A 55,602-nucleotide genomic window follows, 5' to 3' on the forward strand; every position below is an offset into this window, starting at 1 on the left:
CCTTCGGTCCCGTTTCACCGGGGCCCTCCGGGCGCTTCCCTTCGTTCTTGCGTTTCCGACTCTATCAGACTTTTTCGTGTCCGATTCCCGGTCGAAGCGGGTCAAGCGGTCCTGCTGTTTTTCACTTTCGAGGTTCTTCGCTTTCGCGATTTCCCTTTCCGGCGACTCCGACTCTATCAGATCCTTTCGGGCCTGACTCCCGGTCAGCGGGGCTTGTCTTCCCGGCCGTTGCGCCGTTCCGACGAGTGAGACTTTAGCGGATTCCTGCCCCCCGACGCTAATCGGGGTGCGTCCCTTCGAACGCGGATTCCGCATTTCGCGAATGCGCACGAAAAAGCACGCGACACGAGGTCGCTGCTGGTCGTGATCACTGCGGAATGGCTGTCCGGGGACCGACCGAGGTCGGCGCTCACGTCGGACAACTCGGAGCACACTACGGTTCCGGTTCGGGAGTGTCAACCCCCGGGCGCGGGTGCGGCGGCCGGGGGTCGGGCCGGCCGCTCGGGGGCTGGTCAGCCGTTGCCGGAGGCCAGTTCGCGGCTGCGGTCGCGGGCGGCTTCGAGGGCGGCGATGAGCGCGGCCCGTACGCCGTGGTTCTCCAGCTCTCGGATGGCGCTGATCGTGGTGCCGGCGGGGCTGGTGACGGCCTCGCGGAGCTTGACCGGGTGTTCGCCGCTGTCCCGGAGCATGACCGCGGCGCCGATGGCGGCCTGGACGATGAGGTCGTGGGCCTGGGCACGGGGCAGGCCCAGCAGGATGCCCGCGTCGGTCATGGCCTCGACCAGGAAGTAGAAGTAGGCGGGACCCGAACCGGAGAGGGCGGTGGCCGCGTCCTGCTGGGACTCCGGGACGCGCAGGGTCTTGCCGACGCCGCCGAAGATCTCCTCGGTGGTGGTGAGGTGCGCGCCGGTGGCGTGGCTGCCGGCCGAGATGACGGACATGCCCTCGTCCACGAGCACCGGGGTGTTGGGCATGACCCGGACGACCGGGGTGCCCTCCGTGAGCCGCTCCTCGATGAAGGTCGTGGTGATGCCGGCGGCCGCGCTGATGACCAGGCGGTCGGCGCCGACGTGGGGGGCCAGTTCGTCGAGGAGCTTGCCCATGTCCTGCGGCTTGACGGCCAGGATGAGGATGTCCGCCGCCTTTGCCGCGTCGGCGTTGCTGACCGATTCGACTCCGTACCGCGTGTGCAGTTCCTGGGCCCGCTCGCTGCGGCGTGTGGTCACCAGGAGGTCGGCCGGTCGCCAGCCCGCCCGGATCATGCCGCTGAGGAGGGCCTCGCCGATCTTGCCGGTGCCGAGGACTGCGACTGTCTGGGTCATGAGTTCACTCTCCGGGCGGTGCTGGGGTCGGGGTGCGTCGGATGCGTACCCGTCGTCTTGGCCGTCATCCTCGCACCGGGGGCTCAGGTCGTGCGGTGGCGTCTCAGGCCGTGCGGCGGCGCAGGGTGATGGCGCCCAGGCAGAGGACCAGGAGGCCGCTGCCCGCCACTACCGCGATGTCCCGGAGGAAGTCGCCGGTGAGGTCGGAGTGGTGGAGGACCTGGTTCATGCCGTCGACGGCGTACGACATGGGCAGGACGTCCGAGATCGCCTCCAGGACCGGGTGCATCTGGTCGCGGGGGACGAACAGGCCGCAGAGCAGGAGCTGGGGGAAGATCACCGCCGGCATGAACTGGACGGCTTGGAACTCGGAGGCGGCGAACGCCGATACGAAGAGGCCCAGAGCCGTGCCGAGCAGGGCGTCGAGCAGGGCCACCAGGAGCAGCAGCCACGGTGAGCCCATCACGTCCAGGCCGAGCAGCCAGACCGAGACGGCGGTGGCCAGGGCGGACTGGACGACCGCGATCGCCCCGAACGCGAGGGCGTACCCGGCGATCAGGTCGCCCTTGCCGAGGGGGAGGGCGAGGAGGCGTTCGAGGGTGCCCGAGGTGCGTTCGCGCAGGGTGGCGATCGACGTCACCAGGAACATCGTGATCAGCGGGAAGATGCCGAGGAGGGAGGCTCCGATTCCGTCGAACGTGTCGGGGGCGCCGTCGAAGACGTAACGGAGCAGCGTGATCATCGCGACCGGGACGATCAGGAGGAGTGCGATCGTGCGCGGGTCGTGGTGGAGCTGGCGCAGGACCCTGGCCGCCGTGGCTGCGGTACGGGACGGGGTCAGGGGTCGGCCGGTGGGGACGGGGGGTGCTGTTCGCGTGGTCATGGCGTGGGCTCCTCGGGGTGGGTGCCTCGTGCGGCCGCCTCGTCGACCAGGTGGAGGAAGGCCTCCTCCACCGTCGCCGTGCCGGTGCGGGTGCGGAGTGCCTCGGGGGTGTCCTCGGCGAGGATGCGGCCCTCGCGCATCAGGAGCAGGCGGTGGCAGCGTTCGGCCTCGTCCATGACGTGGGACGAGATGAGGAGGGTGGCGCCCCGGTCGGCGGCCAGGCGATGGAAGAGGTCCCACAGGTCGCGGCGGAGTACGGGGTCCAGGCCGACCGTCGGTTCGTCCAGGACCAGCAGGTCGGGGGTGGAGAGCAGGGCGACGGCCAGGGAGACGCGGCCCCGCTGGCCACCGGAGAGTGCGGCGGCGAGTACGTCGGCGTGGGTGGTCAGGTCCACCTCCTCGATGGCGCGGGTGACCGCGGCGCGGCGCGTGTCCCGGTGGGAGCGGCCGGGGTGCAGGACGGCGGCGAAGTAGTCCAGGTTCTGGCGGACGGTGAGGTCCGTGTAGACGGAGGGCGCCTGGGTGACGTAGCCGATGCGGGGGCGCAGGGCCGGGGCTCCGGCGGGGTGGCCGAGGACGTCGATGGTGCCCGTCACCTTGGCCTGGGTGCCGGCGACCGCGCGCATCAGCGTGGTCTTTCCGCAGCCGGAGGGGCCCAGGAGGCCCGTGACGGTGCCGGGTTCGAGGGTGAAGTCGAGGGTGCGCAGGACCGTGCGGTCGCCTCGTACGACGGTGAGGTCGCAGGCCTGGACCGCTGGGGGTGGGTGGTCTCTTCCAGGTTCTCCGGGTCCGCCGGGCTTTTTATTCATCATGTGATGAATTACAGACCCGGATGACCGCGGCCGTCAAGAGGGCACTGGGCCCGGCTCGTCGATCTCGGGATGCTCGGGACCGTGCTGGCCTTCGCCCTGATCGCCTCGGCGGAGTCGCTGTTCAGCGCGGCGGCGGTGGACCGGATGCACCGGGGGCGGCGTACGGACTACGACAAGGAGCTGATCGCCCAGGGCGCGGGCAACACCGTGTGCGGGGCGCTCGGTGCGCTGCCCATGACGGCCGTCATCGTGCGGAGCTCGGCCAACGTCCACGCGGGCGCCCGGACCGAGGCGTCCCGGGTGCTCCACGGGCTCTGGCTGCTGCTCTTCGCGGCCGCGCTGCCGGGGGCGCTCGGGGTGATCCCGGTGGCGGCGCTCGCCGGGGTGCTGGTGCACGCCGGGTTCAAGCTCGTACCGCTGCGGGTGCTGGTGCCCCTGTGGCGCGGGCATCGTGGGGAGGCCGTCGTGCTGGGTGTGACGGTGGTGGCGACCAGCCTCTTCGAGAGGGGTGCTGGTGGGGCTGCTGCCGGCCGTCGCCAAGACCGCGTGGGACATCAGCCATGTGCAGGTGGAGACGGTGGAGGGGCCCGGAGTGCTTGTCGTACGCGTCACCGAAGAGCGACCTTCCTGCGGCTGCCGAAGTTCTGGACGCGCTGGACGCGCTGCCGGCCGACCGGAATGTTGAGCTGGAGCTGAGCGGGCTGCGGCACACCGACCATGCCTGCGCGGCCGAGCTGGAGGGGTGGGCCGCGCAGCGCGGGGCCCGGCAGGCGGAGGGACGAGGGGGTGCGCGTCGAGGTGAGGAGGGCGGGCAGCGGGAGGGGGCGTTGGGTTCTGCCCCGTGACGTCAGGGGTTCTTCGGGTCAGCGGCGCTTCGGGCGCTTGCGGGCCGCCGGGTTGCCCGTGCGGGACGAGCGGCGCTTCTCGAACTGGGCGCGGGCGCTCTCGTACTCCGTACGGCGCAGCTTCTCGCCCGGGGCCTCGATGAGCGAGCGGAAGAAGTAGGCGAGCAGCGAGCCGATGAAGCCGATCGACTTCAGGCCGCGCAGGGCGTCCTCGCGGGCCGGGTCCTTGGGGCGGGCGCGGAAGCCTTCCCAGGTCTTGCGGAACGCGATGGCGCTGCAGACCGCGAACATCACGATCACCAGCATCCCGACGATGCTGCCGACCTCCGCGATCTCCAGGCCCTGGAAGGCGAAGCGCAGGACGAAGCAGGCGGCCACGGCGGCGGCCAGCGAGCCCACCGCGACGCCGGCGCGCCGCAGGGCGTAGCCGCCTTCGTGGTCGACCCAGGTCGTCCCGAAGAAGCGGATCGGCTCGGGCTGCGGGCCGGGGGGTGTGCCCGGGGGTGTGGGGGCGCCGGGGGCTTCGGTGTTGCCGCTGTTGCCGCTGTTCTCGCTCACGGGGTCGATTATCCCGGACGGGGGGTCGTGCCCGTGAGCGAGCGGCTCGGCGGTCAGGTCAGTCGCAGCGGGGAGCGACGTAGCCGTCGCTGCCCGTGTAGACGTAGGTGTCCGAGATGAACTCGCCGTTGGCGATGTTGCACCAGAGGTTCGACGTGCCGTACGGGCCGGTGACCCGCTCCCCCGGCTTCTGGCAGTAGATCGGGACCCTCATCCCGAGCGGGAGCGTCCGCACGATCCGGTAACTGGTGCCGGGGCCGGTACGGACGTTGACCCGGTAACCGGGAGCGATTGGGTATCGGTGCGACGAGGCCGGTGCCACCGCCGCGGCCGTGGTGGACTCGGCGGCTTCAGCCGCTCCCTCCGCCGGGCCGATGGTCTGTTCGTCAACGCCCATGAGGGGCCTCCCCCGTTGAGAAACGATGTGTACGAAGCCGTACGACGCGCAGGCTAACAAGCCCCACGCCGCTCGCACGCACCATCGACTAGGCTCCGTGCGTCGCGCTTGCGCATCAACACACGGGGGTGGGCGATGCCGCCGCTGCCAGGGGCCGGAGCGCATCCGGAAGCGGAGTTTCCGGAATATGCGGGTACCTACCGCCTTGAGGCATGTCTCGGCTCGGGCGGCATGGGCGTCGTCCATCTGGCGCGGTCCGCCTCCGGGCTCCAGCTCGCGGTGAAGGTGGTGCACCGGCCGTATGCGGCGGACCCCGAGTTCAGGGCCCGGTTCCGGCAGGAGGTGGCGGCCGCGCGGCGGGTGAGCGGGGCGTTCACCGCGCCCGTCGTGGATGCCGACCCGGACGCCGAGCGGCCCTGGATGGCCACCCTGTACGTGCCCGGGCCGACCCTCGCCGAGCAGGTCAAGCGGAACGGGCCGCTGGCCCCCGCCGAGCTGCGCAGGCTGACCGCCGGACTGGCCGAGGCGCTGCGGGACATCCACCGGGCGGGCGTCATCCACCGCGATCTGAAGCCGAGCAACGTGCTGCTCTCCGACGCGGGCCCGAAAGTCATCGACTTCGGGATCTCCCGCCCGTACGACAGTGATCTGCGCACCGAGACCGGCAAGCTGATCGGCTCGCCGCCCTACATGGCGCCCGAGCAGTTCCAGCGGCCGCGTGAGGTCGGGCCGGCCGCCGATGTGTTCGCGCTGGGGGCGGTGCTCGTCCACGCGGCGACGGGGCGGGGGCCGTTCGACTCGGACAGCCCGTACATCGTGGCGTACCAGGTGGTGCACGACGAGGCGGACCTCAGCGGGGTGCCGGAGGATCTCGCGGAGCTGGTCGGGCGGTGCCTGGCGAAGGACCCGGCGGAGCGGCCGACGCCGGACGAGGTCATGGCGGCGCTGCGGCCGCCGTCGTACGAGGCTGCCGCGTTCATACCGGCTCCGCGACGGCCGGCGGCTTTCACGGTTGCGGTGGAGGCCGGCGAGCGGGAGGGGGCCGAGGACGCCACGCATGTGCGCGGGGCCGCGGTGCCGGCCCGGCGGTGGCGGCCGGCGCGCGGGCGGCTGGTCCTCGCGGCCGCACTGCTCCTGCTGGTGGCGGGGGCGGGCGCCGGGGGATTCGCGCTGTGGGGTGGCGGTGGTGGCAGCCCTGCGCAGGCGCCGGAGCGGGCGGCGGAGGGGAAGGGGGCGGGTGCTGTCGCCTTCTCGCCGTGGAGTACCACGTTGCGGACCGGCGGTCGCGCCACCCCTGTCTGCTCCTCCGCCGGGGCGGGCGCGGCCCTGTACTGCGCGGTGGCCGGGACCGGGACCGTGCGGATCCACCCGGCGAGCGGACGCGTCGTCTGGTCGGACCGGAACACCGCGCTCCGTGACGCCTCGGCGCCCATCGTCTCGGGCGGGGTGGTGCTCTCGGCGGGCCCGGACGGGAAGCTGCGCGCGTACGACCCGGTGAAGGGCGTTTTGGTCCGGGAGACCAGCCTCTCCGCGAGCCCCGGCTCCGCGTTTCCCGCCGGCTCGACCCTGCTGGCCGTCGCGGACGGCGGCACGGTCACGGCGCTCGACGGTGCGAGCGGGGTGGAGCGGTGGGAGCGGCCGCTGACGGGGCACACGCGGCCGGACTTCGGGCTGTACGACGAGGCGTCCGGCCTCGCGTACGCCTTCGAGCACGCATCGGCGGGCACCTCCACCTTGGTGACCGCCGTGGACGCGGCGAGCGGCCGGGCCGCGTGGCAGCGGCGGCTGGAGGGGGTCCTCACGCCGGTCGCCACCGCCGGGGCCGGGCAGCTCGTCCTGACGGAGATGAACGCGGACATGCAGACGGTCGGGCTGGTGCGGTACGCGCCCGGGAAGCGGGAGGCCGCCCGGATCGCGCTGCCGTTCCGGCTGGACGAGCCGCAGGTGGTGATGGGCGGGGACGCCGCGTACCTGCTGGGGCGGGGCGGTTCGCTGCTGGCGGTGGACACCGGGGCGGGCGGCGGGAAGGCCGAGCTGTGGCGGCTGGAGACCGGGGTGGGGAGGGGGTCCGCGCCGGTGCTCGGGGAGGGCGGGCACCTGTACTTCTCGGCTGCGGACGGGCGGCTGCTGGCCGTCGACACGGAGCGGGGGGCGCTGGTGGGGCAGACACGGGCGCGGCTGAGCGGGGGGAGGCTGACCTACGCGTCCGACCTGCCCGCGCCGGTTACGGCGGGGCGGGTAGTCGTGGGGACGGCGCCGGACGGGTCTGTGTTCGCTGTGGACGGGCTGGAGCCGGGGGGCTGGTGACGGGGGGGGCGTGCCGGGGTGCGGGTGCGCTCGGGGGCGGAGGCCCCGGCCGGTTACCCCCGGAGCTCCGCCCCGGACCCCGGTCCTCAAACGCCGGAGGGGCTGAAGAGCGGGCCCCGGAGCGGCGCGGAGAATCCGCGCGGGAGCGGGCGGCGGGAAGGCTGGACGGGGGAGCCGGATCCGGCTCCCCCGAAGGGTCAGCCCAGCTTTGAGACGTCCCTGACCGCGCCTCGGTCCGCGCTCGTCGCCATGGCCGCGTACGCGCGCAGGGCGGCCGAGACCTTGCGCTCGCGGTTCTTGGGCGCGTACACGCCGTTCAGTGCCTCGCGGCGGACCGCCAGTTCGGCGTCGTCCACCAGCAGCTCGATCGACCGGTTCGGGATGTCGATGCGGATGCGGTCGCCGTCCTCGACGAGCGCGATCGTGCCGCCGGAGGCCGCCTCGGGTGAGGCGTGGCCGATGGAGAGGCCCGACGTGCCGCCGGAGAAGCGGCCGTCGGTGACCAGGGCGCAGACCTTGCCCAGGCCCCGGCCCTTGAGGAACGACGTGGGGTAGAGCATCTCCTGCATGCCGGGGCCGCCACGCGGGCCCTCGTAGCGGATGACGACGACGTCGCCCGGCTCGATCTCCTTGCGGAGGATCTTGTCGACGGCTTCCTCCTGGGACTCGCAGACGACGGCCGGGCCCTCGAAGGTCCAGATCGACTCGTCGACGCCGGCCGTCTTCACGACGCAGCCGTCCACCGCGAGGTTGCCCTTGAGGACCGCGAGGCCGCCGTCCTCGGAGTAGGCGTGTTCGACGTCGCGGATGCAGCCGCCCGCCGCGTCCAGGTCGAGGGTGTCCCACCGCTCCGACTGGGAGAAGGCGGTCGCGGAGCGGACGCAGCCAGGGGCGGCGTGCCACAGCTCGACGGCCTCGGGGGACGGCGAGCCGCCGCGCACGTCCCAGTTCTTCAGCCACTCGGCGAGGGTGTCGGAGTGCACGGAGTGGACGTCCTCGTTGAGCAGGCCGCCGCGGTGCAGTTCGCCGAGGAGGGCGGGGATGCCGCCGGCGCGGTGGACGTCCTCCATGTAGTACGTGCCGCCGGGGGCGACGTTCGGGGCGACCTTGGACAGGCACGGGACGCGGCGCGAGACCTCGTTGATGTCGTCGAGGTCGTACGCCAGCTCGGCTTCCTCGGCGGCGGCCAGCAGGTGGAGGATCGTGTTGGTCGAGCCGCCCATGGCGATGTCCAGCGCCATGGCGTTGTCGAACGCGGCGCGGGTGCCGATGGAGCGCGGCAGGACCGTCTCGTCGTCCTGCTCGTAGTACCGCTTGGTGATCTCGACGACCGTGCGGCCGGCGTCCTCGTACAGGGCCCTGCGGGCGGTGTGGGTGGCGAGGACCGAGCCGTTGCCGGGGAGGGAGAGGCCGAGGACCTCGGTCAGGCAGTTCATCGAGTTGGCGGTGAACATGCCGGAACAGCTGCCGCAGGTGGGGCAGGCGTTCTCCTCGATTCGGAGGATGTCCTCGTCGGAGACGGACTCGTCGACCGCGTCGCTGATCGCGTTGACCAGGTCGAGTTTCCGCACCGTGCCGTCGACGAGAGTGGCCTTGCCGGCCTCCATCGGGCCGCCGGAGACGAAGACGGTCGGGATGTTGAGGCGCATCGCGGCCATCAGCATGCCCGGGGTGATCTTGTCGCAGTTGGAGATGCAGATCAGCGCGTCCGCGCAGTGCGCCTCGACCATGTACTCGACGGAGTCGGCGATCAGGTCGCGCGAGGGCAGGCTGTAGAGCATGCCGCCGTGGCCCATCGCGATGCCGTCGTCCACGGCGATGGTGTTGAACTCGCGCGGGACCGCGCCCGCCGCCAGGATCGCCTCGGAGACGATCCGGCCGACCGGGGCGAGGTGGGTGTGGCCGGGGACGAACTCGGTGAACGAGTTGGCGACCGCGATGATCGGCTTGCCGATGTCCGCGCTCGCTACGCCCGACGCGCGCATAAGGGCGCGCGCGCCCGCCATGTTGCGTCCGTGGGTGACCGTGCGGGACCTCAGCTGGGGCATCGTCGCTCGCTCCTTCGGCAGGGGAACTGCCTCCGACAGATAGGAAAAGACTGTCTTCGAGCGTACGCCCCGAATCCAAGATCTGGACAGGCTGTCCGGTATACGGGATGCGGTGGTCGCTCCGTGGGCACGCGCGTGCGCCGTCAGCTCTCCGTCAAGTATCTCTGCAGCGTCGGCGCCACCATCGCGACGATGTCCTCCGGGTCGGCCGATGCGAGCGGCTCGGCGCGGATCACGTACCGCAGCATCGCGATGCCGATCATGTGCGAGGCTGCGAGCTCCGCGCGGAAGGTGGCGTCGGGGACGTCGAGGTCGGCCGCGATCCGCTCCAGCAGCCGGCGCAGGACGAAGCCGCGCAGCACCTTCGCCGCCGCCTCGTGGGTGAGCGCCGAGCGCAGGACGGCCAGGAGCGGGGCGCGGGTGGCCGGGTTCTCCCATACGGAGAGGAAGTAGCGGGCCAGCCTCTCTCCCAGGCCCTCCGGGGGGCCGCCGAGGACCGCGGGGATGACCAGGGCCGGTTCGAAGGAGAGCTCGACGGCGGCCGCGAAGACCTCGTCCTTCGTACCGAAGTAGTGGTGGACGAGGGCCGCGTCGACCCCGGCGGCCTTGGCGACCTGGCGGATCGAGGTCTTGTCGTAGCCCCGCTCGGCGAACTCGGTACGGGCCGCCTGCAGAATGCGCGTACGGGCGTCAGGGCCTTCGGCTGCGGCCTGGCGGGAGGGGCGGCCCCGGCGCCGGGGGGCGGGGGCGTCCTCGGTCACGGGCGGTCCGGGGGCAGGGAGGCGGGGTGCGGGGGCCGGCGGTCCGGGGTCACGGGCGGCGGCTCCCGGGGGCCGGGTCGGAGGTTCCACGGGCCGGGGCCTTGGTGGCGGTGGCCGAGGCGAGGTGGAGGCGGGTGAAGGCCAGGGCCTCGGCGAGGTCGGCCTCGCGTTCGGCGGAGGACATCGCCCGGCGGGTGTTGACCTCGATGACGACATGGCCGTCGAACGACGTACGGGCCAGCCGCTCCAGCAGCTCCGCGCACGGCTGGCCACCCCGACCGGGCACCAGGTGCTCGTCCTTGGCCGAGCCCTTGCCGTCGGCGAGGTGGACGTGGGCGAGCCGGTCGCCCATCCGGTCGACCATGGCGAGGCTGTCGGTGCGGGCGGTCGCGGTGTGCGAGAGGTCGACCGTGAAATGCCGGTAGTCGTCTTTGGTGACGTCCCACTCGGGGGCGTACGCGAGCATCTCGCGGTCCCGGTAGCGCCACGGGTACATGTTCTCGACGGCGAACCGGACATCCGTCTCGTCGGCCATCCGCCAGATCCCGGTCACGAAGTCCTTGGCGTAGTTGCGCTGCCACCGGAACGGCGGGTGCACCACGACGGTCGAGGCGCCGAGCTTCTCGGCGGCGGATTTCGCCCGCTGGAGCTTGACCCACGGGTCGGTGGACCAGACGCGCTGGGTGATCAGGAGACAGGGCGCGTGGACCGCCAGGATCGGGACCTGGTGATAGTCGGAGAGCCGGCGCAGGGCCTCGATGTCCTGGCTGACCGGGTCGGTCCAGACCATGACCTCGACACCGTCGTACCCCAGACGCGCGGCGATCTCGAAGGCCGTCGCGGTGGACTCGGGGTAGACCGAGGCCGTTGACAGGGCGACCTTCGCATCGGGGATGCGCACCACTGGTTCTGCCACCTGGACAGCGTACGGCCACCGGTGCGCGGCGCCGAGGGGCCCCGGCGGAAAGTGATCCGGGCCATGGTCCGGAGGGGTGTCACCCCGGCAGCGCGGCCCGCTCCACCGGGAGGTGGTCCAGGCGGCGCAGGATGACGCCCTCGCGGAGCGCCCACGGACAGATCTCCAGCTCCTCCACGCCGAACAGGTCCATCGCGCCCTCCGCCACCAGTGCCCCGGCGAGCAGCTGGGCGGCCCGGCCCTCGGAGACGCCGGGGAGGCGGCCGCGTTCCTCGACCGTCATCGCCGCCAGCTTGGGGACCCACTCCTCCAGGGCGCTGCGGCTGAGACAGCGCTGGACGTAGAGGCCCTCGGTGGAGCGGGCGGCGCCGGCGATCCGGGCCAGCTGCTTGAAGGTCTTGGAGGTGGCGACGACGTGGTCCGGGCGGCCGGCCCGGCTGAACTCGCCCACCGTCCGCGCGATGCTGGCCCGCACATGTCGGCGCAACGCCCTGACCTGCTCGGGGTCGGCCGGGTCGTTGGGCAGCCAGGCGCTGGTGAGGCGGCCCGCGCCGAGCGGCAGGGAGACGGCGGTGTCCGGCTCCTCGTCGATCCCGAAGGCGATCTCCAGCGAGCCGCCCCCGATGTCCAGGACCAGCAGCTTCCCCGCCGACCAGCCGAACCAGCGGCGGGCGGCCAGGAAGGTCAGCCGGGCCTCCTCCGCACCGCTGAGGACGGCGAGGTCGACGCCGGTCTCGACCCGTACGCGCTCGAGCACCAGGTCCGCGTTGGTCGCCTCGCGCACCGCGGAGGTGGCGAAGGCGAGCACGTCCTCGCACCCCTTGTCCTCGGCGGCCTGGACCGCCCCGGTGATCGTCGACACCAGCCGGTCCACGCCGAGCGGGCCGATCGCGCCGCCCTCGTCGAGCAGTTCGGCGAGGCGAAGCTCCGCCTTGTGCGAGTGCGCGGGCAGCGGGCGGGCGCCGGGGTGGGCGTCGACCACCAGCAGGTGCACCGTGTTCGATCCCACGTCGAGGACTCCGAGTCTCATGGGGGAACGCTACTGCGCCGCGCGACTTACTCTGGGCGCGTGCCAAAGACGAAAAAGGCTAAGCAGGACAAAGCCACGAAGAAGCCGAAGTCGAACAAGCAGACGTCACAGCCGGAGGCGAACGGACCGGATCCGTCCGACGAGAAGGGCATCGACTTCGCGCGGGCCTGGGTGGAGTTCCCCGACCCCGGCGACGACGAGCAGGTCTTCCGCTGCGACCTGACCTGGCTGACCTCCCGCTGGACCTGCATCTTCGGCAGCGGCTGCCAGGGCATCCAGGCGGGCCGCGCCGACGACGGCTGCTGCACGCTGGGCGCCCACTTCTCCGACGAGGACGACGAGAAGCGGGTCGCCGAGAACGTGGCGCGGCTCACCCCCGAGCTGTGGCAGTTCCACGACGTCGGTACGGAGACGGGCTGGGTCGGCGTCGACGAGGACGGCGAACGCCAGACGCGCCGCTGGGAGGGGTCCTGCATCTTCCAGAACCGGCCGGGATTCGCCGCCGGGGCGGGCTGCTCCCTGCACATCCTGGCGCTGCGCGAGGGCAAGGAGCCGCTGGAGACCAAGCCGGACGTGTGCTGGCAGTTGCCGGTACGGCGTACGTACGACTGGATCGACCGGCCCGACGACACCCGGGTGCTCCAGGTGACGATCGGTGAGTACGACCGCCGGGGCTGGGGCCCGGGCGGCCATGACCTGCACTGGTGGTGCACCTCGGCGACGTCCGCGCACGGGGCCGGGGACCCGGTGTACGTGACCTATCGGCCGGAGCTGATCGAGCTGATGGGCAAGGAGGCCTACGACCGGCTGGTCGAGCTGTGCGAGCAGCGGCTGGCCTCGCTGCTGCCGATGGCGCCGCATCCGGCGGACCCGCAGGTCTGACAGCGGCCTGCGTCGTTGCGTGGTCTGCGTCGGGTGTTGCCTCGTCCCCGTCGGGTGTTCCGTCGTCACTCCGTCGGGGCCGGGTCGCTCGGGTCGGTCGGGGGCGGGTCCGTGGGGTCCGGGCCGGGCGGGTCGGTCGGGTCGGTCGGATCGGGGTCGGTGGGTGTCGGTTCCGTGGGGCCCGGGTCGGTGGGGCCGGGGCCCGGATCGGTCGGACCCGGGTCCGTCGGGCCGGGATCGGTGGGGCTCGGGCCCGGGTCGGTCGGCCCCGGGTCCGTCGGGCGCGGGCCGGTCCCGTCCGTCGGGGCGGGGGAACCGGGGACGGGGCGCGCCGGGCCGGGGCTGGTGCTGGGCGGGGCCGTGGCGCCGCGCCCTTCGATGATCACGGCGGAGCCCGACGGATCCAGCGCGATCCGGGCGCGCCACGGGCCGCGCGGGGCCGCCGCGTGGTTCACGGCGACCGTGACGGTGGTGGACTTCCCGGCCGCGAGGGTGCCCGCCGTACGGCTCAGGCGCAGCCACCGCGCGTCCGTGGTGGCCGTCCAGTCGACCGGGCCCCGGGCGGAGGCGGTCAGCGTGATCGTCGTGAGCGCGCCGGAGGTCCGGACGGCCACCGTCAGTCGGCCCGCACTCTCCCGGTCGCCGCCGGTGCTGACGACCTCGGCCGTGACGTCCGGGGAGTGGACACCGCGCCGGTCGCCGGGGCGGGCGTTGCCCGCCTTCTCGTACGAGGTCCCGGGGGCCTCGCTCCGCTCCCCCGCGCCCTCGATCTCCGTGGCGGTGACCTTGGAGCCGTCGTGGCCCTCGCCGGTGAGCGGGGCTCCCCGGTACGCGGCCCACAGGGCGATCACCGGGGCGGCGACCACCGTGGCGACCACCGTCGTCGTCACGACCCGGGCGCGCAGTCGGTCCCGGCGGGCGGCGTGGTCCTTGGGGTCCAGCGGGTAGCCGGTGCGGCCGAAGCGCGGGCCGCCCGAGCGGGAGCGCCGGGCCTGGGCCAGGGCGACGTGCACCGAGGGGCGGGGGGCCTCGACCAGCGGCAGCGGGGCGGTCGGGGCGACGGCGGCACCGGGCCAGGGGCCCGCTGCATCGACCCGTTCGGCGGCGCGGCGGCACCGGGGGCAGTCGTCGACGTGCCGGACCAGCTCGCGGCGCAGCGCGGCGGAGAGCAGCACCTGGTGGTCGCCGGTGAGCCGCGCGACGGTGGGGCAGCCGGCGGTCTCCACGACGGCGAGCGCGGCGCGGGTGCGCTCGACCTCGCAGGCCGCCGCCGCCAGCAGTTCCCGGGCGGTGAACGGCTCCAGGCCGAGCACGGAGGCGACGGCGCGCGGGGTGAGGCGGTGGCGTACGGCCAGTTCGAGCGCTTCACGCTGCTCCGGGGTGGTGCCCGCGGCCTCGGGCCAGGCGAGCGTGGCGAGCTCCCGGCGGCGGGCCTCGGCGGCCGGGGACTCGGCGGGGGCGGGGGTGGTGGCGTCCTCCGGGGTGAGGTGCGCGCCCTCGTGGCCTTCCGCGTCGGCTGACGGGCCCGTCACGGCGGCTGAGGCGCGCTCTGCGGGCCCCGCGCCCCTTGTCGGCGCCGGGGGCCTGCGGTGGGCCTGCCGGCCGCGCCTGCGCTCGGTGAGGGCGCGCAGGCACGTCCACCGGGCCAGGGCGTAGAGCCAGGATTGACGTTCCTCCTCGGCCTCGGGGCACCGGGCGTCGTGCCGGTCCGCGATCGCCAGGACCGCACCGAGCGCCTCGGTCGCCGCCTCGTGGTCGCAGAGCACGGAGAGGCAGTAGGTGAAGAGTCCGTCGAGGTGCGGCTCGTAACGTGCGGCCGGTCGGTGGGCCGAGGTGTGAGGTGCTCGTCGGTGCGCCCGGTGTGCGCCGGTGGTGTGCGTAGGGGTCTGCAGCCTGCTGCTCGTCACCCGGCGACCGTAGGCAGAGGAGTACGTCCCCTTGGCGCCCCTTGAACACATTTAATCCTTACGGGTGAACGTATCCCGCGAAAGGGGACGGGGATCACGGATTCCGTTCGACGTGCTTCCGTGCGCCCTCTGTGCGGAGGAGTTCCCCGCGCCCCCCTGCGCGGGCGGCGCTGTCGAGAGCCCACCTATACGGTGACGCCATGGCTGCCCGTACGAAATCCGCGAAGGACCGGCCGTCCTACCGCTGTACCGAATGCGGCTGGACCACCGCCAAATGGCTCGGCCGTTGCCCCGAGTGCCAGGCGTGGGGGACGGTCGAGGAGTTCGGCGGCGCCCCCGCCGTGCGCACCACCGCGGCCGGCCGGGTCTCCACCGCCGCCGTGCCGATCGGCCAGGTCGACAGCCGCCAGGCCACCGCGCGCTCCACCGGCGTCGGGGAGCTGGACCGGGTGCTGGGCGGAGGGCTCGTGCCGGGGGCCGTCGTGCTGCTGGCGGGCGAGCCGGGCGTCGGCAAGTCGACGCTGCTGCTGGACGTGGCGTCCAAGGCGGCGAGCGAGGACCACCGCACGCTCTATGTGACCGCCGAGGAGTCCGCGAGCCAGGTCCGGATGCGGGCCGACCGGATCAAGGCGATCAACGACCACCTCTACCTCGCGGCGGAGACCGATCTGTCGGCAGTGCTCGGGCACCTGGACGCGGTGAAGCCCTCGTTGCTGATCCTGGACTCGGTGCAGACCGTCGCCTCGCCCGAGATCGACGGCGCGCCTGGCGGGATGGCCCAGGTCCGGGAGGTCGCCGGGGCGCTGATCCGGGCCTCCAAGGAGCGCGGGATGGCCACGCTGCTCGTCGGCCATGTCACGAAGGACGGCGCGATCGCCGGGCCGCGGCTGCTGGAGCACCTGGTCGACGTGGTGCTCTCCTTCGAGGGCGACCGCCACGCCCGGCTGCGCCTGGTCCGCGGCGTCAAGAACCGATACGGGGCGACCGACGAGGTCGGCTGCTTCGAGCTGCACGACGAGGGGATCACCGGCCTGGCCGACCCCTCGGGCCTCTTCCTGACCCGGCGCGACGTGGCGGTGCCCGGCACCTGCCTGACGGTGACGCTGGAGGGCAAGCGGCCCCTGGTCGCCGAGGTGCAGGCGCTCACCGTCGACTCCCAGATCCCCTCACCCCGGCGCACCACCTCCGGTCTGGAGACCTCCCGGGTCTCGATGATGCTCGCCGTGCTGGAGCAGCGCGGCCGGATCAGCGCACTGGGCAAGCGGGACATCTACAGCGCGACGGTCGGCGGCGTGAAGCTCACCGAGCCGGCGGCCGACCTCGCGATCGCGCTCGCGCTGGCCAGTGCCGCCAGCGACACCCCGCTCCCGAAGAACCTGGTCGCAATCGGTGAGGTGGGGCTCGCGGGCGAGGTCAGAAGGGTCACCGGAGTCCAGCGGAGACTGGCCGAGGCACACCGTCTCGGCTTCACCCACGCCTTGGTACCGACCGACCCGGGAAGGGTTCCTTCGGGTATGAAGGTCACAGAAGTCGCCGACATGGGGGATGCTCTGCGGGTCCTCCCGCGCCGGCCTCGTCAGGAGGCACCGCAGGAGGACAACGCGCGCCGGTAGACTTTGCCCTGGTCTCGCCCGCCCGTGGACACGGCATGGGGGACGCAAGGGCACCGCAAACCTGTCGACCGGAGGAGTGCAGTGGCAGCCAACGACCGGGCGACAGCGCCCGGAAAGTCCGGCCAAGGCACCGGTAACGAGGCGCTGATGCGCGCCTCGCTGAGCGCGGTCGCGCCCGGAATGGCCCTGCGGGACGGCCTGGAGCGCATTCTCCGGGGCAACACCGGCGGGCTGATCGTCCTGGGCATGGACAAGACCGTCGAATCGATGTGTACCGGCGGGTTCGTGCTGGACGTGGAGTTCACCGCGACCCGACTGCGCGAGCTGTGCAAGCTCGACGGGGCGCTGATCCTCGACAAGGACATGACCAAGATCCTGCGGGCCGGCGTGCAGCTGGTCCCGGACGCCTCGATCCACACCGAGGAGACGGGTACCCGCCACCGTACGGCGGACCGGGTCTCCAAGGCATGCGGCTTCCCCGTCGTCTCGGTCTCCCAGTCCATGCGCCTGATCGCGCTGTACGTGGACGGGGAGCGGCGGGTCCTGGAGGAGTCCTCCGCGATCCTGTCCCGGGCCAACCAGGCGCTCGCCACCCTGGAGCGGTACAAGCTCCGCCTCGACGAGGTGGCCGGCACGCTCTCCGCGCTGGAGATCGAGGACCTGGTCACCGTCCGGGACGTGACGGCGGTGGCGCAGCGACTGGAGATGGTGCGGCGGATCGCGACCGAGATCGCGGAGTACGTGGTCGAGCTCGGCACCGACGGACGGCTCCTCTCGCTCCAGCTGGACGAGCTGATCGCGGGCGTGGAGCCGGAGCGGGAGCTGGTGGTCCGGGACTACGTGCCCGAGCCGACGGCGAAACGGTCACGCACGGTGGCGGAGGCGCTGACGGAGCTGGACGCGCTGAGCCACACGGAGCTGCTGGAGCTGCCGGTGGTGGCGCGGGCGCTGGGATACAGCGGCTCGCCCGAGACGCTGGACTCGGCGGTCTCGCCACGGGGTTTCCGGCTGCTGGCGAAGGTGCCGAGGCTGCCGGGGGCGATCATCGAGCGGCTGGTGGAGCACTTCGGTGGCCTGCAGAAGCTGCTGGCGGCGAGCGTGGACGACCTCCAGACCGTGGACGGGGTCGGGGAGGCGCGGGCGCGGAGCGTGCGGGAGGGGCTCTCGCGGCTGGCGGAGTCGTCGATCCTGGAGCGATACGTCTGAGCTGGCCGCACCGGACCAGCCCGTCCGGCGTTTGAGGACGGAGCCGTTCCCGTGGACGGGGGCGCACTCCCGGGTCGGGTGCCCCCTATGTGTAGCGACCACCCAGCCAGAGTTCCGTCCTCAACCGCCGGACGGCGGGATGGCGCTGGACGGGCTGGCGGTGGCGGGCCCGTAAGTGCAGCTAGTCCTTCTTGAGGACGAACGAAGCTCGGCGGACCGGGGTGTCCGGGGCCTCGGCCTCCAGGAGGTACGTGCCCGGGCCCGCCTTCGTCGCCGGCGGGGTGGCGCAGTTGGGGGCCGAGCGGACACGGTTCCAGTCCACCGTGTGCACGATCGTCGCGCCGGCCGGGACCTGGAGGAAGAGCGGGCCCGGAGTCGCGGGGCAGTCCTTCGAGGACCAGATCACGTCGTCCTTCTCCGCGCTCGCCTCGGTGACCGTCAGTACCACGTTCTTCGGTCCGAGGTCCGCCTTGCACGTCGCCGACGAGGTGTTGCGGGCGATGATCTCGAACTCGGGCCGGTCGTCGGGGCCGTAACTGACCTTCGTGCGCAGGGTCAACTCCAGCGCGCCGGGCTCGCACTCGGGGAGCGGGGAGTTCGCCGGCACCTGTCGGCCCGCCGTGGAGCCGCCGGCGCCCGTGCCTCCGTCGCCCGGACCGGCCGTTCCCGCGCCGCCTGTTGACGTACCGTCGGATCCCGTACCGCCGCTCGCACCGCCGGAGCCCGCGCCCGTGTCGCCGCCGGAGCCACTCTCGCCGTCCGAGCCGTCAGAGCCGTCAGAGCCGTCAGAGTCACCCGACTCGTCGCGGCCACCCGGCTGTTGGCTGATCGCCGGGCCGGAGCTGCCCGGGCCCGGGGTGATCGACTTCACCGGGTCGGAACCGCCGGGCTTGCCGTCGTCCCTGGTCCCGTTGCCGCCGACGGTGGTGGCCGCCCAGGCGATCAGCACCGTGAGCAGCGCAACCAGAAGCCCCGCTACCGCCCTTCGGCGCCAGTAGATGCTGGAGGGAAGCGGACCGACCGGATTGCGCATAGATCCCACGGGCCAAACTGTACGAGAGATCCGGGCCGTCTCAGGCCCCACCCGCCGCTCCGGTCACAAGTTTTGCCGATCATCATCAAGTTTTGCCGATGATCATCACGGAGGCGGGCCGCCGGACCGGTCACAGGGGACAGAACGGGTGGCGTTCTCACCCGCCGGGGCCGCCGAGCGGGCCGACACCCCCGCACCCGTGACGCCGCTCCCGCCTTCCGTGCCAGGATCGTCAGTGCCATGACTGCCATGACTTCGACTTCCCCCCAGACGCCCTCCGCCGCCGCCTCCCTCCACACCCCCGTCATCGGGTGGTTCGAGCAACACGCCCGCGATCTCCCCTGGCGCCGCCCCGAAGCGGGCGCCTGGGGGGTGATGGTCAGCGAGTTCATGCTGCAGCAGACCCCGGTGAGCCGGGTCCTCCCGGTGTACGAGCAGTGGCTCGCCCGCTGGCCCCGCCCCGCCGACCTGGCCGCCGAGGCGCCGGGGGAAGCGGTCCGCGCCTGGGGCCGACTCGGCTACCCCCGCCGCGCGCTGCGGCTGCACGGGGCCGCGCAGGCGATAGCGGAACGGCACGGCGGCGACGTACCGAGCGAGCACGGCCAGCTGCTGGCGCTGCCCGGGATCGGCGAGTACACGGCGGCCGCCGTGGCCTCGTTCGCGTACGGGCAGCGGCACGCGGTGCTCGACACGAACGTCCGCAGGGTGTTCGCCCGCGCCGCGAACGGCATCCAGTACCCGCCGAACGCGACCACCGCCGCCGAGCGCAAGCTCGCCCGCGCCCTGCTGCCGGACGAGGACGAGCGAGCGGCGCGGTGGGCGGCGGCCACGATGGAACTGGGCGCGCTCGTGTGCACCGCGCGCAACGAGGACTGCGACCGCTGCCCGATCGCCTCGCAGTGCGCGTGGCGGCTGGCCGGGAAGCCCGCGCACGAGGGGCCGCCGCGCAAGGGCCAGACGTACGCGGGGACCGACCGGCAGGTCCGCGGACGGCTGCTCGCGGTGTTGCGCGACGCGCTCAACCCCGTACCGCAGGCGGCTCTGGACGCGGTGTGGGAGGAGCCGGTGCAGCGGGCCCGGGCGTTGGACGGGCTGGTGGCCGACGGGCTCGTGGAACCGCTGGCGGACGGCCGGTACCGGCTCCCGCTGACGTGAGCCGCTGACCTGATGCGGTCCTGAACCGGCGCTGTTACACAACCGATGGGCAGCCGTGCGCCGGCGTACGGCTGCTCCGCACAACCTCGTGACAACGCCTCCGTAGCGTCTCCGACAGCAGTACACGGGGATCCACGGGGACGGAGGCGGTTGTCATGGCGCAGGGCGAGGTGCTCGCATTCGAGGACTACGTACGCACACGGCAGGAGGCGCTGCTGCGCAGCGCACGGCGTCTGGTCCCCGATCCCGTCGACGCCCAGGACCTGCTGCAGACCGCGCTGGTGCGGACGTACGGGCGCTGGGACGGCATCGCGGACAAGTCCCTCGCCGACGCCTATCTGCGCCGCGTCATGATCAACACCCGTACGGAGTGGTGGCGGGCGCGCAAGCTCGACGAGGTGCCCACCGAGCAGCTGCCCGACGCCAGCGTCGACGACGGCAGTGAGCAGCGCGCGGACCGTGCCCTGCTGATGGACATCCTCGGGATCCTGGCTCCGAAGCAGCGCAGCGTCGTCGTGCTGCGACACTGGGAGCAGATGAGCACGGAGGAGACGGCCGCGGCGCTCGGTATGTCGGCCGGTACGGTCAAGAGCACGCTGCACCGGGCGCTGGCGCGGCTGCGGCAGGAGCTGGAGAGCCGGGAGCTGACGAGCCGCGAGGCGGTCGCCCGGGAGACCGGGGGTCCGCGGCCGGCCGGGAGCGTCCGGAGTGCGGCGCCCGCCGCCACCGGCCGGGTCCCGGCCCAGCGGACGAAGGCCTCCGCCACGGCGAAGGTCACCTCCGTCACGGCGGCGCGGGGACACACACCGGCGCCGCACGACAGGCGTCACGACGAGCGGGGGCGGGAACGGTGCGCGGCCTGACAGCCAGCAGCGACGGCAGCGGGAACGGCGAGGGGAACCGCGGCGGGAACCTTGGCGAGAACGGCGACGGGAGCGGCGGGACGAGCACCGACGACGGTGCCTCCTCCGGGAGACCCCGCCGGAACCGCGGGTTCCGGGCAGGTATGGCGGCGAGTGGTACGGCCCTGGCCGGACTCGCCGCCTTCGGGCTGTTCTGCGTCGGCTGCGCCACAGGCGGCACCGGTACCCGTGACGAGGGACCCGCCGGCACGCAGCCGGTCGTCCAGGTCTCCCCCCGCCCCACCCCCTCCGGCACGGCCCCGCCGACCCGGCGCGTCGACGCCGTGGGCCTCCTCAAGGGCGACCCCGCCGTGAGCGAGCGGGTCAGGGAGGGGCTCCGGCCCTGCGCCGGCAAGGCCTACCCGGTCGACACGTCCTACGGCTCCATGACCGGCGGCCCGTCCGCCGATGTCGTGGTCAACGTGATGAGCTGCGCCGACTCGGTGGGGCTGGGGACGTACGTCTACCGCGCCCGCGAGGACGGCTCGTACGAGAACGTCTTCACGGCCGAGGTCCCGGCCGTCTACGGAACCATCGACCGCGGCGACCTCGTGGTGACGACCCAGGTCTACGGATCGAAGGACCCGCTGGCCTACCCGTCCGGCTCCGAGGTGGTCACCTACCGTTGGGCCGAGGGGCGCTTCACCGAGCACGACCGGGTGCACAACGACTTCAGCCGTGCCGTCGACGGCGGCGGTGACATCGAGGCGCCCACGCAGGCGGAACCGGTGGAACCGGCCGATCCGAGCGGGAACTGAAAGCGAGATACGACCTCCATGGCCGAGACCCACGTCCTCTTCGTCGAGGACGACGATGTCATCCGTGAGGCCACCCAGCTCGCCCTGGAGCGGGTCGGCTTCACCGTCACCGCGATGCCCGACGGGCTCCTGGGCCTGGAGGCCTTCCGGGCCGACCGGCCGGACATCGCGCTGCTCGACGTGATGGTGCCGGGGCTCGACGGGGTGAGCCTGTGCCGCCGCATCCGGGACGAGTCGACCGTGCCCGTGATCATGCTCTCCGCGCGGGCCGACTCGATCGACGTGGTGCTCGGCCTGGAGGCCGGCGCGGACGACTACGTCACCAAGCCCTTCGACGGCGCCGTCCTGGTCGCCCGCATCCGGGCCGTGCTGCGCCGCTTCGGCCACGCGGCCGGGCCGGAGGGCACAGGCCAGGGCGGTACGGAGGGGGAGACCGAGGGGCTCGGCGGGGTGCTGGTCTTCGGCGACCTTGAGGTCGACACGGACGGCATGGAGGTGCGGCGCGGCGGTGAGCAGGTGGCGCTGACGCCCACCGAGATGCGACTGCTGCTGGAGTTCTCCTCGGCGCCCGGCACCGTACTCTCCCGCGACAAGCTCCTGGAGCGGGTCTGGGACTACGGCTGGGGCGGCGACACCCGGGTCGTGGACGTCCACGTCCAGCGGCTGCGCACCAAGATCGGCCAGGACCGGATCGAGACGGTCCGCGGCTTCGGCTACAAGCTGCGCGGATGAGACGGCTGCGGATGAGACGGCTGCGGATGAGGCGGCCGGTGACACGACCATGAAGCGACTGGCGCTGCGGACCGGTGTCCGCTGGAAGATCAGCATCGCCATCGCCGCGGTCGGCGCGCTCATCGCGGTGGCGCTCAGCCTCGTCGTGCACAATGCGGCCCGGGTCTCGATGATCGAGAACGCCCGCGAGGTGCAGCTGGAGCGGCTGCTGGGCGCGCAGCGGTTCTACGAGGCGACGAACATGCAGAAGGGCGGGCCCAAGTTCGGGGCGAAGCTCAACGACCCGGCGATCCCGCCGAGCCTGCGCGACGAGGTCCGCAAGAACCGGCGGGCCACCCATGTGACGGAGACCTCCGACGGGGTGCCCGATGTCTGGGCGGCCGTTCCGCTGGCCAACGGGGATGTGCTCTCGCTGCACACCCGGTTCGCGGACCGCTCCGCGACGATCATGGACGACCTGGACCGGGCGCTGATCATCGGCTCGGTCTCCGTCGTCTTCGGCGGCTGCGCCCTCGGCGTCCTCATCGGCGGCCAGCTCTCCCGCCGACTGCGCAAGGCGGCGGCCGCGGCAGGCCGGGTCGCCGAGGGCCACACCGACGTGCGGGTGCGGGAGGCCGTCGGCGGGGTCGTCCGTGACGAGACGGACGAGCTGGCGCGGGCGGTCGACGCGCTGACCGACGCGCTGAACGAGCGGATCGAGGCGGAGCGCCGGGTCACGGCCGACATCGCCCACGAGCTGCGTACGCCGGTGACCGGGCTGCTCACGGCCGCCGAACTGCTGCCGCCGGGCCGCCCGACCGAGCTGGTACGGGACCGGGCCCAGGCGATGCGGACGCTGGTCGAGGACGTGCTGGAGGTGGCCCGCCTGGACAGTGCCTCGGAGCGGGCAGAGCTCCAGGAGCTGCCGCTCGGGGAGTTCGTCAGCCGGCGGATCGGGCTGCTCGACCCGGACGTGACCGTGCAGGTGGTGCACGAGTCCTGGGTCTCCACGGACCCGCGCCGCCTGGAGCGCATCCTCGGCAACCTCCTCGGCAACGCCGCCAAGCACGGCTCCACCCCGGTGGAGGTCACGGTGGAGGGCCGGGTGGTGCGGGTCCGGGACCACGGTCCGGGGTTTCCGGAGGAACTGCTGCGGGACGGGCCGAGCCGGTTCCGTACGGGCTCCATGGACCGGGCCGGGCACGGGCACGGGCTGGGCCTGACGATCGCGGCGGGGCAGGCAAGGGTGCTGGGGGCCAGGCTGACCTTCCGGAACGCGGCGCCCTCGGGTGCGTCGGAGGGCACGGGCGGGGCGATCGCGGTGCTGTGGCTGCCGGAGCACGCGCCGACGGCGACGGGGAGCTTCCCGATGCCGCGGACGGTGGGCGAGCGGCAGCCGCAGGGGTGAGGCTGCCCTGTCGGTCCTCCGGGGGAACGCCGACGGCGACCCCGAGGACTGAGCCGTGAGGCTGTCCTCGACGTCGCCGTCGATCGGGTGACCCGGGCGCACGCCCCGGGTACCGGGGTGTAACGGGTCCACTGACTCTGTTCGGTTGTGCTGCGCGGTCGCCGGGCCCCCCGGCAGGTCCGCGCGGTTACGCCGGCCGGATCAGATGGAGACGTGCACCGAGCGGAGGAACGCGGCCGGGTTCAGCGCCGAGCCGTAGTTCGGGGTGGTGCGGATCTCGAAGTGCAGGTGCGGGCCGCTGGAGTTGCCGGTGTTGCCGGACAGGGCGATCTTCTGGCCCGTCGTGACCTGCTGGCCGATCTTCACGTTGATCTTCGACAGGTGCGCGTACTGCGAGTACTTGCCGTTGGAGTGCTTGATCACGACGGCGTTGCCGTACGCGGGGCCGTCGCCGCCGCCGTTCGGGCCGGCCTTCACGATGGTGCCGGTGTGGGCGGCGGTGACCGGGGTGCCGACCGGCACGGCGAAGTCCTGGCCGGAGTGCTTGGCGGCCCAGCGGGCGCCGCCGGTGCCGTAGCTGGCGCTCAGCGTGTACTTCTTGACCGGGGCCTTCCAGGAGGCGGCGTTCTTCTTGGCCGCCTTCTTCTTGTCCTCGGCCTTCTTCTTCGCGTCGGAGGCCTTCTGCGCCGCCGTCTTCTTGGCCGTCTCGGCGGCGTTGCTCTGCGCGGTCGCCTGCTGGGCGACCGACTGGGCGGTGGTGCCCGAGGCGAGGGGAGCGGCGGCGTCCGCGTTGCCGGCCGCGAACGCCGAGCCCGCACCCAGCACCACGGACGCTCCCAGGCCGGCGGCCAGGACGGCGCCACGGATGCGGGAGGCGGACGGGCGGATGGTGTGCTGGTTCGTTGCGCGCTTCATACGGTGAAGTCCTCCGAAGGTGAGTGGACCCGGCGTGCTGTCCGGGCTTGCTCCACCTTGGTAACCCGCACCCCAGCCGATGCTCAAACACCCCATCTACGAAGAAAAGCCGTAGGAGGGGGGCCGGGAATTCGTCGCTGTCGCCCCACTTCGAGTGCCTGAACCGGGCGACGAAATCCTCACCCGAAGGGGGTTCAAACGCTGCTCTGGGGGCACTTTTCCGTACATGGCACCGCGAACGGGCCGTATCGCCCGACACGGGGGCGGGGGCCCCGCCGGCCGGGCCCAACGTCCCTCCACCGCTCCTGACAGCATCCCCTAGCCCTGGTAGTAGGCCTGTTTCGGCCTGTGCGCCTTGTCACCGCCGGTGGGACCCGAGTCCGTCCGATTCGGGACCTTCGGCCTGCTGCATCACTACGCCGGCGGGAAAGCGGATCCGCCTCCGCAAGGGGGCCAAGGCGGCCTCGTGGCACCGGGCCGCCCGGTCGTCCCAGCCGGACGACGCCGAGGCCCTGGACGGGCTGGAACGCGATCTGTCCCGCCAGTTCGCCCGGGAATCCCACGCTGCGTGACCTCGCCCGCACGCCGTTGCTCTGCGCGGCGATCTGCGCCCTGCACCGCCGCCGGGACTGCTTCCTCCCGGAGACCCCGTGGCAGCTGTACAGCTCGGCCCTGGGGAGGCTCCTCGGCAACCGCGACCGCCGCCGCCGGGTCGGGGGCCCGAGGGCATCGGGCTGGAGGTCGAGGAACACACCCAGCCGCCCCAGCGGATCGCGGTGCGGCTGGTGCGCGAGGGCCAGTTGAAGTTCGCGCGGGCGCAGGGGCCGCGTCAGATCGGCCGGGCGCTGACGGGATGGAGCGGGTCGCCGAACAGGGCCCGCCGGAGAAGATCCTGGCCCACCTGCTCAACCTGGGGGGCCTGCTGCAGGAACGCTACGGATGACCGCCTCCTGAGCGCGCAGAAGGGGCTGCCCCGGAACCGGTACGGATACCGGTTCCGGGGCAGCCCCTTCACGACAAGCTCACGCCATGGGCGCGGGCGTCACGCGTCCTTCGACAGGTTCGGGCCGGCGCCGCCTGCCGCCTGCTCGATCGGGGGGACGTCGGGCAGAGCCGACTTCTCCTCGCCGCGGAACGAGAACTTCTTCTCGTCGCCTTCGCCCTCGACGCCGACGACCACGATGTGACCGGGGCGCAGCTCACCGAAGAGGATCTTCTCGGAGAGGATGTCCTCGATCTCGCGCTGGATCGTCCGGCGCAGCGGCCGGGCGCCCATCACGGGGTCGTAGCCCTTCTTCGCCAGGAGCGACTTGGCCTCGGAGCTGAGCTCGATGCCCATGTCCCGGTCCTTGAGCCGCTCGTCCACCTTGGCGAGCATGAGGTCGACGATCTGGATGATGTCTTCCTCGGTCAGCTGGTGGAAGACGACCGTGTCGTCGACACGGTTGAGGAATTCCGGCCGGAAGTGCTGCTTGAGCTCTTCGTTGACCTTGACCTTCATCCGCTCGTAGTTCGTCTTGACGTCGCCCTGGGCGGCGAAGCCCAGGTTGAAGCCCTTGGAGATGTCCCGGGTCCCGAGGTTGGTCGTCATGATGATGACCGTGTTCTTGAAGTCCACGACCCGGCCCTGGGAGTCGGTCAGACGACCGTCCTCCAGGATCTGGAGCAGGGAATTGAAGATATCGGGGTGGGCCTTCTCGACCTCGTCGAAGAGGACGACGGAGAACGGCTTGCGGCGCACCTTCTCGGTGAGCTGGCCGCCCTCTTCGTAGCCCACGTAGCCGGGGGGCGAACCGAAGAGGCGGGAAACCGTGTGCTTCTCGCTGAACTCCGACATGTCGAGGGAGATCAGCGCGTCCTCGTCACCGAAGAGGAATTCGGCGAGCGTCTTGGAGAGCTCCGTCTTACCGACACCGGACGGGCCGGCGAAGATGAACGAGCCACCGGGGCGCTTGGGGTCCTTCAGACCGGCTCGCGTACGGCGGATCGCCTGCGAGAGGGCCTTGATGGCGTCCTTCTGCCCGATGACGCGCTTGTGGAGCTCGTCCTCCATGCGCAGCAGACGGGAGGACTCCTCCTCCGTCAGCTTGAAGACCGGGATACCGGTGGCCGTGGCCAGGACTTCGGCGATGAGCTCGCCGTCGACCTCGGCGACGACGTCCATGTCGCCGGCCTTCCACTCCTTCTCGCGCTTGGTCTTCGCCGCCAGCAGCTGCTTCTCCTTGTCGCGGAGGGAAGCCGCCTTCTCGAAGTCCTGGGAGTCGATGGCCGACTCCTTGTCGCGACGCACACCCGCGATCTTCTCGTCGAACTCGCGGAGGTCCGGCGGCGCGGTCATCCGGCGGATGCGCATCCGGGAGCCGGCCTCGTCGATCAGGTCGATCGCCTTGTCCGGCAGGAAGCGGTCCGAGATGTACCGGTCGGCCAGGGTCGCGGCCTGGACTAGGGCCTCGTCCGTGATGGAGACCCGGTGGTGGGCCTCGTAACGGTCGCGCAGGCCCTTCAGGATCTCGATGGTGTGCGGCAGCGACGGCTCCGCGACCTGGATGGGCTGGAAGCGGCGCTCGAGAGCGGCGTCCTTCTCCAGGTGCTTGCGGTACTCGTCGAGCGTGGTGGCACCGATGGTCTGGAGCTCACCGCGCGCCAGCATCGGCTTCAGGATCGAAGCCGCGTCGATGGCGCCCTCGGCGGCACCCGCACCCACGAGCGTGTGGAGCTCGTCGATGAACAGGATGATGTCGCCGCGGGTGCGGATCTCCTTGAGGACCTTCTTCAGGCGCTCCTCGAAGTCACCCCGGTACCGCGAACCGGCGACAAGGGCGCCGAGGTCCAGGGTGTAGAGGTGCTTGTCCTTGAGGGTCTCGGGCACCTCGCCCTTGACGATCGCCTGGGCCAGGCCCTCGACGACCGCCGTCTTGCCGACGCCGGGCTCGCCGATGAGGACCGGGTTGTTCTTGGTTCGGCGGGACAGCACCTGCATGACCCGCTCGATCTCCTTCTCGCGCCCGATGACCGGGTCGAGCTTGGATTCACGAGCGGCCTGGGTGAGGTTCCGGCCGAACTGGTCGAGCACCAGGGAGGTGGAGGGCGTGCCCTCCGCGGGGCCGCCCGCGGCCGCCGTCTCCTTGCCGCCCGAGTATCCGGAAAGCAGCTGGATGACCTGCTGCCGGACCCGGTTCAGGTCGGCGCCCAGCTTCACGAGGACCTGGGCGGCGACGCCCTCGCCCTCGCGGATCAGGCCGAGCAGGATGTGCTCGGTGCCGATGTAGTTGTGGCCCAGCTGAAGGGCCTCGCGGAGCGAGAGCTCCAGGACCTTCTTGGCTCGCGGGGTGAAGGGGATGTGTCCGGAAGGGGCCTGCTGCCCCTGCCCGATGATCTCCTCCACCTGCTGGCGGACCGCCTCGAGCGAAATCCCGAGGCTCTCCAGGGCCTTAGCGGCGACACCCTCACCCTCATGGATCAGGCCCAGGAGGATGTGCTCGGTGCCGATGTAGTTGTGGTTGAGCATCCGGGCTTCTTCCTGAGCCAGGACGACAACCCGCCGCGCGCGGTCGGTGAACCTCTCGAACATCGTTAATCGCTCCTCAGAGCGGTCGGTCAGTGAGGGGTCGGTCCCCTCCCAGTCCTTCCGCATGCTAGTCCCGCAGGACGGGACAGCTCATTCCAACTGCCGACATCCGTCCGGATCACCCCGCACCGGGCGGGGATTCTTACTGCCGAACAGCTGACAACTGCTCCAACCCGATGGTGCGAGACGATGTTCCCGCAGGCCAGGCAGATACCCCTTTCGCCAGTACGCCGATGGCGAACGTGAGACGCCTCGGCCAGCGTGTCGCCCCTTCCCACTAGGAAAGTCTTACCCGCAATCACTGACAGTCCATGCGGCGCGCCCCGGTTCCCTCCGCTACGGGCGAACAACCTTGCGCTGCTGAACGCCCCCGCGCGCCCTTGAAAGCCGGACACAAAGTGCTCACCTGAGAACCCTGCGTAACCTCGCCGTCGGTTCAACGGTTCATCGGACATGGCCTTCACCGTTCCGCCGCCCCGGTCGTCACCCGATGCCGGTCCCGGCGGTGCCGGTCCAGAGCCGATCACTCCCGGTCCCGCCGCTCTCGCCCGCTGGTACGAGCAGAGGCTCGGCTGGGCGACCGAGGGGCGCTCTCCGGTGCGGCTGCTCACCGGGGTCCGCTTCGACGTGCTGGAACTTCCCGCGGAGGCCGGTCACGCCCTGCTGCGCCGCCCTGTGCGGACCGGGCCGGTGCTGCTGAGTGGTGACCGGATGGGGCTGCTGGTCGCCGTGGGCGGCGCCGATGAGCTGCCGGGGCTGCTCGACTGGCTGGAGTGGGGTCCGATTTCGCTCGATCTGACCGCCGTGGGGGCGGGGGGCCGGATCACGGCTCCGTCACCCCGGGGTGGTGGTGCGGGCTCGCCGGGGGCCGCCGTCTGGCTGCGGCCCCCCGAGCCGAGGCATGTGCCCGGGCCGACGCTTCCCGCTCTCGCGGGCTTCGGGAGCAGCGGTGGGGATGCCCCCGATCTCGTACGCCTGGTGGACTCCGCGGCGACGGAATGCCATCGGGTCCGGTTGTCCCGTGCCCGGGCCGGGCTGCGTAAGGGCGGTCCGGCAGATCAGCCGTTGGCCTTCTCGTAAGCCTCACGGATCTCGGCGGGAACGCGGCCACGGTCATTCACGTTGTGGCCGTTCTCCCGGGCCCACCGGCGGATTTCCGCGGTGTCCTTGTTGCCACCGGCCACGGCGCGGCCCTTGCCACGGCCCGTCGCGGCACGGCCACCGGTGCGGCGGCCACCCTTGGTGTAGGGCTCGAGAAGGCCGCGAAGCTTGTCCGCATTGGCCGTGGTGAGGTCGATCTCGTACGTCTTGCCGTCGAGCGCGAACGTCACGGTCTCGTCCGCCTCGACACCGTCGAGGTCATCGACAAGAAGGACCTGAACCTTCTGTGCCACGGGATTTCCTTTCATCGAAAATGGAGTACGCGGAAAGGAAACCGCTTTTCTCGGGAAAACACAAACCCCCGGGAGAGGTTCAGGAGCGCGAGAACACGGGAAACGTGCGCGATTCGGACATAGGGATGCAGGGCTTCCGCACATCATCCGCGCATCACAGGTGCAGAAGCATCCGGCTGTTGCCCAAGGTGTTCGGCTTCACTCGTTCGAGACCGAGGAACTCGGCGACGCCCTCGTCGTAGGAACGCAGCAGCTCGCTGTAGACATCGGTGTCGACCGGAGTCTCTCCGATCTCGACGAACCCGTGCTTCGCGAAGAAGTCCACTTCGAAGGTGAGGCAGAAAACCCTGCGCACCCCGAGCCAGCGGGCGGTCTGCAGAAGCTTCTCCAGTACGTGACGCCCCACCCCTGCCCCCTTGATGCGGGGGTCGACGGCGAGAGTCCGGACTTCCGCGAGGTCTTCCCACATCACATGGAGAGCGCCACAGCCGATGACCCGGGCGTCCTCGTCGCGTTCCGCGACCCAGAACTCCTGGATGTCCTCATAAAGGGTGACGGTGGCTTTGTCGAGCAGGATGCCGCCGGACACGTACCCGTCGAGGAGCCGGCGTACGGATGACACATCACTCGTCCTGGCCCGGCGGACGGTGATGGCGGGCCTATTTACCGACGGGTCGGTATGAAAGTCGGTATCCGGTTCGGTTTGCGGCTGCTCTGGGGACATGCCCCGACGCTATCGCCCGCCCTCGGGCTCCGCGTCATCGGCCGGGTCGGAGCCTTCGGGGGCTCCGGCGGTCGGTTCCGGTGGGCCGTCCTCCGGATTGCCCGCCGGGCCGCCCGCCGGATTGTCGGCGGAGTTGTCCGCCGGGTTCGGGGAAACCATGCGAACAGCGTCCTGAAGTGCTTCGCGCTGCCCCGGCGACATCATGCCGAAGAACGCGACAAGGGCGGCGGCCGGGTTGTCGCTCTGCGACCAGGCTTCGTTCATCAGTGCGGCCGAGTAGGCAGCCCTGGTGGAGACGGCCGTATATCGATATGCCCGGCCGTCCACTTCCCTGCGGACCCAGCCCTTCTGATGGAGATTGTCCATTACCGTCATCACCGTCGTGTAGGCGATGGACCGTTCCTGCTGGAGGTCCTCAAGGACTTCCCGCACCGTGACCGGACGGTTCCATTGCCAGACGCGGGTCATCACGGCGTCTTCCAGCTCTCCCAATTGGCGGGGCACGGGACCACTTTAGTGCCAGATGTCCTGAATGGTCGGTTATTTGCAGAGCCAAAAGAGCGCACGGCTCTCATGAGCCGTGCGCTCCAGGGATGCGAGGGGGCGGACCGTGCGGTCAGGCGTTCTCCGGACGAGCGGTCTGCTTTACGGATTCCGCGCGGGCGATCGCGGCGTCCACGGCGCCGTCCTCCTTGGCCTTGTTCGGACCGCCATGGCTCTTGACGATCGTCACGACCAGGCCGATGAAGAAGATGGCCATCACCACGGGGGGCACGAGCGCGGATACGTAGTCCATGCCGTCCAGAGTAGCGAGCCCCGTACGACGGGACGCGGCGACCTCCCGGTAGAGGCCGCGGCGTTCCCGTCGTACGGGGCGTGCGTGCGGGCCGGGTCAGCCCGCGGCGCGCTCCTCCTCCGACGGGGGTGGGGTGGGGCGGCGCCGGGGCGGGAAGACCTCGGACGGCTTGGGCGCCGGGCGGGGGCCGGGGGCCGGCGAGCGGCCCGGGACGGGGGCGGCCGGGGCCTTGGGGCGGTCCGGCTCCCGGTCGGCCGCCCGGCCGCCGGGGAGGGCCAGCAGGCGGCTGCGGGGGCCGGGGGCCGACAGGGCGGCGGAGCGGCCGGCGAGCCGGGCGCGTACGGAGCGCTCGGCGAGGATCTGGCAGCGCTCCAGGAGGGCCGCGGCGAGCGGCTTCCCGCGCAGGGCGCGCAGGGCCGCCAGATCGTCCGGGCGGGGGTCGTAGCCGGCCGCCAGGGCGTCCTGGAGGAGCTCCAGATAGCCGGCGACGGAGCCGGGGAGGGCGGCGCGGTAGCGGGCGAGGTCGGCGAGGAGGAACGCTCGCAGCCGGCCCGCCTCCCCGACCGCCTCGTCCACGGAGCCCGCGAGCCGCAGGCAGTCCTGGACATCCTCGTCAGACAGGGGCATGGGGTGGAGGGCGATGGCAAGCGCACGTCGGAGCACCCGCAGCTCGTCCGCGCTGAACGCCATGCCGCCTCGTGAACCGTAGGGCGTGGGCATAACGCGACAATACGTGCTAAAGGGACAAAATCCGTTTAACTGGTCGTCGGTGGCGCGGCGCCCGCGAACGTTGGCCGGAGGCCGCGCCGGCACTCCGTCGGCAGCCGTTCCCGCTGGTACGCCGCGCCCGCGCGGCCGGATCGTGCCGGATCGTCTACGACCGGGACACGTTCCGCTCGTAGACCAGACGCAGCCCGATGAGCGTCAGCCACGGCTCGTGCTCGTCGATGACGGAGGACTCCCCCAACACCATCGGAGCAAGGCCGCCGGTCGCGATGACCGTGACGTCGTCCGGGTCGGCGGTCAGCTCCTTCTTCATCCGGGTCACCACCCCGTCGACCTGGCCCGCGAAGCCGTAGACGATGCCGGACTGCATGGCCTCGACGGTGTTCTTGCCGATCACGCTGCGCGGCCGGGCGAGCTCGATCTTGCGGAGCTGGGCGCCCTTGACCCCGAGCGCCTCGACGGAGATCTCGATGCCGGGGGCGATGACCCCGCCCGCGTACTCCCCGCGCGCGGAGACCGCGTCGAAGGTGGTGGCGGTGCCGAAGTCGACGACGATCGCCGGGCCCCCGTACAGCTCCACGGCGGCGACCGCGTTGATGATGCGGTCCGCGCCGACCTCCTTGGGGTTGTCCATCAGGACCGGGACACCGGTCTTGACCCCGGGCTCCACCAGGACGGCGGGCACGTCACCGTAATAGCGGCGGGTGACCTCGCGCAGCTCGTGCAGGACGGACGGGACGGTCGCGCAGATCGCGATGCCCTCGATGCCGTCGCCCAACTCCATGCCGAGCAGCGGGTGCATGCCCATCAGGCCCTGGAGCAGGACCGCCAGCTCGTCGGCGGTGCGGCGGGCGTCGGTGGAGATCCGCCAGTGCTCGACGATCTCCTCGCCGTCGAAGAGGCCGAGGACCGTGTGCGTGTTGCCGACGTCGATGGTGAGCAGCATCAGACGTCGGCCCCGTCACTGGTGGTGTCCGTGGCTGCGTCCGCGTCCGCGTCGCGGAAGTCCAGGCCGATGTCGAGGATCGGCGAGGAGTGGGTGAGCGCCCCGACGGCCAGGTAGTCGACGCCCGCGTCCGCGTAGGCGCGGGCCGAGTCGAGGGTGAGGCGACCGGAGGATTCGAGGATCGCGCGGCCGTCGACCAGGGCCACCGCCTCGGCCGTCCCAGCCGGGCTGAAGTTGTCCAGCAGGATCAGGTCGACGCCCGCGTCCAGCACCTCGCGGACCTGCTCCAGCGTGTCGACCTCGACCTCGATGGGCAGGTCGGGGAACTCGGCGCGGACCCGCTTGAACGCCTCCGCCACCCCGCCCGCCGCGATGACGTGGTTGTCCTTGACCAGGGCCGCGTCGGAGAGGGACATCCGGTGGTTGACACCGCCGCCGCAGCGCACGGCGTACTTCTCCAGCGCGCGCAGGCCCGCCGTCGTCTTGCGGGTGTCGCGGACCTGGGCCTTGGAACCCTCCAGCACGTCCGCCCAGGCACGGGTGGCGGTGGCGATGCCGGAGAGGCGGCAGAGCAGGTTCAGCGCGCTGCGCTCGCCGGTCAACAGGTCGCGGGTGCGGGTGGTGACGGTGAGCAGCTTCTGGCCGGGGGCGACCCGCTCGCCGTCCTCGACGTGCCGCTCGACCTCGAACTCCTCGGTGCAGACGATCGACAGGACCGCCTCCGCGACCCGGAGCCCGGCCACGACCCCCGCCTCGCGGGCGGTGAAGTCACCGGTGATCACGGCGTCCTCGGGGACGGTCGCCACGGTCGTGACGTCCACCCCGCCGTCGAGGTCCTCCTCGATCGCCACATGGGCGACGTCCTCGACCTGGACGGGGTCGAGACCCGCCTCGGCCAGGAGCAGGGCGAGCGCGGGGTCGAGCCCGCACTCCAGGGCGTCGGGGTCGAATCCGTCGTCACCGCCGCAGCCGCAGTCGTCGCCGCAACCCCCGGAGGGCGCGGCGGGTGCGGGCGCGCCGACCCGGATCAGCGGTACGTCCACAGGTGTGGGGCGCGGATTCTCTTCGGGCGTGGACACGGTTGCGGCTCCTCGGGGCGTGGCGGGTGGTGCGGGTGCGGCTCGCGCCGCTGCTGTCAGCAGTCTGGTCAATCCACCGGGCGTACGGGCGGGAATGCGGCGGTCTCCGTACGGTGGACGACCGGGGTGCGGTCCGGGGCGATACGGACGACCAGGTGGGCGCGCCAGTGCGCGTCGTCGCGGTCGGGCCGGTCCTCGCGCCAGTGGCAGCCGCGGGTCTCCTCGCGCTCCCGGGCGGCGGCGACCAGGACCCGGGAGACCAGCAGCAGGTTGGTGACCTCCCAGGCGTCGACCCCGGGGACCGCGTCCTTCGGGTCGGCGGCTTCCACGTCGGCGGCGGCGCTGCGGTGCAGGGCCTCCAGCTCCTCGGCGGCGGCGGCCAGGGACGCGGCGGAGCGGAGGACTCCGGCGCCCCGGGTCATGATGCGCTGGATCGCCGTACGGGTCTCGGGGGCGAGCAGCGGGACGGGGACGTCGTCGCCCTCGCTCGCGGCCTCCGCCGGTTCGGTGCGCGGCAGGCGGGTCTCGGCGATGTCGGCGGCGATGCGCTCGGCGAAGACCAGGCCCTCCAGGAGGGAGTTCGACGCCAGCCGGTTCGCGCCGTGCACGCCCGTGCAGGCGACCTCACCGCAGGCGTACAGGCCGGGGACGGTCGTGCGGCCGCGCAGGTCGGTGCGGATGCCGCCGGAGGCGTAGTGCGCGGCCGGGGCGACCGGGACGGGCTCGGTGACCGGGTCGATGCCGTGGGCGCGGCAGGCGGCCAGGATGGTGGGGAAGCGCTGCTCCCACATCTGCGCGCCGAAGTGCCGGGCGTCCAGATACATGTGCTCGGTGCCGTGCTCGTGCATCTGGCGGGTGATGGCCTTGGCGACGATGTCGCGGGGGGCCAGCTCGGCCAGCTCGTGCTGCCCGAGCATGAAGCGGGTGCCGGTGGCGTCCACGAGGTGGGCGCCCTCGCCGCGTACCGCCTCGGAGACCAGCGGCTGCTGGCCCTCGGAGTCGGCGCCGAGGAAGAGGACGGTCGGGTGGAACTGGACGAACTCCAGGTCGGAGACCTCCGCCCCGGCCCGCAAAGCCAACGCCACGCCGTCCCCGGTGGAGACCGACGGGTTGGTGGTGGCGGAGAAGACCTGGCCCATGCCGCCGGTCGCGAGGACGACCGAGGGGGCCCGGACCGCGCCGACGCCGTCGTGCTGGCCCTCGCCCATGACGTGCAGGGAGACCCCTGCCGTACGGCCTTCGGCGTCGGTGAGCAGGTCCAGGACGAGCGCGTTCTCGATGGTGTGCAGGGCGGCCGAGCGGACCGCCTCGACCAGGGCCCGGGAGATCTCGGCGCCGGTCGCGTCGCCGCCCGCGTGGGCGATGCGGCGGCGGTGGTGGCCGCCCTCGCGGGTGAGCGCTATGTCGCCGCTGTCGGTGGTGTCGAACGTGGCGCCGGTGGTGATCAGGCGGCGTACGGCGTCGGGGCCCTCGGTGACCAGGGTCCGTACGGCCTCCTCGTCGCAGAGGCCCGCGCCCGCGACCAGGGTGTCGTCCAGGTGCTGCTCGGGGGTGTCGCCCTCGCCGAGAGCCGCGGCGATGCCGCCCTGGGCCCAGCGGGTCGATCCGTCGTCGAGCCGGGCCTTGGTGACGACCACGGTGTCCAGGCCGGCGGCCGCGCAGCGCAGGGCGGTGGTGAGACCGGCGACTCCGGAGCCGACCACCACGACGTCCGCGTCGATGGCCCAGCCGGGGGCGGGGGCGGTCAGCCGTATTCCGGTCACGTCAGGGCTCCGAAGGTGAGGGGGATGTTGTCGATGAGGCGGGTGTCCCCGACCCGGGCGGCGACGGCGAGGATCGCCTCTCCGCTCTCGCGGTCGTCGGGGATCTCGGTGAAGTCCGCCGGGTCGACCAGGGCCAGGTAGTCCAGGACGAGCGGGTGGCTGTCCCGGGCGGCGGCCTCTTCCAGGATGGCGCGCGCGGTGGCCCGTACGGCGGCGGGCGCCCCGTTCGGCCGGGCCAGCGCCACGGCCTGGGCGTCGGCTGCGGCCCGGGCCTCGCCCAGCCGGTTGAGGCCGGCGGCCCGGTCGCCGCGGGGGGCGGTGGCCTTGGCGCGTTCGTGCAGGGCCTGCTGGGCGGCGAGGCGGTCCTGGGCCGCGAACAGGGCGCGGGGCAGGGCGAGGGCGGTGTGCCGCTCCTGCGGGGACAGGAACCGGTTGCGGCTGGAGAGCGCGAGGCCGTCGGGGTCGCGGACGGTGGGCACGCCGGTGATCCGGACGGGGAAGTTCAGGTCGCGGACCATGCGGGTGATCAGGGCGAGCTGCTGAGCGTCCTTCTGCCCGTAGAACGCCTCGTCGGGGCGGGTGAGGTGGAGGAGCTTGGCGACGACGGTGAGCATGCCGTCGAAGTGGCCGGGGCGGGAGGCCCCTTCGAGCCGCTCGCCCATGGGGCCCGCGGTGATCCGGACCTGGGGTTCGCCGCCGGGGTAGACCTCGTCCACGCCGGGGGCGAAGACCGCGGCGGCGCCCGCCGCGGCGGCGGTCTCCAGGTCGGCGTCCAGGGTGCGCGGGTAGCGGTCGAGGTCGGCCGCCTCGCCGAACTGGAGCGGGTTCACGAAGACGGTGACCACGACCTGGCCGTCCGGACCCGCGGCCTCGCGGGCGGTGCGGATCAGGGTGGCGTGGCCCTCGTGGAGGGCGCCCATCGTCATGACGACGGCCCGCGCGGCCCCGGCGGGGCGAGGGAGCGCGTCGAGCTCGGCGGCGGTGCGGAGGAGGGCGGGGGTGGGGGTGCCCTGAGGCCCTGTGGTGCCCGTGTTGCCGGTCGGGGTGGAGCTGCCGGTCGTGGTCATCGGGTCTCCCCCGGTCCGATGGAGCCCGGGCGGCCTTCCTGGTCGGCCAGGGCGACGAGCAGGTCCTCCGCCAGCTCCGGCTTGAGCAGGCCGTGGGCCAGCGCCCGGTCGGCCGTGGCGCGGGCCATCGCGAGGTAGCCCCTGACCATCTGGGGGGCGTGCGCGCGCAGCTCGCCCACATGGGCGGCGACCGTGCCCGCGTCGCCCCGGGCCACCGGGCCGGTCAGCGCGGCGTCGCCGGAGCGCAGGGCGTTGTCCAGGGCGGCTCCCAGCAAGGGGCCGAGCATCCGGTCCGGGGCGGTGACCCCGGCCTTGGCCAGCAGCTCCATCGACTCGGCGACCAGGGTGACCAGGTGGTTCGCGCCGAGGGCCAGGGCCGCGTGGTAGAGCGGGCGGGACTCCTCGGCGATCCACTCCGGCTCGCCGCCCATCTCGATGACCAGCGCCTCGGCGGCCAGCCGCAGCTCCTCGGGGGCGGTGACCCCGAACGAGCAGCCCGCGAGCCGCTGGACGTCGACGGAGGTGCCGGTGAACGTCATCGCCGGGTGCAGCGCGAGCGGCAGGGCCCCGGCCCGCAGCGCGGGGTCCAGGACCCGGGCCCCGTACCGCCCGGAGGTGTGGACGAGGAGCTGTCCCGGCCGTACGGCACCGGTCTCGGCGAGCCCTTCGACCAGGCCGGGCAGCGCGTCGTCGGGGACGGTCAGCAGCACCAGCTCGGCGCGGGCCAGGACCTCGGCGGGCGTCACCACGGGCACGTCGGGGAGGAGGGTGGCCGCGCGGCGCCGGGACGCGTCGGAGACGCCCGAGACGGCCACCGGGCGGTGGCCGGCGAGCTGGAGCGCGGCGGCGAGTGCGGGGCCGACGCGGCCCGCTCCCACGACGCCGACGGTGAGGCGGGCGGGGCGGTCCCTCGCGTCGAGGGGTTCCTTCGGAGCTGTCGTATTCACGCGGCGATGGCCTTCCGTTCCAGTCCGCGGGGGGTACCGGACGATTTCTCTGCATGCTACGCCAGCGTTTCGGCGAAGCCCGCCCGCCGCCCACAGCCTGTGGATAACTCCGCGGAGCGGGCGGGGCCGTGGGGGCGTGCCGTCCGTCGTCCGGGGGATGATCGTCCCATGACAGCCATGGATGAGCAGGAGCAGCGGCGGCGCCGACTGGCCGCCTGGCGCGGGTCCCACCGGGTGCTGGCCCGCCGGTCCACGGACGGCACGGTGGCCGAGGGGATCGCGGCGCTGACGGCCGGTATCGGGGCCGGTTCCGGGGCCGGTTCCGTACACGATCCGGACGACGCGGTGGATGTGTACGGGGGCGGGGTCGTCGCCGACCTGGAGCGGCGGGTGGCCGGGCTGCTGGGGACGGAGGCGGCGGCGTTCTTCCCGACCGGGACCATGGCCCAGCAGGTGGCGCTGCGGTGCTGGGCCGGGCGTACGGGCAACGCGACGGTGGCGCTGCATCCGCTGGCCCACCCGGAGCTGCACGAGGAGGGGTCGCTGGGGGCGGTGAGCGGGCTGCGGACGGTGCACCTGACGTCGGCGGCCCGGATGCCGAGCGCGGAGGAGGTACGGGACCACCCGGAGCCGTTCGGGACGCTGATGCTGGAGCTGCCGCTGCGGGACGCCGGGTTCGTACTGCCCGCGTGGGACGAGCTGGAGGCCGTCGTGGCGGCGGCCCGGGAGCGGGACGCGGTGGTCCATCTGGACGGGGCGCGGCTCTGGGAGTGCGGTCCGCACTTCGGGCGGGGCCTCCAGGAGATCGCGGCGCTCGCGGACAGTGTGTACGTGTCCTTCTACAAGTCGCTGGACGGGCTGTCGGGGGCGGTGCTGGCGGGTCCGGACGCGCTGGTGGAGGAGGCGCGGGTGTGGCGCCACCGGTACGGGGGCCAGCTCTTCCAGCAGTACCCGGCGGCGCTCTCCGCGCTGATCGGGCTGGACCGGGAACTGCCCCGGCTGCCGTCGTACGTGGCCCACGCGAAGGTGGTCGCCGGGGCGATGGCGGAGGGTTTCGCGGCGGCCGGGGTGCCGTGGTTCCGGGTGCATCCGGAGCCGCCGCACACGCACCAGTTCCAGGTGTGGCTGCCGTACGGGGCCGAGGTGCTGGACGAGGCGTCGTTGCGGCAGGCGGAGGAGACGGGGGTGACGTTGTTCCGGCGGTGGGGGGCGGGGGCGGCCGGGGCCGCCGGGTTGCCGCCGGGGGTGTCGGTCACCGAGGTGACGGTGGCGGGGGCCGGGCTCGAGTGGTCGGCGGGGGATGTGCGGGAGGCGGTGGGGGTGTTCGTGGGGCTGCTGGAGTAGGGGGCCTCGTGGAGGGGCCGGCCCCCTGGCGTCGGGGTTTCGTCCTCAAACGCCGGACGGGCTGGAGTGGCCGGGCGGGCCGGGGTGGAGGCGGACGGGCTGATCCGGCGTCGGTGGGTGGGTCAGCCAGTGGTGGTACAGGTCGCGCAGGGTTCTGCGGTCGTGGCGGCCCGGCGGGGGCGGTGCAGGCTCGCCCAGGCGGGCCGCGCGGTAGGTGTCGAGCATGTGCTGCTGGATGGCGTCCATGCCTCCAGCGTCCGCCCGTCACCGCAGGTCCGCGCGTTGATTGACGGCCGCCGTCAAATGAGGCGACGCCCCGTGCCCGTACCCCGCACCATGGGACGCGTGAGCGTGAACATAGACATCGCCGGCCTCCCCTCCGACCGCGTCGTTTTCGCGGTCTCCCCGCTCACCGAGCTGGGGGACGCGCTGCACGCGCTCTCCGAGCCCGGCCACCACCCCGGCGTGCACGGCTGGGCCACCGCGACCTCGGCGGCACTGGAGCCCGATCTCGCCGACCGGCTGCTGGAGGCGGAGTTCCTCTGGCGGCACACCTTCTCCGACATCTTCCTGCCGTACGCCGGAGTGCGCGGCGGCGACGGCAGGCCCGGGGCGAACCTGGCCGAGGACCTGGACATACTGGACCGGCTGGACGACGAACGGTTCGTCACCTCGGCGCTGGAGTTCACCTGCGCCGGCCTGGTCGAGCCGGGCAACCCCTCTCCGCTGACGAACGCCGCGATGCGGGCCCGCGCCCTGGACATGGCGGCGGCGCGCGGCCCGCGGCAGGTGAAGTTCACCGAGCGGCTCCTGGCCGACCCCGTCCGCGTACGCGGCTGGATCCGGCGGCTCTTCGAGGACTGCGACCAGGCGTTCTTCGCGGACACCTGGCGCCGGGTCTCCGTCCAGCTGGCCGCCGACGCCCGGCACAAGACGGAGGTGCTGCGGCGCAAGGGCGTCCAGGAGGCGATGGGCGCGGTCTCCGCCGCACTGACCCTGGACGAGGAGGCGGGCCGACTCTCCGTCGACAAGCTGGCCGAGGCCCGGACCACCGCTGTCGACCCGGACGTCGGCACCGGCCTCACCCTCCTGCCCAGCAGCTTCGGCTGGCCGCACCTGATGGTGCTGCACGCCCCGGGCTGGCGGCCGGTGATCCAGTACCCGGTCCGCCTCCCCGACCTGCCGGCCCCCGCCTCCGTCGAACTGCTCCAGCTCCGGATGGAGGCCCTGGCCCACCCGATGCGGATGCGCCTGTGCCGCAACCTCGCCCGCTCCGCGTACACCACCGGCGAACTGGCCGACGCCCACCGCATCACCGCGCCCGAGGTCTCCCGGCATCTGTCGGTGCTCAAGAAGGCGGGCCTGATCACGACGCGGCGCCGCGGCCGCTACGTACTGCACCAGCTGGACCTCACGGTCGTCGCCCGCATCGGCAGCGACTTCCTGGAGGGCGTGCTGAGGTAGCCGGTGTCCGGGGCTCAGCCCGCTCCGCCGCCCGCGCGCACCAGGCCCGTCTCGTAGGCGAGGACGACGACCTGGACCCGGTCGCGCAGGCTCAGCTTGGTGAGGATGCGGCCGACGTGGGTCTTGACCGTCGCCTCGGAGAGGACGAGGCGGGCGGCGATCTCGCCGTTCGAGAGGCCCTGGGCGACCAGGAGCATCACCTCGCGTTCGCGTTCGGTGAGCTTCTGGATGTGCTTGTTCCTCGGCTCCTTCTCGCTGCTGGGCAGCATCGGGGAGAAGCGGTCGAGCAGGCGGCGCGTGGTGGACGGGGCGACGACCGCGTCGCCGCTGTGCACCGAGCGGATCGCGGAGAGCAGTTCGGCGGGCGGCACGTCCTTGAGCATGAAGCCGCTGGCCCCCGCCTTGAGCCCGGAGAAGGCGTACTCGTCCAGGTCGAACGTGGTCAGGATCAGCACCTTCGGCGGGTTCGGCTGGGCGCAGATCCGGCGGGTCGCCTCGACGCCGTCCAGGCGGGGCATGCGGACGTCCATCAGGACCACATCGACCGCGGTGGCCCGCAGGATCTCGATCGCCTCGGCGCCGTCCCCGGCCTCCGCCACCACCTCCATGTCGGGCTGGGCGGCCAGGACCATCCGGAAGCCCGTACGCAGCAGCACCTGGTCGTCGACGAGCATCACGCGGATGGCCATGGGTTCTGTCCTGTCCTCTATGGGTCGTAAGGGAGCTCTGCGGGGTGAGGGGGCACTGCGGGGGACGTTCGGTTTCAGTCGGCCGGTTTGAGCGGCAGCAGCGCGCTGATCCGGAAGCCGCCGCCCGGACGCGGGCCCGCGTCCAGCGTTCCGCCGACCATGCCGACCCGCTCCCGCATCCCGATCATCCCGTGCCCGGCGCCGTCCGCGCCGCCGTCCTCGTAGAGCTCGTGCGCCGCGCCCCGGCCGTCGTCCTCGACCAGCAGGCCGAGGCCGTCGTCGAAGTAGACCAGCCGGACGCTGGCCCCGGCGTCGGGGCCGCCGTGCTTGCGGGTGTTGGTGAGCGCCTCCTGCACGATGCGGTACGCGGTCAGCTCCACGCCGCTCGGCAGCGGGCGGGCGGTGCCCTCCACCTTGAAGTCCACCGCCAGACCGGTCCGGCGCACCTGGTCGACCAGGTCCTCGATCTGCTCCACATCGGGCTGCGGGACGTACTCCCCGCTCTCCCGGGTGTCGCCGGTCCTCAGCACCCCCAGCAGCCGCCGCATCTCGGCCAGCGCCTGCCGGCCGGTGGAGGAGATCGTCTCCAGCGCCTGGCGGGCCTGGTCGGGCGCCGCGTCCATCACGTACGCGGCGCCGTCGGCCTGAACCACCATCACGGACACGTTGTGCGCGACGACATCGTGCAGCTCCCGGGCGATCCGGGCCCGCTCGGCGGCCACCGCCACCTTGGACTGGGCCTCGCGCTCCCGCTCCAGCCGGGCGGCGCGCTCCTCCAGCTGGCTGAAGTAGGCCCGCCGGGTCCGCAGCGAGTCGCCCATCACCCAGGCCAGCACGAACGGCACCGTCATGATCACCGTCACGAAGATCTGCTGGGGCCAGGAGCCGCCCGGCTCAGCCTCCCAGCGCACCTGCGAGAGGGCGGCCGCGCTGAGGCTGCAGACCAGGGCGAGGCGGGAGGCCCAGCGCTCCCCGATCGTGGCCACCGTGAAGGTGATCACCAGCATCGCGAAGTTGCCGATGTTCGGCCGGACGTCGCCGACCAGCTGGAGCACCCCCACCGCGATGGCGAGCAGCAGCATCTTCTCGGGGAGGCGTCGGCGCAGCGCCACGACCGTGGAGAAGCCGAGCGCAACCGGAACCGCGAGGATCTCCTCCCGCCCGGCGTCGTACATGCCCGACGCCATCGACATGCCGGAGAGCCCGAGGAGGACGACCGCCCAGAAGACGTCGACGCCCGTCGGGTGTCTGCGGAGAAAATCGTAGAGGCGCTGCACGTAGCCCAGCGTAAGGACAGCGGATGGGTGCCCGGGTCAACCGGAGGGTCGATCCAGATCCTGGGACCGTACTCCCCAAGGTGGAGACTTGCCCACATGACGGAGGAGTGGCAGGGGTGGCGGGAGGCGGCTGAGACCGCTTTGTACGGGGACGGGGGCTTCTACCGGAGTCCGGTCCGGAGCCCGGAGGGGCCGGCGGGCCACTTCCGTACGTCGGTCCACGCATCGCCCCTGTTCGCACGAGCGGTGGCCGGACTGCTGGCCCGGACCGCCGGGGAGCTGGGCGTCGGCACGGTGGCCCTGGTGGATGTGGGGTCCGGGCGCGGTGAGCTGCTGACCGGGGTGCTCGCCGCCCTCCCGGACGGGCTGGAGGTGGTCCCGTACGGGGTGGAGGTCGCCGCCCGCCCGCCGGGACTGGATCCCCGGATCGTCTGGTGCGCCGAGCCGCCCCGGGGCGTCGGCGGGCTGCTGTTCGCCAACGAGTGGCTGGACAACGTGCCGGTGGACGTGGCGGAGGTGGACGGGGACGGCGTCGCCCGGTACGTACAGGTGCGGACCTCGGACGGCGGCGAGCGCCTCGGCCCGCCGGTGACCGGGGCGGACGCCGCGTGGCTGGAGCGCTGGTGGCCGCTGTCCGTGCCGGGTGAGCGGGCCGAGATCGGGCTGCCTCGCGATCTCGCCTGGGCGCGGGCGGTGGGTTCGCTGGACGCCGGGCTCGCGGTGGCGGTGGACTACGCGCATGTACGGGGCGCCCGGCCGCCCTTCGGGACGCTGACCGGGTTCCGGAGCGGGCGGGAGGTGCGCCCGGTGCCCGACGGGTCCTGCGACCTGACCGCGCATGTGGCGCTGGACGCGTGCGCGGCGGCGGTCCCGGGGGCCGCGGAGCTCACCGACCAGCGGGCGGCGCTCGCGCGGCTGGGGGTCGGCGGGGGCCGACCGCCGCTGAGCCTGGCCGCCACCGATCCGGCCGGGTACGTGCGGGCGCTGGCGGCGGCCGGTGAGGCGGCGGAGCTGACCGCGCGCGGCGGGCTCGGCGACTTCGGGTGGCTGCTGCACCGGGTGGGGGCGTCGCCGGAGCACGGGTAACCGCCCTGGCGCGGGGCCGGTCAGGGAATACTGGCCCCCATGACGGAGACGACCATCGGCATCGGCGGCGCGGCGGAGAGCACCGACATGGTGCTGAACATCGGCCCGCAGCACCCCTCCACCCACGGGGTGCTCCGGCTGCGGATCGTCCTGGACGGTGAACGCGTCCAGCACGCCGAGCCGGTCATCGGCTATATGCACCGGGGCGCGGAGAAGCTCTTCGAAGCGCGCGACTACCGGCAGATCATCATGCTCGCCAACCGCCACGACTGGCTCTCCGCGTTCTCGAACGAGCTGGGCGTCGTGATGGCCGTCGAGCGCATGCTCGGCATGGAGGTCCCCGAGCGCGCGGTCTGGACGCGGACGCTGCTCGCCGAGCTGAACCGGGTCCTCAACCACCTGATGTTCCTCGGCTCCTACCCGCTCGAACTCGGCGGCATCACCCCGGTCTTCCACGCCTTCCGGGAGCGCGAGGAGCTCCAGGCGGTGATGGAGGAGGTCTCCGGCGGCCGGATGCACTACATGTTCAACCGGGTCGGCGGCCTCAAGGAGGACGTCCCGGCGGGCTGGTCGGGCCGGGTCAGGGACGCCGTCGCCTCGGTCCGCTCCCGGATGGACATCTACGAGAACCTGGTCCTCGGCAACGAGATCTTCCGGGCCCGTACGCGCGATGTCGGCGTGCTCTCCGCCGAAGCCGTGCACGCGTACGGGGTGTCGGGGCCCATCGCACGCGCCTCGGGCGTCGCCTTCGACCTGCGGCGCGACGAGCCGTATCTCGCGTACGGGGAGCTCCAGGACACCCTGAAGGTGGTCACCCGGACCGAGGGCGACTGCCTGGCCCGCTTCGAGTGCCTGCTGGAGCAGACCCTCAACTCGCTGGACCTGGCGGACGCGTGCCTGGACCGGATGGCCGGCCTGGAGCCGGGGCCGGTCAACCAGCGACTGCCCAAGGTGCTGAAGGCGCCCGAGGGGCACACGTACGCCTGGACGGAGAACCCGCTCGGCCTCAACGGCTACTACCTGGTCTCCAAGGGCGAGAAGACCCCGTACCGGCTGAAGCTGCGCTCCGCTTCCTTCAACAACATCCAGACGCTCACCGAACTGCTGCCGGGGACGCTGGTCTCCGACATGGTGGCGATCCTGGGGTCGCTCTTCTTCGTCGTCGGGGACGTCGACAAGTAGCCGGACCTCGCAGTCCGGTCGCGGAGCCGTCAGGAGACCGCGCCGCGCAGCTCCGCCACGTCGATCTGCTCGGTCTCGTCGTGCGCGGTGAGGTCGATGACCTTGCCCACGGCCCGGTTCTGCACCGCGCCCGTGCGGTGGGCGGCGAGCGCTTCCTCGCCGACGACGTCCGCGAGGTCCTCGTTCTGGACGGACTCGATCGCGGCGTTCGCCTTCTGGGCGTTCTGGGTGCCGAAGAAGTCGAAGCTGCCCTGGGGAACCAGATGGCGGCGGGCCGCGGCGTACGGCACGACGGCCGAGGCGGCGGGGACCGTGCGCGGTACGTGCACGGGTGCGGCGGAGGCCTGGGGGCGGGCGCCGAGGGCCTGGGGCTTGGCGGCCGGGGCGGCCTGCGTCATGGGGGCCGGGGCTGCGGGGGCCGGGGCCTTCATGGCCGGGGCGGGCGGGGTGGTCGACGGGCGGCGGTGCTGGTGGTGCTCGCCCGCCCCGGTGGCCGCCGCGTCCTTCCCCTGCGGGCCTTCCCCGTCCGCACCTTGCTCAGCACTCTGCTCAGCGCCCTGCTCATCGGCAGTGGCAGCGGCAGCGGTCCGGCGGGCTTCCTGGAGTGCGGCGTTGCGGGTGAGGTTCAGCAGGGCCTCGTCCGCGCGGCGGTAGGCCTCCGGGGTCGGCGTCGAGCGCCCGTCAGCCAGCTCGGCGGGGGTGGCGGCCGCCTCGATGGCGAGCTGCCTGCGGCCCTCCAGCGCACTGGCCCGCTCGGTCTCGGCGTTGGCGTACCGGCGCAGCAGGCCCGCGTGCTCGCCGCGCAGTCCGGCGAGCTCCACGCGCTTGCGGCGGAGCTTGGTCTCCAGACGGGTGCGCAGCTCGCGCGACTCCTCCAGATCCTGCTCCAGCTCGGCTATCCGCTCCTCGGCCCGCCACTCGTCACGGGTGCGCGCCCGCGTCAGCTCGGCGACCTGCAGCCCAGCGGCCCGGTCCCAGCTGCGCATCAGATACGCGCCGGTCAGGGCGGCGGCGGCCACGGCGGCCACCAGGCCGCGCAGGGCGAGGGGTTCGGCGAGGAACCAGGCGCCGGAAGCACCGACGACCGACACTCCCGCCACCACGGAGGGCGGCAGGATTCTGTGCAGGGGTGGCGAATGGCGGTGGCGTCCACGTGGCATGGCCTGAAATTTACCGTGTGTGCGCGCTACTTGGGGGGCCGCCCGGCAATCTTTCCCCGCCGGTTACCTGGCGGCCCCCCGAGCCCCTGCTTTTTGATCAAGAACACGCCTCGATCAGGCGCTGATTCCTGATCAGGCCTACTTCTCGAGCAGGCCCTTCGACTCCAGATACTCCTTCGCCACGTCGGTGGGTTTCGCCCGCTCGGCGTCGACCTTGCGGTTCAGCTCGGCGAGATCTTCCGTGGTGAGGGTGTCGGTGAGCTTTCCGAGCGCGGCGGCGATCTCCGGGGCGCCCGCGTCCTTGGCATTGAGGACCGGCAGGACGTTGTCGGCGTTCTGGAGCTTCTTGTCGTCCTCCAGGAACACCAGGCCGTCCAGCACGGCGTCCGTGGTCGTCGTCAGGACCAGCTCGACCTTGCCGTCACGGACGGCCTGCTTGGACTGCGGGGTGCCGACGCCCTTGGGGTCGATCCCCGTGACGTCGATGCCGTACGTCTTCTTCAGACCCGGTGCGCAGAAGGGCCGCACCTCGCACTCGTCGCCCGCCGCGATCTTGACCTTGAGCTTCGACCTTCCGAGATCGGAAAGGGTCTTGAGGTTGTTCTTCTCGGCGAATTCCTTGGAGACCGCGAAGGCGTTCTGGTCGACGGCCTTCCCGGCCGGGAGCACCTTGAGGCCCAGCGGTTCCGCGAGCTTCTCCAGGGCGGCGACCGTGGCGGCGGCGTCTCCGGAGGCGAGGGGGGCGTTCTGGGCCCTCTCCGCCCCGTTCACCTTGGCGTTGAGGAATTCGGTGATCGTGGCGGCGTATTCGGGTACGACGTCGATCTCGCCCTTCTCCAGCGAGGGCTCGTACAGCTCACGGTTCTTCACCGTGGTGATCGAGGTGCTGTACCCGGCGTCACCCAGGATCTGCGCGTACAGCTCGGCGAGCACCTTGGACTCGGTGAAGGCGGCCGAGCCGACGACGAGCGAGCCCTTCTTGCCGTCGCCGCCCGAGGAGCCGGAGCCCTTCTCCTTTTCCAGGCTGTCGCCGCCGCAGGCCGCGAGCGACCCTGTCAGCGCCACGATGCCGATGACCGCTCCGGCTATCCGCGAGGTCCTGCTCATGTCTGTTCTCCGTCCGAGCTGAAAAAGGTGACCAGGAAAGGAAGGTGGGGGGGGGCCGCCGGGTGCCTCACGCGGTCCGGCGACGGCGCAGCGGTGACAGCACCCGGTCCAGCGCCACCAGCACCCCCTCCACCAGCAGGGCCAGGGCGGCGACCAGGATCGCGCCGGCGAAGACCTGTGCGGTGTCGTAGGTGTTGAACCCGGCGGTGATGATCCGGCCGAGACCGCCGAGACCGACCATGGCGGCGATCGAGGCGGTGGCCACGACCTGGACGGCGGCGGAGCGCAGCCCGGTCATGATCATCGGGTAGGCGAGCGGCAGCTCGACCCGGACGAGGAGCTGCCCGCCGGACATCCCCATGCCCCGGGCGGCCTCCACCACGGACCGGTCCACCTCCCGCATCCCGACATAGGCGTTGGTCAGCAGCGGCGGCACGGCGAACAGGACCAACGCGATGATCGTGGGCCAGTAGCCGGAGTTGCGCAGGGGCGTGACCATGAAGAGGGCCAGCACCGCGAAGACCGGGATGGCCCGCCCCACGTTGGAGATGTTGACCGCGAGCGCGCCGCCCTTGCCGATGTGCCCCAGACACAGGGCGAGCGGCAGGGCGATGGCGCAGGCCACCGCGAGGGCGACCCCGCTCACGTACAGGTGCTCGCCGAGCCGGTGCGCGGCGCCGCCGTCACCCGACCAGTTGGCCCCGGTGGTGAGCCAGGCCCAGGCTTCGCCGATGACTCCCACGGGTCAGCCCGCCTCCACCTTCGCCGGGGCGGGTATGCCCGCCGGACCGCCCGGGTGTTCGCCCGACGCGTCGCCCGCACCCGTACGCGTATCCCCCGTCGCCGCCGGTATACGCGTCCAGGGCGTCAGCAGCCGCTGGAGGCCGAGGAGCAGCAGGTCGGCGGCGACCGCGAGCAGAACGCACAGGACGGAGGCGGCGAGCACCTGGGCCTTGAAGAAGCTCGGCAGCGCGTCCTCGATGAGATTGCCGAGGCCGCCCTTGCCGACTAGCGAGCCGACCGTGGTCAACGCGACCGTCGACACGGTGGCTGTGCGCAGCCCCGCCATCAGTGCGGGCAGCGCGAGCGGGAGCTCCACCTCCCACAGCAGCCGCCCCGGCCCGTACCCCATGCCCCGGGCGGCCTCCTTTGCCTCCTCGGGCACCGCTTCGAGGCCGGCCAGGATGTTCCGTACGAGGATGGTGAGTGAATAGAGGACCAGGCCCGTGACGACGAGCGCGGCGGAGAGCCCGAACAGGGGCAGCAGCAGCGAGAACATCGCCAGCGAGGGCACGGTGTAGAGAATCGTCGTCAGCCCGAGCACCGGCCCGGCGAAGCCACGGCCCCGGCGGGCGAGCAGCGCCAGCGGAAAGGCGACCGCGAGCCCGATGAGCACCGAGACGACCGTGATCCCGATGTGCTGCACGGTGGCGTCGGTCAGCTCCTGGCTGCGGGAGCGCAGATACTCGCCGCAGATCCAGTCGTTCGTCGCCAGGCAGTTCCCTTCGGCCATCCGGCCCCCACCTCCCGTCTCCCTTGTCGCGGCCGTGTCGAACTGATGCCTGGCGAGCCTATCCTCGACCACTGACAATCACGGATGCTGTCGCATTCCGGCAACACGCCCTTCACAGAACGCCCTCCACCATGGGGAATCATGATCCGTTTCGAGCACGTCACCAAGCGGTACGCGGACGGCACCACCGCCGTCGACGACCTTTCGTTCGAGGTCGCCGAGGGTGAACTGGTCACGCTCGTCGGACCTTCCGGCTGCGGCAAGACGACCACCATGAAAATGGTGAACCGGCTGATCGAACCGACCGAGGGCACGATATTCCTCGACGGGGAGGACATATCCGCCGTCGACCCCGTCGAACTCCGCCGCCGCATCGGCTATGTGATCCAGCAGGTGGGCCTCTTCCCGCACAAGACGGTGCTGGAGAACACCGCGACCGTCCCCCATCTCCTGGGCTGGAAGCGCGGAAAGGGACGCGAACGCGCCGCCGAACTGCTCGACCTCGTCGGACTCGACCCCTCCGTCTACGGCGACCGCTATCCGGAACAGCTCTCCGGCGGGCAGCGCCAACGCGTCGGGGTCGCCCGCGCCCTGGCCGCCGACCCGCCCGTGCTGCTGATGGACGAGCCTTTCGGCGCGGTCGACCCGGTCGTGCGCGAACGGCTCCAGAACGAATTCCTGAAACTCCAGGCACAGGTCCGTAAAACCGTCCTGTTCGTCACCCACGACATCGAGGAGGCCGTCCGCCTCGGCGACCGGATCGCCGTCTACGGGAACGGCCGCATCGAGCAGTTCGACTCCCCCGCCACCGTCCTCGGCGCCCCCGCGACCCTCTACGTGGCCGACTTCGTCGGCGCCGACCGCGGGCTCAAGCGGCTCTCGGTGACCCCGATCGAGGAGAGCGACCTCGACCAACCCCCGGTCGTCCACCTCGACGACTCCCTCGCCGAGGCCACCGCACGCCTCCGGTCCGAGGGCGCGCGCTGGGCCGTCGTGCTGGACGGCCGGGACAACCTGCACGGCTGGATCCCCGCCGAGGCGGCCACCGCCGCGAAGGGCACCGTCCGCGAGCACGCCCGCCGCATGGAGGCCTGGCTCCCGCTCGGCTCCCCGCTCAAGCAGGCGTTCGCCACCATGCTCCAGCACGACGCGGGCTGGATCGCGGTCATCGACAAGGAGAGCGAGGGCCGCTTCCTCGGCGTACTGACCCCCGCCCGGCTGCACGAGGCGCTGCGCCGCTCGATCGACGCCGACGCGCAAGCCGTACCGCGCGCGGAGGTCGCCGTCGAGACGGTCGCCACCGCGTAGCCGGGGCGCCGCTCACTGTGCGCTGCCGGGCCCACACTGCGCACTGCCGGGCCCTCACTGTGCGCTGAGGCGCCCGCTCAGCCACTCCAGCGCCGGCGGGACCTCCCTCCGCCACGTCGTGAAGTTGTGCCCGCCGCTGTCCAGCACGATCGAGGACACCCGGGCGGGTGCCTTCACCTTGTCGATGAACCTCATCGTGCTCTTCAGGTTCCCCTCGCCCTGCCGTGACGTCGTCACCAGGAACGAACCGCCGGACGGCGGCCGGTTCTCCAGCGTCCACATCAGGTCCGCACGGTCGCGCAGCGCCTGCTTCCCGTGGAACAGGTCGCCGGTCGTCGGGTCCTCGGCGGCCTTGTAGTACGCGGAGAGTCCGGCGCTCGCCGCGTACCGGTCCGGGTGGTGCAGCCCGATCTTCAACGCGCAGTAGCCGCCGGTCGAGTTGCCGATGATGCCCCAGTTGCGGGCCTGCTCGCCGACCCGGTACGACTGTGTGATCGCCTCCGGGAGGTCCTTCGCGAAGAACGTCTCCGTCTGCGGCCCCTTCGGTATGTCCACGCACTCGGTGTCCCGGGGCGGCGCCACCGTCGGCCGCAGCATCACCAGGATCATCGGCTGCGCCTTGCCCGCCTTCACGCGCTCGTGCGCCGTCTGGGGATAACGCAGGCCCTTGAGGAGGTTTTCCGCCGTGCCCGGGTAGCCGGTCAGCACCACCACCGCCGGGAACGTCCGCTTGGCGTAGGCGCTGCGGAAGTACTCAGGCGGCAGATAGACGTACGCCGGGGACTCGATCCCCGACAGCCGCCCCGAGACCACCACCTTGTCGATCCGCCCGCCCGCCGTCGGCACCCCGCCGCCCGGCACGTCCGGGCGCTGGGTGCCGATCCGCGTCATGTTCCGTGAGCCGGGCCCCCCGCCCGTGTGGTCGCTGACCACGCCCAGCTCCTGCTTCTGACCGAAGAGGTCGGCCCAGGAGCCGTAGAAGAGGAACGCGTTGTTCGCCGCCAGGCCGACCGAGGCGAACAGCGTCAGCTGGGTCGCCAGCAGCAGCCCGACCCGGCCCGTCACGGCGGCGGCGCTCCGCCGGGCCAGGCGTGGCCAGAGCCAGACCGTGGCGGCGAACAGCGCCACGGCCGAGGCCGCCACGACCGCCAGAACTACCTTGCTGGTGAGACCCATGAGTGAGCTTTCTCTGCGTTCCGACTGCGTTCCGACTGCTTTTGTCTGTGTTCTGCCCGCGCTTCCGAGCGGAAATTTCCGGAATGTGGATGAACCCTCGCCACTCGGCCCCCGTCCTAGAGGGAGCACACCGTCCGGAACGGCGACGGCCGACGGACTCAAGGAATCTGCGATCTCATCTGGAGCCACGGAAGCGATGTCTGTCACGGTAGATGGGGATAAAACGGTGTCGGTTCCGCAACGTGTGCGGCGGCTGCTCCGCGGCCCGCGCCCCGAAGCCGTACCGGCCGTCGTCGGCGCCGCCTGCACCGTCGTCGGGCTGATCGACATCGCGGCCGGGGTCTTCCCCCGCTTCCGGCACAGCCGGATGCACACCCTCGCCGAGGTGCTCCCCGGGGCGCTCGGCCCGTTCGCCGCCGCGCTCTCGCTGAGCGCCGGTGTGCTGCTGCTCCTGCTCGCGCACGGGCTGAAGCGGCACAAGCGGCGGGCCTGGCGGGCGGCGGTGGTGCTGCTTCCGGCGGGGGCCGTGGCGCAGTTCGCGTACCGCCACTCCATCGTCGGCGTCCTGGTCTCCCTGACGCTCTGCTGCCTGCTCGTCCACCACCGGGACCAGTTCCGCGCGCTGCCCGACCCGCGCAGCCGGTGGCGGGCGCTGGCCAACTTCGTACTGCTCGGGGCCTCTTCGCTGGCGCTCGGGCTGGTCATCGTCTCCGTCCACCCCGGCCGCGTCGTCGGCGACCCTTCCATCGCGGACCGGCTCCAGCACGTGCTCTACGGCCTGTTCGGCATCGAGGGCCCGGTCGACTACGCCGGGCGGACCAGCTGGACCGTCGCCTACTCGCTCGGCGCCCTCGGCCTGCTGACCGCCGTCACCACGATCTACCTCGCCTTCCGCCCCGAACACCCGGCCGCCCGCCTCACCGAGGACGACGAGAGCCGGCTGCGGGCGCTGCTCGCGACGCACGGTGGCCGCGACTCGCTCGGCCACTTCGCGCTCCGCCGCGACAAGGCCGTCGTCTTCTCCCCCAGCGGCAAGGCCGCCGTCTGCTACCGGGTCGTCTCCGGGGTGATGCTGGCCGGCGGCGACCCCATCGGCGACGTGGAGGCCTGGCCGGGCGCCATCGAACGCTTCATGGACGAGGCGAAGGCGCACTCCTGGACCCCGGCCGTGATGGGGTGCAGCGAGCGCGGCGGCGAGGTCTGGACCCGCGAGACCGGACTCACCGCCCTGGAGCTGGGCGACGAGGCGGTGGTCGATGTCGCGGATTTCTCCCTCGCCGGGCGGGCCATGCGGAACGTACGCCAGATGGTGGGGCGCATCGAACGCAACGGCTACGAGACCCGGGTCCGGCGAGCACGTGACATCGGCGCCACCGAGCTGGAGCGCATCCGCCGGGCCGCCGCCGACTGGCGCGGCACCGACACCGAGCGCGGCTTCTCCATGGCGCTCGGCCGGATCGGCGACCCCGCCGACGGCGACTGCGTGATCGCCACCGCCCACCTGCCCGGCTCCGGGGACGGACCGCACGGCGACCTGAAGGCGGTCCTCCACTTCGTCCCGTGGGGGCGCGACGGGATGTCCCTGGAGCTGATGCGCCGCGACCGCTCGGCCGACCCCGGCATGAACGAGCTGCTGATCGTCGCCTCGCTCCAGGCCGCCGGGAAGCTGGGCGTCGCCCGGGTCTCGCTGAACTTCGCGATGTTCCGCTCGGCGCTGGCGCGCGGCGAGCGGCTCGGCGCGGGACCGGTGCTGCGCTGCTGGCGGGGGCTGCTGATCTTCCTCTCCCGCTGGTTCCAGATCGAGTCGCTGTACAAGTTCAACGCCAAGTTCAGGCCCCGCTGGGAGCCCCGCTTCGTGGTCTTCCGCACCAGCCGCGACCTGCCCCGCATCGGGATCGCGGCGATGCAGGCGGAGGGGTTCGTGAACTTCTCGCTGCCCCGCCCGTTCCGCTCCCGCGCCCAGCGCCCCTGCGGCCACACGCTGCGCAGCGCCCCGGAGCACGGGGTACACGCGGCGTAGGGGGCGGCCCTGCGGGGCCTAGGCTGGTCGTATGAGTACGACACGCACGCGGGGCACGGTACGAGGGCTGCCGGAGTGGGACCGCTGTGCGGTCATGGGGGTCGTCAACGTGACGCCCGACTCCTTCTCCGACGGCGGCCGCTGGTTCGACACCACGGCCGCGGTCAAGCACGGCCTCGACCTGGTGTCCGAGGGCGCCGACCTGGTCGACGTCGGCGGCGAGTCGACCCGCCCCGGCGCCAGCCGGGTGGACGAGTCGGAGGAGCTGCGGCGGGTGATCCCCGTCGTGAAGGGGCTGGCCTCCGAGGGCGTCACCGTCTCCGTGGACACCATGCGCGCCCGCGTCGCCGAGAAGGCCGTCGCGGCCGGGGCCGTCCTGGTCAACGACGTGAGCGGAGGCCTCGCGGACCCGGCCATGATCCCGGCCGTCGCCGCCGCCGGGGTCCCGTTCGTCGTGATGCACTGGCGCGGCTTCAGCGAGTCCATGAACAGCCGCGCGGTGTACGAGGACGTGGTCGCCGAGGTCCTCGACGAGCTGCGGCAGCGGATGGACGCGGTGGTGGCGGGCGGTGTGGCCCCGGAGCGCGTCGTGATCGACCCCGGCCTCGGCTTCGCGAAGCTGGCCCCCCACGACCTGGCCCTCGTCGCGCACCTGGACGAGCTGCACGCGCTGGGCCGCCCGCTGCTGGTGGCAGCCTCCCGCAAACGCTTCCTCGGCCATGTGCTGGCAGGCCCCGGCGCCGCCCTGCCGCCCGCCCGCGAACGTGACGCGGCCACCGCGGCGGTCTCCGCCCTCGCCGCCCGGGCCGGGGCCTGGGCGGTCCGCGTCCACGAGGTGGGGGCCAGCGCCGACGCCGTACGGGTCGCCCGCGCCGTCGAGGGAGCCGCGTGAACGAGGACCACGCGTCGGCCGCCGCCGACATCGCGGAGGTCGAGACGGCCAACACCGCCTTCTACGAAGCCCTGGAACGCGGCGACCACGAGGGCCTCTCCGACCTCTGGCTGCCGGGCGAGGACCTCACCGTCTCCTGCGTCCACCCGGGGTGGCCGGTGCTCACGGGGCGGGGCGACGTGCTGCGCAGCTACGCCCTGATCATGGCGAACACCGATTACATCCAGTTCTTCCTGACGGACGTCAACGTCGCGATGACCGGCGACACCGCCCTGGTCACCTGCACCGAGAACATCCTCAGCGGCGGCCCGGCAGAGGAGGGCAACGCCCTGGGGCCGCTGGTGGGCCAGCTGGTCGTCGCCACGAACGTGTTCCGGCGCACGCCCGAGGGGTGGAAGCTCTGGTCCCACCACGGCTCGCCCGTCCTGGCGGAGACCGACGAGGACGACGAGGAGGAACCGTCCACCTGATGACGGGAAGCCACCCCCACGTGTGGACAGGGGTTGGAAGCCACGGCCGCGGGGTATGGGCGGCTACCAGCCCGCGAGGCGCTGTCCATGGCCCCCACGGGCGAGCACTGCCGGTGCTCGCAGGTAGATTCGAAAGAAGGCACCTTGCCGCCCGCACGCGGCCGGGTGCCTCTTGGACCAACGACAGCAGGAGTGATTCGCGTGGATCGTGTCGCGCTGCGCGGCCTCAAGGCCCGTGGGCACCACGGCGTCTTCCCCCGGGAGCGGGAAGAGGGCCAGACCTTCATCGTCGACCTGGTGCTCGGCCTCGACACCCGCCCCGCGGCAGCCACCGACGACCTGGCCCGCACCGTGCACTACGGCGTCGTGGCCGAGGAGGTCGTCGAGGTGGTGACGGGCGAGCCGGTCGACCTGATCGAGACGCTCGCCGAGCGCATCGCCCAGCAGTGCCTGAAGCACGAAGGTGTCCAGGAGGTCGAGGTCGTGGTCCACAAGCCGGACGCACCGATCACCGTCCCCTTCGACGACGTGACCATCACCATCATTCGGAGCCGAGCATGACTGCGTTTTCCACCGAGGGGCAGAGCGATCCGACCGTACAGCCGGTGCCCGACGCCGTCGTCAAGCAGGTGGACGCCGCCGACACCACCCTTTCCAACCCCAAGATGGCCGTGATCGCCCTCGGCTCCAACCTGGGCAACCGGCTGGAGACCCTCCAGGGCGCCGTCGACGCGCTGGAGGACACCCCGGGCCTGCGGGTCAAGGCGGTCTCCCCGGTGTACGAGACGGAGCCCTGGGGCGTCGCGGCGGACAGCCAGCCGTCGTACTTCAACGCGGTCATCCTCGTGAAGACGACGCTGCCGCCGGCATCCCTGCTGGAGCGCGGCCAGGCCGTCGAGGAGGCCTTCGACCGGGTCCGCGAGGAGCGGTGGGGCCCGCGCACCATCGACGTCGACATCGTGGCGTACGCGGACGTCCTCTCCGACGACCCGGTGCTCACCCTCCCCCACCCCCGCGCCCACGAGCGGGCCTTCGTCCTCGCCCCCTGGCACGACGTGGACCCCGAGGCCCAGCTCCCCGGCGCAGGCCCGGTCTCCGAGCTGCTCGCCGGGGTCGGCCGCGAAGGCGTCCTGCCCCGCGCCGACCTGGAACTGCGCCTGCCGGAGTAGTCGTTAGGCTCGACGGGCACGAGCTCAGGAACACGGGCTCAGGGCTCACAGGCTTCGGGATCACGGGCTCAGGAACACAGGCGACGAAGGGCGGCTCACGCGGTGAAGCAACTACGGCTCGGGGTACTGGCGGGCCTCTTCGCCGCCGCCGGCGTCCTCTCCTGGGGCGGCGCCCGCCTCTGGGACTCCCTCGGCACGCTCCCGAGCGTCCCGCTGGCCGCGTCGATCGTGCTCGCCGTGATCGCGGTGATCCTCCTGGCCACCGCGCTCTCCATCCGCACCCGCCTCCGCGCCCAGCGGGAGCGCCGCCCCGGCGCCAAGGGCGTCGAGCCCCTGATGGCGGCGAGGGCGGTCGTCTTCGGCCAG

General features: G+C 72.3%; 52 protein-coding genes and 2 pseudogenes (1 of these 54 only partly in view). 23 read left to right on the forward strand and 31 right to left on the reverse strand.

The window, feature by feature from the left end:
- Window positions 1-512: 512 nt before the first annotated feature.
- The 3 genes from proC to AMK21_RS04120 form a co-directional block, all read right to left on the reverse strand.
- Entirely contained in the window at window positions 513-1,322 is an 810-nt protein-coding gene (gene proC / locus AMK21_RS04110; protein WP_073874310.1) for a pyrroline-5-carboxylate reductase, read from the reverse strand.
- Window positions 1,323-1,425: 103 nt separating this feature from the next.
- Window positions 1,426-2,205, reverse strand: a complete 780-nt coding sequence (locus tag AMK21_RS04115) for an ABC transporter permease (RefSeq protein ID WP_073874312.1) — start codon at window positions 2,203-2,205, stop codon at window positions 1,426-1,428.
- A complete protein-coding gene (locus AMK21_RS04120) occupies window positions 2,202-3,017 on the reverse strand; it encodes an ABC transporter ATP-binding protein (RefSeq protein ID WP_073874314.1) in 816 nt (271 codons plus the stop codon). Before AMK21_RS04120 ends, AMK21_RS04115 begins: the two co-directional genes overlap by 4 nt.
- A 30-nt stretch (window positions 3,018-3,047) precedes the next feature.
- Here AMK21_RS04120 and AMK21_RS04125 point away from each other — a divergent pair.
- Window positions 3,048-3,862: pseudogene (locus AMK21_RS04125) on the forward strand (SulP family inorganic anion transporter); the annotation flags it as partial.
- Between the two features lie 18 nt (window positions 3,863-3,880).
- Here AMK21_RS04125 and AMK21_RS04130 read toward each other — a convergent pair.
- Window positions 3,881-4,420 carry a hypothetical protein gene (locus tag AMK21_RS04130; protein ID WP_073874316.1) on the reverse strand — a complete coding sequence of 180 codons (540 nt, stop codon included), beginning with the start codon at window positions 4,418-4,420 and terminating at the stop codon, window positions 3,881-3,883.
- Window positions 4,421-4,478: 58 nt separating this feature from the next.
- Window positions 4,479-4,817, reverse strand: a complete 339-nt coding sequence (locus AMK21_RS04135; RefSeq protein ID WP_073874318.1) for an SH3 domain-containing protein — start codon at window positions 4,815-4,817, stop codon at window positions 4,479-4,481.
- A 135-nt stretch (window positions 4,818-4,952) separates the two neighbouring features.
- Between AMK21_RS04135 and AMK21_RS04140 the strand changes: the two genes are divergently transcribed.
- Window positions 4,953-7,124, forward strand: coding sequence for a protein kinase domain-containing protein (locus tag AMK21_RS04140; protein WP_073874320.1), 2,172 nt, complete (start codon window positions 4,953-4,955; stop codon window positions 7,122-7,124).
- Window positions 7,125-7,321: 197 nt separating this feature from the next.
- Here the strand turns inward: AMK21_RS04140 and ilvD are convergent, their stop codons facing one another.
- The 4 genes from ilvD to AMK21_RS04160 form a co-directional block, all read right to left on the reverse strand.
- A complete protein-coding gene (ilvD, locus tag AMK21_RS04145; protein WP_073874323.1) occupies window positions 7,322-9,172 on the reverse strand; it encodes a dihydroxy-acid dehydratase in 1,851 nt (616 codons plus the stop codon).
- A 143-nt stretch (window positions 9,173-9,315) separates the two neighbouring features.
- On the reverse strand, window positions 9,316-9,933 hold the full coding sequence (locus AMK21_RS04150; RefSeq protein ID WP_073874325.1) for a TetR family transcriptional regulator: 618 nt from the start codon (window positions 9,931-9,933) through the stop codon (window positions 9,316-9,318).
- Between the two features lie 49 nt (window positions 9,934-9,982).
- On the reverse strand, window positions 9,983-10,837 hold the full coding sequence (locus tag AMK21_RS04155) for a sugar phosphate isomerase/epimerase family protein (protein ID WP_199863128.1): 855 nt from the start codon (window positions 10,835-10,837) through the stop codon (window positions 9,983-9,985).
- A 91-nt stretch (window positions 10,838-10,928) separates the two neighbouring features.
- Complete coding sequence (locus AMK21_RS04160) at window positions 10,929-11,879, reverse strand: Ppx/GppA phosphatase family protein (protein ID WP_073874329.1); 951 nt, start codon at window positions 11,877-11,879, stop codon at window positions 10,929-10,931.
- A 39-nt stretch (window positions 11,880-11,918) separates the two neighbouring features.
- Here AMK21_RS04160 and AMK21_RS04165 point away from each other — a divergent pair, with 39 nt between their 5' ends.
- Window positions 11,919-12,761 (forward strand): hypothetical protein, encoded by an 843-nt coding sequence (locus AMK21_RS04165; protein ID WP_073874331.1) that lies wholly within the window; start codon window positions 11,919-11,921, stop codon window positions 12,759-12,761.
- Between the two features lie 65 nt (window positions 12,762-12,826).
- On the opposite strand, the gene AMK21_RS04170 is transcribed toward AMK21_RS04165, so the two are convergent.
- Window positions 12,827-14,668: a BACON domain-containing protein gene (locus AMK21_RS04170; RefSeq protein WP_079181068.1), complete on the reverse strand. Its 1,842-nt coding sequence runs from the start codon at window positions 14,666-14,668 to the stop codon at window positions 12,827-12,829.
- A 200-nt stretch (window positions 14,669-14,868) separates the two neighbouring features.
- On the opposite strand from AMK21_RS04170, the gene radA reads away from it, so the two are divergent.
- Both radA and disA read left to right on the forward strand, forming a co-directional pair.
- Window positions 14,869-16,281: a DNA repair protein RadA gene (gene radA, locus AMK21_RS04175; protein WP_073874335.1), complete on the forward strand. Its 1,413-nt coding sequence runs from the start codon at window positions 14,869-14,871 to the stop codon at window positions 16,279-16,281.
- Window positions 16,282-16,362: 81 nt separating this feature from the next.
- Window positions 16,363-17,487, forward strand: a complete 1,125-nt coding sequence (gene disA / locus AMK21_RS04180) for a DNA integrity scanning diadenylate cyclase DisA (RefSeq protein ID WP_073874337.1) — start codon at window positions 16,363-16,365, stop codon at window positions 17,485-17,487.
- 181 nt (window positions 17,488-17,668) lie between these two features.
- On the opposite strand, the gene AMK21_RS04185 is transcribed toward disA, so the two are convergent.
- On the reverse strand, window positions 17,669-18,436 hold the full coding sequence (locus tag AMK21_RS04185) for a hypothetical protein (RefSeq protein ID WP_073875529.1): 768 nt from the start codon (window positions 18,434-18,436) through the stop codon (window positions 17,669-17,671).
- A 324-nt stretch (window positions 18,437-18,760) separates the two neighbouring features.
- Between AMK21_RS04185 and AMK21_RS04190 the strand changes: the two genes are divergently transcribed.
- The 5 genes from AMK21_RS04190 (at window position 18,761) to cseC (ending at window position 23,454) form a co-directional block, all read left to right on the forward strand.
- The gene (locus AMK21_RS04190; protein ID WP_073874339.1) at window positions 18,761-19,675 is read left to right on the forward strand and encodes an A/G-specific adenine glycosylase; all 915 of its coding nucleotides are present in this window, start codon (window positions 18,761-18,763) and stop codon (window positions 19,673-19,675) included.
- 155 nt (window positions 19,676-19,830) lie between these two features.
- On the forward strand, window positions 19,831-20,538 hold the full coding sequence (locus AMK21_RS04195; protein ID WP_073874341.1) for a SigE family RNA polymerase sigma factor: 708 nt from the start codon (window positions 19,831-19,833) through the stop codon (window positions 20,536-20,538).
- A 143-nt stretch (window positions 20,539-20,681) separates the two neighbouring features.
- Window positions 20,682-21,335, forward strand: coding sequence for a hypothetical protein (locus AMK21_RS04200; protein WP_073875531.1), 654 nt, complete (start codon window positions 20,682-20,684; stop codon window positions 21,333-21,335).
- 18 nt (window positions 21,336-21,353) lie between these two features.
- Window positions 21,354-22,067 (forward strand): two-component system response regulator CseB, encoded by a 714-nt coding sequence (cseB, locus tag AMK21_RS04205; RefSeq protein ID WP_073874343.1) that lies wholly within the window; start codon window positions 21,354-21,356, stop codon window positions 22,065-22,067.
- Between the two features lie 49 nt (window positions 22,068-22,116).
- A complete protein-coding gene (gene cseC / locus AMK21_RS04210; RefSeq protein WP_073874345.1) occupies window positions 22,117-23,454 on the forward strand; it encodes a two-component system sensor histidine kinase CseC in 1,338 nt (445 codons plus the stop codon).
- 201 nt (window positions 23,455-23,655) lie between these two features.
- Here cseC and AMK21_RS04215 read toward each other — a convergent pair whose 3' ends face one another.
- Window positions 23,656-24,369: a M23 family metallopeptidase gene (locus tag AMK21_RS04215; RefSeq protein WP_073874347.1), complete on the reverse strand. Its 714-nt coding sequence runs from the start codon at window positions 24,367-24,369 to the stop codon at window positions 23,656-23,658.
- A 452-nt stretch (window positions 24,370-24,821) separates the two neighbouring features.
- Between AMK21_RS04215 and AMK21_RS35730 the strand changes: the two are divergent.
- A pseudogene (locus tag AMK21_RS35730) lies at window positions 24,822-25,303 on the forward strand (ATP-binding protein); the annotation flags it as partial.
- 108 nt (window positions 25,304-25,411) lie between these two features.
- Here the strand turns inward: AMK21_RS35730 and AMK21_RS04225 are convergent.
- Entirely contained in the window at window positions 25,412-27,940 is a 2,529-nt protein-coding gene (locus AMK21_RS04225; RefSeq protein ID WP_073874349.1) for an ATP-dependent Clp protease ATP-binding subunit, read from the reverse strand.
- Window positions 27,941-28,390: 450 nt separating this feature from the next.
- On the opposite strand from AMK21_RS04225, the gene AMK21_RS04235 reads away from it, so the two are divergent.
- Window positions 28,391-29,017 (forward strand): SCO3374 family protein, encoded by a 627-nt coding sequence (locus tag AMK21_RS04235; RefSeq protein WP_073874351.1) that lies wholly within the window; start codon window positions 28,391-28,393, stop codon window positions 29,015-29,017.
- Here the strand turns inward: AMK21_RS04235 and AMK21_RS04240 are convergent.
- The 10 genes from AMK21_RS04240 to AMK21_RS04285 all read right to left on the reverse strand — a co-directional run bounded on the left by AMK21_RS04240 (window position 28,996) and on the right by AMK21_RS04285 (window position 37,379).
- Window positions 28,996-29,331 carry a histone-like nucleoid-structuring protein Lsr2 gene (locus tag AMK21_RS04240; RefSeq protein ID WP_003968298.1) on the reverse strand — a complete coding sequence of 112 codons (336 nt, stop codon included), beginning with the start codon at window positions 29,329-29,331 and terminating at the stop codon, window positions 28,996-28,998. The two genes, AMK21_RS04235 and AMK21_RS04240, sit on opposite strands and share 22 nt — an antisense overlap.
- A gap of 154 nt (window positions 29,332-29,485) precedes the next feature.
- Window positions 29,486-30,055, reverse strand: a complete 570-nt coding sequence (locus AMK21_RS04245; RefSeq protein ID WP_073874353.1) for an amino-acid N-acetyltransferase — start codon at window positions 30,053-30,055, stop codon at window positions 29,486-29,488.
- Window positions 30,056-30,064: 9 nt separating this feature from the next.
- Window positions 30,065-30,523, reverse strand: a complete 459-nt coding sequence (locus tag AMK21_RS04250; protein WP_234421821.1) for a BlaI/MecI/CopY family transcriptional regulator — start codon at window positions 30,521-30,523, stop codon at window positions 30,065-30,067.
- 148 nt (window positions 30,524-30,671) lie between these two features.
- Window positions 30,672-30,851 (reverse strand): hypothetical protein, encoded by a 180-nt coding sequence (locus AMK21_RS04255; RefSeq protein WP_073874357.1) that lies wholly within the window; start codon window positions 30,849-30,851, stop codon window positions 30,672-30,674.
- 96 nt (window positions 30,852-30,947) lie between these two features.
- A complete protein-coding gene (locus tag AMK21_RS04260; RefSeq protein ID WP_073874359.1) occupies window positions 30,948-31,541 on the reverse strand; it encodes a hypothetical protein in 594 nt (197 codons plus the stop codon).
- Window positions 31,542-31,725: 184 nt separating this feature from the next.
- Window positions 31,726-32,523, reverse strand: a complete 798-nt coding sequence (locus tag AMK21_RS04265) for a type III pantothenate kinase (protein ID WP_073874361.1) — start codon at window positions 32,521-32,523, stop codon at window positions 31,726-31,728.
- Window positions 32,523-33,566: a carboxylating nicotinate-nucleotide diphosphorylase gene (gene nadC, locus AMK21_RS04270; RefSeq protein WP_199863129.1), complete on the reverse strand. Its 1,044-nt coding sequence runs from the start codon at window positions 33,564-33,566 to the stop codon at window positions 32,523-32,525. Before nadC ends, AMK21_RS04265 begins: the two co-directional genes overlap by 1 nt.
- A gap of 104 nt (window positions 33,567-33,670) precedes the next feature.
- Entirely contained in the window at window positions 33,671-35,365 is a 1,695-nt protein-coding gene (locus tag AMK21_RS04275; RefSeq protein ID WP_073874365.1) for an L-aspartate oxidase, read from the reverse strand.
- Window positions 35,362-36,432: a pantoate--beta-alanine ligase gene (panC, locus tag AMK21_RS04280; RefSeq protein ID WP_073874366.1), complete on the reverse strand. Its 1,071-nt coding sequence runs from the start codon at window positions 36,430-36,432 to the stop codon at window positions 35,362-35,364. Before panC ends, AMK21_RS04275 begins: the two co-directional genes overlap by 4 nt.
- Window positions 36,429-37,379, reverse strand: a complete 951-nt coding sequence (locus AMK21_RS04285) for a Rossmann-like and DUF2520 domain-containing protein (RefSeq protein WP_073874367.1) — start codon at window positions 37,377-37,379, stop codon at window positions 36,429-36,431. The genes panC and AMK21_RS04285 overlap by 4 nt, the downstream gene beginning before the upstream one ends.
- A gap of 168 nt (window positions 37,380-37,547) precedes the next feature.
- On the opposite strand from AMK21_RS04285, the gene AMK21_RS04290 reads away from it, so the two are divergent.
- Window positions 37,548-38,723 (forward strand): threonine aldolase family protein, encoded by a 1,176-nt coding sequence (locus tag AMK21_RS04290; RefSeq protein WP_073874368.1) that lies wholly within the window; start codon window positions 37,548-37,550, stop codon window positions 38,721-38,723.
- A 45-nt stretch (window positions 38,724-38,768) separates the two neighbouring features.
- On the opposite strand, the gene AMK21_RS04295 is transcribed toward AMK21_RS04290, so the two are convergent.
- Window positions 38,769-38,969 carry a hypothetical protein gene (locus AMK21_RS04295; protein ID WP_073874369.1) on the reverse strand — a complete coding sequence of 67 codons (201 nt, stop codon included), beginning with the start codon at window positions 38,967-38,969 and terminating at the stop codon, window positions 38,769-38,771.
- A 105-nt stretch (window positions 38,970-39,074) separates the two neighbouring features.
- Between AMK21_RS04295 and AMK21_RS04300 the strand changes: the two genes are divergently transcribed.
- Window positions 39,075-40,187 carry a DUF5937 family protein gene (locus AMK21_RS04300; protein WP_073875535.1) on the forward strand — a complete coding sequence of 371 codons (1,113 nt, stop codon included), beginning with the start codon at window positions 39,075-39,077 and terminating at the stop codon, window positions 40,185-40,187.
- Between the two features lie 14 nt (window positions 40,188-40,201).
- On the opposite strand, the gene AMK21_RS04305 is transcribed toward AMK21_RS04300, so the two are convergent.
- Together AMK21_RS04305 and AMK21_RS04310 are read right to left on the reverse strand one after the other, a co-directional pair.
- On the reverse strand, window positions 40,202-40,876 hold the full coding sequence (locus AMK21_RS04305; RefSeq protein WP_073874371.1) for a response regulator transcription factor: 675 nt from the start codon (window positions 40,874-40,876) through the stop codon (window positions 40,202-40,204).
- Window positions 40,877-40,950: 74 nt separating this feature from the next.
- Window positions 40,951-42,153, reverse strand: coding sequence for a sensor histidine kinase (locus AMK21_RS04310; protein WP_073874373.1), 1,203 nt, complete (start codon window positions 42,151-42,153; stop codon window positions 40,951-40,953).
- A gap of 96 nt (window positions 42,154-42,249) precedes the next feature.
- Between AMK21_RS04310 and AMK21_RS04315 the strand changes: the two genes are divergently transcribed.
- Both AMK21_RS04315 and AMK21_RS04320 read left to right on the forward strand, forming a co-directional pair.
- Window positions 42,250-43,239 (forward strand): SAM-dependent methyltransferase, encoded by a 990-nt coding sequence (locus AMK21_RS04315; RefSeq protein ID WP_073874375.1) that lies wholly within the window; start codon window positions 42,250-42,252, stop codon window positions 43,237-43,239.
- Between the two features lie 39 nt (window positions 43,240-43,278).
- Window positions 43,279-44,421 (forward strand): NADH-quinone oxidoreductase subunit D, encoded by a 1,143-nt coding sequence (locus tag AMK21_RS04320; RefSeq protein ID WP_073874377.1) that lies wholly within the window; start codon window positions 43,279-43,281, stop codon window positions 44,419-44,421.
- A gap of 29 nt (window positions 44,422-44,450) precedes the next feature.
- Here AMK21_RS04320 and AMK21_RS04325 read toward each other — a convergent pair whose 3' ends face one another.
- The 4 genes from AMK21_RS04325 to AMK21_RS04340 all read right to left on the reverse strand — a co-directional run bounded on the left by AMK21_RS04325 (window position 44,451) and on the right by AMK21_RS04340 (window position 48,201).
- Window positions 44,451-45,581, reverse strand: coding sequence for a hypothetical protein (locus tag AMK21_RS04325; protein WP_199863102.1), 1,131 nt, complete (start codon window positions 45,579-45,581; stop codon window positions 44,451-44,453).
- A gap of 138 nt (window positions 45,582-45,719) precedes the next feature.
- On the reverse strand, window positions 45,720-46,688 hold the full coding sequence (locus AMK21_RS04330; protein ID WP_073874381.1) for an ABC transporter substrate-binding protein: 969 nt from the start codon (window positions 46,686-46,688) through the stop codon (window positions 45,720-45,722).
- A 67-nt stretch (window positions 46,689-46,755) separates the two neighbouring features.
- The gene (locus tag AMK21_RS04335) at window positions 46,756-47,430 is read right to left on the reverse strand and encodes an ABC transporter permease (protein WP_073874383.1); all 675 of its coding nucleotides are present in this window, start codon (window positions 47,428-47,430) and stop codon (window positions 46,756-46,758) included.
- A 3-nt stretch (window positions 47,431-47,433) separates the two neighbouring features.
- Window positions 47,434-48,201, reverse strand: a complete 768-nt coding sequence (locus AMK21_RS04340) for an ABC transporter permease (protein WP_073874385.1) — start codon at window positions 48,199-48,201, stop codon at window positions 47,434-47,436.
- 141 nt (window positions 48,202-48,342) lie between these two features.
- On the opposite strand from AMK21_RS04340, the gene AMK21_RS04345 reads away from it, so the two are divergent.
- Window positions 48,343-49,509 carry a betaine/proline/choline family ABC transporter ATP-binding protein gene (locus AMK21_RS04345; RefSeq protein WP_073874387.1) on the forward strand — a complete coding sequence of 389 codons (1,167 nt, stop codon included), beginning with the start codon at window positions 48,343-48,345 and terminating at the stop codon, window positions 49,507-49,509.
- 54 nt (window positions 49,510-49,563) lie between these two features.
- Here the strand turns inward: AMK21_RS04345 and AMK21_RS04350 are convergent, their stop codons facing one another.
- Entirely contained in the window at window positions 49,564-50,685 is a 1,122-nt protein-coding gene (locus AMK21_RS04350; protein ID WP_073874389.1) for an alpha/beta hydrolase, read from the reverse strand.
- 196 nt (window positions 50,686-50,881) lie between these two features.
- On the opposite strand from AMK21_RS04350, the gene AMK21_RS04355 reads away from it, so the two are divergent.
- The 6 genes from AMK21_RS04355 to AMK21_RS04380 all read left to right on the forward strand — a co-directional run.
- Window positions 50,882-52,705, forward strand: coding sequence for a phosphatidylglycerol lysyltransferase domain-containing protein (locus AMK21_RS04355; protein WP_073874391.1), 1,824 nt, complete (start codon window positions 50,882-50,884; stop codon window positions 52,703-52,705).
- 94 nt (window positions 52,706-52,799) lie between these two features.
- Entirely contained in the window at window positions 52,800-53,597 is a 798-nt protein-coding gene (folP, locus tag AMK21_RS04360; RefSeq protein WP_199863130.1) for a dihydropteroate synthase, read from the forward strand.
- Window positions 53,594-54,067, forward strand: a complete 474-nt coding sequence (locus AMK21_RS04365; RefSeq protein WP_073874395.1) for a nuclear transport factor 2 family protein — start codon at window positions 53,594-53,596, stop codon at window positions 54,065-54,067. The genes folP and AMK21_RS04365 overlap by 4 nt, the downstream gene beginning before the upstream one ends.
- Window positions 54,068-54,268: 201 nt before the next feature.
- On the forward strand, window positions 54,269-54,628 hold the full coding sequence (gene folB, locus AMK21_RS04370) for a dihydroneopterin aldolase (RefSeq protein ID WP_073874397.1): 360 nt from the start codon (window positions 54,269-54,271) through the stop codon (window positions 54,626-54,628).
- Window positions 54,625-55,236, forward strand: a complete 612-nt coding sequence (gene folK, locus AMK21_RS04375; protein WP_073874399.1) for a 2-amino-4-hydroxy-6-hydroxymethyldihydropteridine diphosphokinase — start codon at window positions 54,625-54,627, stop codon at window positions 55,234-55,236. Before folB ends, folK begins: the two co-directional genes overlap by 4 nt.
- 102 nt (window positions 55,237-55,338) lie before the next feature.
- Window positions 55,339-55,602, forward strand: the 5' portion of a protein-coding gene (locus tag AMK21_RS04380) for a DUF3180 domain-containing protein (protein WP_073874401.1). It continues 228 nt past the right edge of the window; only the first 264 of its 492 coding nucleotides appear in the window; the start codon lies at window positions 55,339-55,341; its stop codon lies off the right edge, out of view.

The organism is Streptomyces sp. CB00316 (genome assembly GCF_001905595.1).
GTDB lineage: Bacteria > Actinomycetota > Actinomycetes > Streptomycetales > Streptomycetaceae > Streptomyces.

What these genes read in the sequence shown, in the direction of transcription:
- AMK21_RS04265 (WP_073874361.1), bottom strand. Translation starts at nt 32,523, where the DNA reads ATGCTGCTCACCATCGACGTCGGCAACACGCACACGGTCCTCGGCCTC.
- AMK21_RS04305 (WP_073874371.1), bottom strand. Translation starts at nt 40,876, where the DNA reads ATGGCCATCCGCGTGATGCTCGTCGACGACCAGGTGCTGCTGCGTACG.
- AMK21_RS04255 (WP_073874357.1), bottom strand. Translation starts at nt 30,851, where the DNA reads ATGGACTACGTATCCGCGCTCGTGCCCCCCGTGGTGATGGCCATCTTC.
- AMK21_RS04340 (WP_073874385.1), bottom strand. Translation starts at nt 48,201, where the DNA reads ATGGCCGAAGGGAACTGCCTGGCGACGAACGACTGGATCTGCGGCGAG.
- AMK21_RS04140 (WP_073874320.1), top strand. Translation starts at nt 4,953, where the DNA reads ATGCCGCCGCTGCCAGGGGCCGGAGCGCATCCGGAAGCGGAGTTTCCG.
- panC (WP_073874366.1), bottom strand. Translation starts at nt 36,432, where the DNA reads ATGACCACGACCGGCAGCTCCACCCCGACCGGCAACACGGGCACCACA.
- AMK21_RS04215 (WP_073874347.1), bottom strand. Translation starts at nt 24,369, where the DNA reads ATGAAGCGCGCAACGAACCAGCACACCATCCGCCCGTCCGCCTCCCGC.
- AMK21_RS04345 (WP_073874387.1), top strand. Translation starts at nt 48,343, where the DNA reads ATGATCCGTTTCGAGCACGTCACCAAGCGGTACGCGGACGGCACCACC.
- AMK21_RS04200 (WP_073875531.1), top strand. Translation starts at nt 20,682, where the DNA reads ATGGCGGCGAGTGGTACGGCCCTGGCCGGACTCGCCGCCTTCGGGCTG.
- AMK21_RS04315 (WP_073874375.1), top strand. Translation starts at nt 42,250, where the DNA reads ATGACGGAGGAGTGGCAGGGGTGGCGGGAGGCGGCTGAGACCGCTTTG.
- AMK21_RS04355 (WP_073874391.1), top strand. Translation starts at nt 50,882, where the DNA reads ATGTCTGTCACGGTAGATGGGGATAAAACGGTGTCGGTTCCGCAACGT.
- AMK21_RS04120 (WP_073874314.1), bottom strand. Translation starts at nt 3,017, where the DNA reads ATGATGAATAAAAAGCCCGGCGGACCCGGAGAACCTGGAAGAGACCAC.
- AMK21_RS04235 (WP_073874351.1), top strand. Translation starts at nt 28,391, where the DNA reads ATGGCCTTCACCGTTCCGCCGCCCCGGTCGTCACCCGATGCCGGTCCC.
- cseB (WP_073874343.1), top strand. Translation starts at nt 21,354, where the DNA reads ATGGCCGAGACCCACGTCCTCTTCGTCGAGGACGACGATGTCATCCGT.
- AMK21_RS04225 (WP_073874349.1), bottom strand. Translation starts at nt 27,940, where the DNA reads ATGTTCGAGAGGTTCACCGACCGCGCGCGGCGGGTTGTCGTCCTGGCT.
- radA (WP_073874335.1), top strand. Translation starts at nt 14,869, where the DNA reads ATGGCTGCCCGTACGAAATCCGCGAAGGACCGGCCGTCCTACCGCTGT.
- AMK21_RS04245 (WP_073874353.1), bottom strand. Translation starts at nt 30,055, where the DNA reads ATGTCCCCAGAGCAGCCGCAAACCGAACCGGATACCGACTTTCATACC.
- AMK21_RS04290 (WP_073874368.1), top strand. Translation starts at nt 37,548, where the DNA reads ATGACAGCCATGGATGAGCAGGAGCAGCGGCGGCGCCGACTGGCCGCC.
- AMK21_RS04135 (WP_073874318.1), bottom strand. Translation starts at nt 4,817, where the DNA reads ATGGGCGTTGACGAACAGACCATCGGCCCGGCGGAGGGAGCGGCTGAA.
- cseC (WP_073874345.1), top strand. Translation starts at nt 22,117, where the DNA reads ATGAAGCGACTGGCGCTGCGGACCGGTGTCCGCTGGAAGATCAGCATC.
- AMK21_RS04160 (WP_073874329.1), bottom strand. Translation starts at nt 11,879, where the DNA reads ATGAGACTCGGAGTCCTCGACGTGGGATCGAACACGGTGCACCTGCTG.
- AMK21_RS04190 (WP_073874339.1), top strand. Translation starts at nt 18,761, where the DNA reads ATGACTGCCATGACTTCGACTTCCCCCCAGACGCCCTCCGCCGCCGCC.
- AMK21_RS04295 (WP_073874369.1), bottom strand. Translation starts at nt 38,969, where the DNA reads ATGGACGCCATCCAGCAGCACATGCTCGACACCTACCGCGCGGCCCGC.
- ilvD (WP_073874323.1), bottom strand. Translation starts at nt 9,172, where the DNA reads ATGCCCCAGCTGAGGTCCCGCACGGTCACCCACGGACGCAACATGGCG.
- proC (WP_073874310.1), bottom strand. Translation starts at nt 1,322, where the DNA reads ATGACCCAGACAGTCGCAGTCCTCGGCACCGGCAAGATCGGCGAGGCC.
- folK (WP_073874399.1), top strand. Translation starts at nt 54,625, where the DNA reads ATGACTGCGTTTTCCACCGAGGGGCAGAGCGATCCGACCGTACAGCCG.
- AMK21_RS04260 (WP_073874359.1), bottom strand. Translation starts at nt 31,541, where the DNA reads ATGGCGTTCAGCGCGGACGAGCTGCGGGTGCTCCGACGTGCGCTTGCC.
- AMK21_RS04250 (WP_234421821.1), bottom strand. Translation starts at nt 30,523, where the DNA reads ATGACCCGCGTCTGGCAATGGAACCGTCCGGTCACGGTGCGGGAAGTC.
- AMK21_RS04115 (WP_073874312.1), bottom strand. Translation starts at nt 2,205, where the DNA reads ATGACCACGCGAACAGCACCCCCCGTCCCCACCGGCCGACCCCTGACC.
- AMK21_RS04350 (WP_073874389.1), bottom strand. Translation starts at nt 50,685, where the DNA reads ATGGGTCTCACCAGCAAGGTAGTTCTGGCGGTCGTGGCGGCCTCGGCC.
- AMK21_RS04330 (WP_073874381.1), bottom strand. Translation starts at nt 46,688, where the DNA reads ATGAGCAGGACCTCGCGGATAGCCGGAGCGGTCATCGGCATCGTGGCG.
- AMK21_RS04195 (WP_073874341.1), top strand. Translation starts at nt 19,831, where the DNA reads ATGGCGCAGGGCGAGGTGCTCGCATTCGAGGACTACGTACGCACACGG.
- AMK21_RS04320 (WP_073874377.1), top strand. Translation starts at nt 43,279, where the DNA reads ATGACGGAGACGACCATCGGCATCGGCGGCGCGGCGGAGAGCACCGAC.
- AMK21_RS04325 (WP_199863102.1), bottom strand. Translation starts at nt 45,581, where the DNA reads ATGCCACGTGGACGCCACCGCCATTCGCCACCCCTGCACAGAATCCTG.
- folP (WP_199863130.1), top strand. Translation starts at nt 52,800, where the DNA reads ATGGGGGTCGTCAACGTGACGCCCGACTCCTTCTCCGACGGCGGCCGC.